At 48.6% G+C, this 56,277-nt stretch carries 44 protein-coding genes, 1 tRNA gene, 1 rRNA gene and 1 pseudogene; 42 read left to right on the top strand and 5 right to left on the bottom strand.

Translation table 11 applies throughout. From position 1 onward, the window contains the following. From LKD71_RS12430 to LKD71_RS12385, 10 genes and pseudogenes are all read left to right on the top strand, one after another. Window positions 1–77, top strand: a 23S ribosomal RNA gene (locus LKD71_RS12430); the annotation flags it as partial. A 219-nt stretch (window positions 78–296) separates the two neighbouring features. Beyond that, window positions 297–370 (top strand) — tRNA-Pro (locus tag LKD71_RS12425). Between the two features lie 153 nt (window positions 371–523). Then, window positions 524–1,369, top strand: a complete 846-nt coding sequence (locus tag LKD71_RS12420) for a response regulator transcription factor (RefSeq protein WP_227615660.1) — start codon at window positions 524–526, stop codon at window positions 1,367–1,369. Continuing rightward, window positions 1,366–3,045, top strand: coding sequence for a sensor histidine kinase (locus LKD71_RS12415; protein ID WP_227615659.1), 1,680 nt, complete (start codon window positions 1,366–1,368; stop codon window positions 3,043–3,045). The genes LKD71_RS12420 and LKD71_RS12415 overlap by 4 nt, the downstream gene beginning before the upstream one ends. 137 nt (window positions 3,046–3,182) lie before the next feature. Then, window positions 3,183–4,697 (top strand): ABC transporter substrate-binding protein, encoded by a 1,515-nt coding sequence (locus LKD71_RS12410; protein WP_227615658.1) that lies wholly within the window; start codon window positions 3,183–3,185, stop codon window positions 4,695–4,697. Between the two features lie 61 nt (window positions 4,698–4,758). Beyond that, the gene (locus tag LKD71_RS12405; protein WP_227615657.1) at window positions 4,759–5,652 is read left to right on the top strand and encodes an ABC transporter permease; all 894 of its coding nucleotides are present in this window, start codon (window positions 4,759–4,761) and stop codon (window positions 5,650–5,652) included. Between the two features lie 10 nt (window positions 5,653–5,662). Next, window positions 5,663–6,538: a carbohydrate ABC transporter permease gene (locus tag LKD71_RS12400; RefSeq protein ID WP_227615656.1), complete on the top strand. Its 876-nt coding sequence runs from the start codon at window positions 5,663–5,665 to the stop codon at window positions 6,536–6,538. A 21-nt stretch (window positions 6,539–6,559) separates the two neighbouring features. Beyond that, window positions 6,560–6,850: pseudogene (locus LKD71_RS18715) on the top strand (hypothetical protein); the annotation flags it as partial. 122 nt (window positions 6,851–6,972) lie between these two features. Next, a complete protein-coding gene (locus tag LKD71_RS12390; RefSeq protein WP_227615661.1) occupies window positions 6,973–7,254 on the top strand; it encodes a hypothetical protein in 282 nt (93 codons plus the stop codon). A 20-nt stretch (window positions 7,255–7,274) separates the two neighbouring features. Next, window positions 7,275–8,612, top strand: a complete 1,338-nt coding sequence (locus LKD71_RS12385; protein ID WP_227615655.1) for a glycoside hydrolase family 1 protein — start codon at window positions 7,275–7,277, stop codon at window positions 8,610–8,612. 68 nt (window positions 8,613–8,680) lie between these two features. Here LKD71_RS12385 and LKD71_RS12380 read toward each other — a convergent pair whose 3' ends face one another. The 3 genes from LKD71_RS12380 to LKD71_RS12370 form a co-directional block, all read right to left on the bottom strand. Beyond that, window positions 8,681–9,754, bottom strand: a complete 1,074-nt coding sequence (locus LKD71_RS12380) for an alpha-L-fucosidase (RefSeq protein ID WP_227615654.1) — start codon at window positions 9,752–9,754, stop codon at window positions 8,681–8,683. Window positions 9,755–9,823: 69 nt separating this feature from the next. Continuing rightward, complete coding sequence (locus LKD71_RS12375; protein ID WP_227615653.1) at window positions 9,824–11,779, bottom strand: protein kinase domain-containing protein; 1,956 nt, start codon at window positions 11,777–11,779, stop codon at window positions 9,824–9,826. Between the two features lie 17 nt (window positions 11,780–11,796). Next, window positions 11,797–12,255, bottom strand: coding sequence for a hypothetical protein (locus LKD71_RS12370; RefSeq protein ID WP_227615652.1), 459 nt, complete (start codon window positions 12,253–12,255; stop codon window positions 11,797–11,799). Between the two features lie 247 nt (window positions 12,256–12,502). On the opposite strand from LKD71_RS12370, the gene LKD71_RS12365 reads away from it, so the two are divergent. The 14 genes from LKD71_RS12365 (at window position 12,503) to LKD71_RS12300 (ending at window position 33,211) form a co-directional block, all read left to right on the top strand. Then, window positions 12,503–19,063 (top strand): Ig-like domain-containing protein, encoded by a 6,561-nt coding sequence (locus LKD71_RS12365; protein ID WP_227615651.1) that lies wholly within the window; start codon window positions 12,503–12,505, stop codon window positions 19,061–19,063. A 354-nt stretch (window positions 19,064–19,417) separates the two neighbouring features. Next, window positions 19,418–22,024 carry an alpha-L-rhamnosidase gene (locus LKD71_RS12360; protein WP_227615650.1) on the top strand — a complete coding sequence of 869 codons (2,607 nt, stop codon included), beginning with the start codon at window positions 19,418–19,420 and terminating at the stop codon, window positions 22,022–22,024. A gap of 253 nt (window positions 22,025–22,277) precedes the next feature. Continuing rightward, window positions 22,278–23,372, top strand: a complete 1,095-nt coding sequence (locus tag LKD71_RS12355; protein ID WP_227615649.1) for a lactonase family protein — start codon at window positions 22,278–22,280, stop codon at window positions 23,370–23,372. Next, complete coding sequence (locus LKD71_RS12350) at window positions 23,369–25,054, top strand: sensor histidine kinase (RefSeq protein ID WP_227615648.1); 1,686 nt, start codon at window positions 23,369–23,371, stop codon at window positions 25,052–25,054. The genes LKD71_RS12355 and LKD71_RS12350 overlap by 4 nt, the downstream gene beginning before the upstream one ends. Next, window positions 25,032–25,844 carry a response regulator transcription factor gene (locus tag LKD71_RS12345; protein ID WP_227615647.1) on the top strand — a complete coding sequence of 271 codons (813 nt, stop codon included), beginning with the start codon at window positions 25,032–25,034 and terminating at the stop codon, window positions 25,842–25,844. Before LKD71_RS12350 ends, LKD71_RS12345 begins: the two co-directional genes overlap by 23 nt. A 158-nt stretch (window positions 25,845–26,002) precedes the next feature. Then, window positions 26,003–27,520 (top strand): ABC transporter substrate-binding protein, encoded by a 1,518-nt coding sequence (locus LKD71_RS12340; protein WP_227615646.1) that lies wholly within the window; start codon window positions 26,003–26,005, stop codon window positions 27,518–27,520. A gap of 71 nt (window positions 27,521–27,591) precedes the next feature. Then, a complete protein-coding gene (locus LKD71_RS12335) occupies window positions 27,592–28,521 on the top strand; it encodes an ABC transporter permease (RefSeq protein WP_227615645.1) in 930 nt (309 codons plus the stop codon). A 12-nt stretch (window positions 28,522–28,533) separates the two neighbouring features. Beyond that, window positions 28,534–29,427 carry a carbohydrate ABC transporter permease gene (locus LKD71_RS12330; RefSeq protein WP_227615644.1) on the top strand — a complete coding sequence of 298 codons (894 nt, stop codon included), beginning with the start codon at window positions 28,534–28,536 and terminating at the stop codon, window positions 29,425–29,427. Between the two features lie 24 nt (window positions 29,428–29,451). Beyond that, the gene (locus LKD71_RS12325) at window positions 29,452–30,504 is read left to right on the top strand and encodes a family 43 glycosylhydrolase (RefSeq protein ID WP_227615643.1); all 1,053 of its coding nucleotides are present in this window, start codon (window positions 29,452–29,454) and stop codon (window positions 30,502–30,504) included. Between the two features lie 226 nt (window positions 30,505–30,730). Continuing rightward, entirely contained in the window at window positions 30,731–31,366 is a 636-nt protein-coding gene (locus LKD71_RS12320) for an endonuclease III domain-containing protein (RefSeq protein ID WP_227615642.1), read from the top strand. 13 nt (window positions 31,367–31,379) lie between these two features. Further along, the gene (locus LKD71_RS12315) at window positions 31,380–31,694 is read left to right on the top strand and encodes a putative signal transducing protein (protein ID WP_178046259.1); all 315 of its coding nucleotides are present in this window, start codon (window positions 31,380–31,382) and stop codon (window positions 31,692–31,694) included. Window positions 31,695–31,810: 116 nt separating this feature from the next. Continuing rightward, complete coding sequence (locus tag LKD71_RS12310; RefSeq protein ID WP_408611002.1) at window positions 31,811–32,251, top strand: COG2426 family protein; 441 nt, start codon at window positions 31,811–31,813, stop codon at window positions 32,249–32,251. Window positions 32,252–32,377: 126 nt separating this feature from the next. Beyond that, entirely contained in the window at window positions 32,378–32,812 is a 435-nt protein-coding gene (locus LKD71_RS12305) for a hypothetical protein (protein ID WP_227615640.1), read from the top strand. Between the two features lie 15 nt (window positions 32,813–32,827). Continuing rightward, window positions 32,828–33,211 carry a DUF3783 domain-containing protein gene (locus LKD71_RS12300; protein WP_227615639.1) on the top strand — a complete coding sequence of 128 codons (384 nt, stop codon included), beginning with the start codon at window positions 32,828–32,830 and terminating at the stop codon, window positions 33,209–33,211. 22 nt (window positions 33,212–33,233) lie between these two features. Here the strand turns inward: LKD71_RS12300 and LKD71_RS12295 are convergent, their stop codons facing one another. Then, entirely contained in the window at window positions 33,234–33,770 is a 537-nt protein-coding gene (locus LKD71_RS12295; protein ID WP_178046255.1) for a DUF2284 domain-containing protein, read from the bottom strand. Window positions 33,771–34,002: 232 nt separating this feature from the next. Here LKD71_RS12295 and LKD71_RS12290 point away from each other — a divergent pair, with 232 nt between their 5' ends. From LKD71_RS12290 to LKD71_RS12225, 14 genes are all read left to right on the top strand, one after another. Next, window positions 34,003–34,665, top strand: coding sequence for a YkgJ family cysteine cluster protein (locus tag LKD71_RS12290; protein WP_227615638.1), 663 nt, complete (start codon window positions 34,003–34,005; stop codon window positions 34,663–34,665). 157 nt (window positions 34,666–34,822) lie between these two features. After that, on the top strand, window positions 34,823–36,181 hold the full coding sequence (locus LKD71_RS12285) for an ATP-binding protein (protein ID WP_227615637.1): 1,359 nt from the start codon (window positions 34,823–34,825) through the stop codon (window positions 36,179–36,181). Beyond that, the gene (locus LKD71_RS12280; protein WP_227615636.1) at window positions 36,181–36,720 is read left to right on the top strand and encodes a hypothetical protein; all 540 of its coding nucleotides are present in this window, start codon (window positions 36,181–36,183) and stop codon (window positions 36,718–36,720) included. The genes LKD71_RS12285 and LKD71_RS12280 overlap by 1 nt, the downstream gene beginning before the upstream one ends. Before the next feature lie 22 nt (window positions 36,721–36,742). Next, entirely contained in the window at window positions 36,743–37,006 is a 264-nt protein-coding gene (locus LKD71_RS12275) for a protein kinase domain-containing protein (RefSeq protein WP_227615635.1), read from the top strand. Between the two features lie 102 nt (window positions 37,007–37,108). Then, window positions 37,109–37,987: an SEL1-like repeat protein gene (locus LKD71_RS12270; RefSeq protein WP_227615634.1), complete on the top strand. Its 879-nt coding sequence runs from the start codon at window positions 37,109–37,111 to the stop codon at window positions 37,985–37,987. Then, entirely contained in the window at window positions 37,885–38,142 is a 258-nt protein-coding gene (locus LKD71_RS18175; protein WP_408611001.1) for a tetratricopeptide repeat protein, read from the top strand. Before LKD71_RS12270 ends, LKD71_RS18175 begins: the two co-directional genes overlap by 103 nt. 100 nt (window positions 38,143–38,242) lie before the next feature. Beyond that, window positions 38,243–39,358 carry a DUF362 domain-containing protein gene (locus LKD71_RS12260; RefSeq protein WP_227615632.1) on the top strand — a complete coding sequence of 372 codons (1,116 nt, stop codon included), beginning with the start codon at window positions 38,243–38,245 and terminating at the stop codon, window positions 39,356–39,358. Window positions 39,359–39,483: 125 nt separating this feature from the next. Then, the gene (locus tag LKD71_RS12255; RefSeq protein ID WP_227615631.1) at window positions 39,484–40,599 is read left to right on the top strand and encodes a GntR family transcriptional regulator; all 1,116 of its coding nucleotides are present in this window, start codon (window positions 39,484–39,486) and stop codon (window positions 40,597–40,599) included. Between the two features lie 340 nt (window positions 40,600–40,939). Beyond that, window positions 40,940–41,836: a carbohydrate ABC transporter permease gene (locus LKD71_RS12250; RefSeq protein ID WP_227615630.1), complete on the top strand. Its 897-nt coding sequence runs from the start codon at window positions 40,940–40,942 to the stop codon at window positions 41,834–41,836. 16 nt (window positions 41,837–41,852) lie between these two features. Continuing rightward, window positions 41,853–42,728: a carbohydrate ABC transporter permease gene (locus LKD71_RS12245; RefSeq protein WP_227615629.1), complete on the top strand. Its 876-nt coding sequence runs from the start codon at window positions 41,853–41,855 to the stop codon at window positions 42,726–42,728. A 91-nt stretch (window positions 42,729–42,819) separates the two neighbouring features. Next, on the top strand, window positions 42,820–44,085 hold the full coding sequence (locus LKD71_RS12240) for an ABC transporter substrate-binding protein (protein ID WP_227615628.1): 1,266 nt from the start codon (window positions 42,820–42,822) through the stop codon (window positions 44,083–44,085). A gap of 73 nt (window positions 44,086–44,158) precedes the next feature. Further along, window positions 44,159–45,178, top strand: a complete 1,020-nt coding sequence (locus LKD71_RS12235) for a glycoside hydrolase family 76 protein (RefSeq protein WP_227615627.1) — start codon at window positions 44,159–44,161, stop codon at window positions 45,176–45,178. A gap of 16 nt (window positions 45,179–45,194) precedes the next feature. Then, window positions 45,195–47,663, top strand: coding sequence for a glycoside hydrolase family 38 N-terminal domain-containing protein (locus tag LKD71_RS12230; RefSeq protein WP_227615626.1), 2,469 nt, complete (start codon window positions 45,195–45,197; stop codon window positions 47,661–47,663). Next, a complete protein-coding gene (locus tag LKD71_RS12225) occupies window positions 47,644–48,756 on the top strand; it encodes a glycoside hydrolase family 76 protein (RefSeq protein ID WP_227615625.1) in 1,113 nt (370 codons plus the stop codon). The genes LKD71_RS12230 and LKD71_RS12225 overlap by 20 nt, the downstream gene beginning before the upstream one ends. A gap of 55 nt (window positions 48,757–48,811) precedes the next feature. Here the strand turns inward: LKD71_RS12225 and LKD71_RS12220 are convergent, their stop codons facing one another. Continuing rightward, the gene (locus tag LKD71_RS12220; protein WP_227615624.1) at window positions 48,812–49,921 is read right to left on the bottom strand and encodes a GntR family transcriptional regulator; all 1,110 of its coding nucleotides are present in this window, start codon (window positions 49,919–49,921) and stop codon (window positions 48,812–48,814) included. A gap of 257 nt (window positions 49,922–50,178) precedes the next feature. On the opposite strand from LKD71_RS12220, the gene LKD71_RS12215 reads away from it, so the two are divergent. The 4 genes from LKD71_RS12215 to LKD71_RS12200 all read left to right on the top strand — a co-directional run bounded on the left by LKD71_RS12215 (window position 50,179) and on the right by LKD71_RS12200 (window position 56,135). Further along, window positions 50,179–53,286, top strand: coding sequence for an alpha-mannosidase (locus tag LKD71_RS12215; RefSeq protein WP_227615623.1), 3,108 nt, complete (start codon window positions 50,179–50,181; stop codon window positions 53,284–53,286). A gap of 136 nt (window positions 53,287–53,422) precedes the next feature. Beyond that, window positions 53,423–54,139 (top strand): N-acetylmannosamine-6-phosphate 2-epimerase, encoded by a 717-nt coding sequence (locus tag LKD71_RS12210; RefSeq protein ID WP_227615622.1) that lies wholly within the window; start codon window positions 53,423–53,425, stop codon window positions 54,137–54,139. After that, window positions 54,136–55,056 carry a dihydrodipicolinate synthase family protein gene (locus LKD71_RS12205; RefSeq protein ID WP_227615621.1) on the top strand — a complete coding sequence of 307 codons (921 nt, stop codon included), beginning with the start codon at window positions 54,136–54,138 and terminating at the stop codon, window positions 55,054–55,056. Before LKD71_RS12210 ends, LKD71_RS12205 begins: the two co-directional genes overlap by 4 nt. After that, the gene (locus LKD71_RS12200) at window positions 55,053–56,135 is read left to right on the top strand and encodes an ROK family protein (protein ID WP_227615620.1); all 1,083 of its coding nucleotides are present in this window, start codon (window positions 55,053–55,055) and stop codon (window positions 56,133–56,135) included. The genes LKD71_RS12205 and LKD71_RS12200 overlap by 4 nt, the downstream gene beginning before the upstream one ends. The last annotated feature ends 142 nt before the right edge of the window (window positions 56,136–56,277 follow it).

Raw genomic sequence — 56,277 nt, 5'->3', positions numbered from 1 at the left:
CGAGGTAGATAGGTCAGAGGTGGAAGTGCAGTAATGCATGGAGCTGACTGATACTAATAGGTCGAAGGCTTAACCAAGCCAAAAGCACTTGACGATTGGCAAGTCGAAGACGAAGACAGAGTCTAGTGCGTTGGTTGTTCTGCGAGCGTAGCGAACAGAACTTCCAAAAAAGGCAGTCTGGGTAGAAGAAAATCGGATGGAAAGAAACAAAAACATTTCTGTGTGTGGTTTTGAAGGTACATAAAACCTTCACTGATCTGGAAAACGTGTTTTCCAGATTAAGTGCTATAAGGAATCGATGCGTGGCTCAGCTTGGTAGAGCGCTGCGTTCGGGACGCAGAGGTCGCAAGTTCAAATCTTGTCGCATCGACTAAAAATGGGATCGTTCTTATGAACGGTCCCATTTTTGTCGGTACGACAAGATTTGAACTTGCTGGGAACGAACGCCAGTATTTCTTTTCCTCAAACGATGTGCTAAAATACACCATTAGAAGGTGTTTTTTGTTTTGAGGAGGGAAGGGTTATGTACAGTCTTTTGGTAGTGGATGATGAGCAGTATGCAGTGGAGGGCGTGATGGAAGCCATCGACTGGAAGAGCATCGGAATCATGGCTGTTTATGGGGCGTACAGTTCGGAGGAAGCGAAGAACATCATACGGCAGCATGATATACAGGTAATAGTCTGTGATATTGAGATGGCGGAGGAGAGCGGACTCGATTTTCTGAAATGGATGCGGACGGAAGGGTATTTTGCAAAGCTGATTTTTCTGACTGCTCATGCCCGGTTTGATTATGCGAAGGAATCCATCACGCTGGGAGCTACGGAATATCTGATGAAGCCGGTGGATCACGATATTTTAAAGGATACTGTGGCAGCTGCGCTGAAAGCCTGGCAGGAGGACGAAAAGCGGGAGTCCCAAGTACAGGAATATGAAAAAATCTGCGCGAAGCTGTCCCAGGGCGAGTTAAAAAAGCTTCTGGATTCCTATCAGGATCAGCCGGAGCTGATACCAGAGCAGCTGCAGGACGGTCTGATTTACCGCGTCAAAGAGTATATCAGCCAGAACCTGGAAGGAGACTTAAACCGCGAGACGATTGCCGGCCAGGTGTTTTTGAATGCGGCTTATTTGTCCAGACTGTTCCATAAAGAGACGGGAGAAAAGCTTTCGGATTATATCCTTCGGCTGCGGATGGAACGGGCAAAAGATCTTCTGACTTCTACCAGTGAAAAAGTCACATCCATTGCACAGCGCTTGGGCTATAATAACGACTCTTATTTCATAAAGACCTTTCGGGGAATGGTGGGTGTTACGCCCTACGAATATCGAAAACAGACGCATAACTCCCGGAAAAAAGAGGTGACATTATGAAGCAGAGGATCAGAAATTTCTGCCGGACGATTCGCTTTAAAATGCTGATCATTCTCCTGGCCTTTTTGATGGTTTATGTGGTTACGGTCTCCTATTTTCTCTATGATACGCTCCAGTCTACCCAAAGCAAAATTTTAAGCCCTTATCAGGACATGCTGGATCTCTATGTGGAACAGCTGGAAACCTCGCTGGAGGATATCGACAGTTGGATGAGAAACTTTTCCGGTGATTTTGATGTGAATATGATGGCTATTCAGGATGAAAAGACAGATCGATATACCCTGACAAAATATCAGGTGCGCTATGATATTCATCGAAACCGTCCGGGTTACAGTACACTGGATGCTGTCTATGTTTATGATAAGCGAAATGAAAGTCTTATGATGATTCCGGACGACTGCGATCACTTTGAACCGCTGGTTTATGACTTTTGGAATGAGGGCGGCTGGGAGAGTGAAGGCTGGACTGTGATCGGGGAAGAAGGAAAGTATGCCCTGTTCCGACAGTATATTGTCAATAATTCCGTCTATATCATGGTCTTCGTTGATCTTAATAAAATTTCAGAAGAGATCAGGGAGATTGCCCTGGGAAATCATATGGACTGGAATATTTGCACCGGTGAAAAGGTTCTTTGCGGAACGGAACAGTTCTCAGCCTCAAAATTTATTTTTAGTCGGAGTCATACCCTGGAAAAATCTTTCCGAAACATTGATATGACCTTTCATTTTCTTGTAAATATCAGAGAACTTTGGAGAAAAAATATTTATTCGGTTCTGTTTCTGACCGTTTCTCTTCTGGTCTTATTTGTTGTCGGGTGGACCCTGGCATTTTATACGATTCGCCGGAGACTCTTGATGCCGCTGGATCTTTTGATTAAAGGCATGCAGAATTTTGACGGAGACGAGAAGCCGGAGAAATTGGTTCCCTCCGGGCGGATTGAGGGAGAAATGGCTTTTGCAATCGATACTTTTAACGATATGGTTTCTCAGATCTGGAATGACCGTATTCTGATTTATGAGGAAAAACTGGAAAATCAGAAGCTCGTGATCCAGAATCTGCATTCGCAGATTGATCCTCACTTTTTTTCTAACACCCTGAATCTGATTTATAACCTGATTGCGATCAACCGGAATGATGTGGCAAAAAAAGCTCTGATTCTGCTCTCATCCTATTATCGCTTTATGTGCAATCTGGACCGGAAACTGATTTCGCTGAAAAAAGAAATTGATTTTATCTGCAATTATCTGGAAATCATGAAGCTTCGCTTCCCGGAGAAACTGGATATTCAGCTTTCCTTCGATGAGACGCTGGGAAAACTTAAGATCCCTCCGATGCTGCTTCAGCCCCTGGTTGAGAACAGCATCAAGTACGGCTTTGTCAATCGAAGTCAGCTCTTTCATCTGACCTTGTCTGCCCGGACAGAGGACGGGGCGGCTGTGCTTTCTGTCGAGGATAGCGGCAAAGGTTTTCCAGAGGAGTTCCGCGGAACCTTTGATCAAAACCATACTTTTGAGGTGCCGGATAATCCGGAGAGTGATAATCATGTGGGACTCCGGAATATTTATCAGCGGCTTCTCATGTACTACGGAGAGGATGCCAGTCTAAAGATCGACTGGAATGGAGAGTGGTCCCGCGTAGAGATCAAAATTCGTGACTGGGAGAAGTATGCTTTGTGAAATAAAACAAGAAAATAGAAAAACCTTCCCATAGAAGTAACAAAAGTGCTGTTTTGTATCACAATTATTGCTATTTTGCTATGCATAATTACCATATAATAGAAGCACAAACAAATCAACACAAGGGAGGGTTTCATATGAAAAACAGAAAACGTTTCTTAAGTCTTGCTCTGATGAGCGCCGTGTTATCCACCAGCGTCCTGACTGGTTTTGCCTCCGATGGAGACTCCGGGGAAATTCCAACCCTGACCTGGTATCTTCCTGGTAATCCGACCAATATGACCAGTGATGGATATAATGCGGTGATGGAAGAGGTAAACAAATATCTGGAAGAAAAGATCGGCTGTCATCTGGATGTGAAATTGTTTGCATTTTCCGAATATGCACAGAAATGTTCCACAGTAATCAGTGCAGGCGAGCCTTACGATCTGATGTTTACCTGTGACTGGCTGAATAACTTTGCTACTAATGCAGGAAGTAATGCCTATCTTCCGTTAAATGATCTCCTGGAAGAAAACGCACCGGATGCTATGGCAGATATTCCTGAGTATATGTGGAAAGCGACCACGATAAACGGAAATATTTATGCAATGCCGGCTTTACAGACTTATGCGAAAAATGATGGTATTTTCCTGCGGGCGGATATCGCAGAAGAACTCGGCATTGAGGGAAGCTCCTATGAGAATGGAGTCAATACCTATACCCTGGATGATCTGGATAACATTTACAGCCAGATTGTTGAAAAGCATCCAGGCATAATTCCAGCAGATGGTACTGACATTTTCTGGACACATGTAGATGAAACATACGGATTTAATTTCCTTGGCGGTTTTGAGGTTCCTGGTGTCGTTCGTTTCTCTGATGAGAGTAAGGTTATCGATCAGTTCCAGTCAGATGAATTTATGGACTACTGTAAGAGAATGTATGAGTGGCAGCAGAAAGGATATGTACAGCCGGATTGGGCCAGCTATGTAACCATGACAGACCAGCATACGATTGATCGTAAATCACCGGATCATGTGACCTATCAGGCGGGATTTACAGCACCTAATGTAGCCAGTATGGCAGTTAGCGATTGTGGCTGGGAGGAGACACCGGTTCCCATCATCACAAGCAACAAGTATGCAGTTACCTCCGGTGTGACCCAGTCGCTTACCGCTGTAGGCGTAAATTCCAGATATCCGGAAAAAGCCGTTCAGCTTTACAATCTGGCTTACTCTGACCCCTGGTTTGTAAATACCCTTCTTTATGGACTGGAAGGCGTAAACTATAACAAGGTTTCCGATACGGAGATCGAGATCATCCGTGATTCCAACTATGCAGCTCCTCTTGCTTCCTTTACGATTGCCAACCAGTTCATCACCTGGGTGGAAGCTGGCGCTTATCCGGCAGATGTCTGGGAGCAGACGAAAGCTTTCTGTGAGGATGCAACTCCTTCCGAATTATTCGGATTTATCTTTGACTCCTCAAATGTAAAGAGTGAAGTGGCTAACTGCTCTGCCATTTATGAAGAGTACAAGTATCCGCTTCTCTGCGGTGCTGTGGATCCGGAAACCGTGATTCCCGATATGCTGAACCGTCTGGAGCAGGCGGGCTCTGCAAAGATTATTGAGGAAATGCAGCGGCAGGTTGATGCTTTCTTAGGTAAATAAAGACAATGACTCTGGAGTGTGCGTATGAGCGCACACTCCATTGTTATTAGGAGGGGTGTCCATGAAAAAACAAAAATTACCACTTCTGTTCCTGGCCCTGCCGGGAATCATTCTTATTTTTCTCTTTGGTTATCTGCCTTTGTTCGGTCTTGTCATTGCTTTTAAGAACGTCGATTACTCAAAAGGAATCTGGGCCAGCGACTGGGTAGGCTTAAAAAACTTTGAATTTTTCTTCAAATCCAATGATGCGCTTCGTGTGACGCGCAATACACTGGTCATGAATGCGCTTTTTATCGTATTTACTCTGATTGTTTCTGTGTCCGTTGCGATTATGCTGTACTATGTGGGCAGAAGAATGCTCCGGGTAACACAGACCGTTCTGTTTCTGCCCTATTTGATTTCCTGGGTTGTGGCCAGCTATGCGCTGGAAGCTTTTATCGATGCCAGGTACGGAGTCGTCAATCAGTTTCTCAATTTTCTGGGACTTAAAAATATCAATTTTTATTACCTGCCGAAATGGTGGTATCTGATTATTGTCATCTGCTATATCTGGAAATCCGCGGGCTATTATTCGATTCTCTATTACACAAGGCTTCTGAGTGTCGATCCTTCCCTGTATGAAGCGGCGGAGATCGATGGGGCGAGTACCTGGCAGAAGATCCGCTACATTACGCTCTATATGCTGCGGCCGCTGATTATTATGCTGTGTCTAATTCAGATCGGTAATATTTTCTATTCCGATTTCGGTATGTATTATTTCCTTACCAAAGACAATGGTATGCTCTATTCGGTTACGGATGTCATAGATACCTACATCTTCCGTGCCCTGAAAACCGTCAACGATCCCGGTATGGGAGCTGCCGTCGGCCTGTTCCAGTCTCTGATGGGCTTCATTCTGGTGCTGGCTTCCAATGCGGTAGCGAAAAAAATTGATGAAGAAGGCGCAATTTTCTAGGAGGAAGAATATGAAGAAAAGAATTAAAGTTTCTCAGGTGGCCCTCTACGGGATACTGACCCTGATTTCTGTCCTTTGGATCATTCCAGTACTCTTCATTTTTTCGCTCTCTGTCACACCGGAAACGAGCCTGAGCGAGGTAGGATATCGGCTGATCCCGAAGGAAATCACGTTTGATGCATATACATATATCATCAAAAATCCGGCGCAGATTTTGAACTCTTATAAAATATCGATCATCGTGACTGTGATTGGAACCGTGGCCGGTCTGATGTTTACCACAGGAATCGCCTATGCGATGTCACGAAAGGATTTCAAGCTTGGAAAGCACATTACTCGTTTTGTGATGTTCGCGATGCTGTTCCACGGAGGACTGATTCCGACATATATCGTTGTCACCCAGGTCCTTCATCTGGGAAATACCCTGTGGGTTCTGATTCTCACGATGCTGGTATCGCCCTGGAATATTTTCCTGATGAAAAGCTTTCTCTCCAGTATTCCGACGGAGCTTCTGGAGGCCAGCTTTATCGACGGAGCGACGGAGTATCAGACCTACTTTAAGGTAGTTCTTCCGCTGGCGAAGCCGGGCCTTGCGACTGTTGGTCTGCTGATCCTGTTCAGCTACTGGAATGACTGGTATCAGGCCATGCTTTACATCGATAACATGGATCTGGTTCCGCTGCAGCTTCTGCTGTACAAGATCATCTCAAATATTCAGTTTGTACTGCAAAATTCCTTTTACTTGGCCAGCGAGGGAGGAAGCTTCCCGACGATTGCAGCCCGAATGGCGACCTGCGTGATCGCGATCGCGCCGATGCTTCTTGCATTCCCGTTCTTCCAGAAATATCTGGCAAAAGGACTGACGCTGGGTTCTGTAAAGGGCTGATGCCAATAGGAAACTATTATTATGTATAGGAGGCGAAAAAAGATGAATCCAATTTTACCACTTGCGTATGCGACACCGGATGTGGAGGCTCATGTGTGGCCGCAGGATCCGAACAGGGTCTATTTATACTGTTCAAACGACCGGATTGACGGGGGTGGAATGTCGCCCTGTCAGCATTGCTTTTCTTCCGAGGATTTGGTACACTGGACTGATCATGGAGTTGCTTTTGATGCCAGTACGGCAATTCCATGGGTGTCTATGACTGACTTGCCGGCCATCGACGTGGCAGAAAAAAATGGCCGCTGGTACTATTATTTTACCGTTCACTCTCTTTTACGGGAAAGGAAGTTTCCTTTGTCTGCGAGGCGGCCAGCTTTGAATCCATTACGCAGCTTGAAATCCGTCTGGATGCCGTCGATGGTCCTTGCATCGGCGTGTGTGAAATCGACCATTCCGGAGGCTGGGCAGACTGGAAGGAATATCAGTGCGGAATTTCAACGGTTTCCCCCGTTTTTTCCTGGGAATGTGAGACGGAACGGCAGTTTACCGTTCAGATGTCGTCGAACCCGAAGTTTCAGAGTGCAGTGATGTATCTCGATACGAGAAACTGTTACTGCATCTATGACGGGGTTCCACTGCAGGCAGGAAAAACCTATTACTGGCGGGTACGAAGCAGGGTCGGTGAATGGACAGAAAGTCAGTTTACAACTATCTAATGTAGGAGGAATACCAAGCGATGAAATACGAATTTCCAAAAACATTTCTCTGGGGCGCAGCGACGGCGGCTGCACAGATTGAAGGTGGAGCCTATGAAGACGGCAGAGGCCCTTCGATCTGGGATGCATTTGCTCATCTTCCCGGCAGAATCAAGAACAATGATGTGCCGGATGTTTCCTGCAATTCTTATCATCTCTACGAGAAAGATATTGAGATGATGAAGAAAATAGGGCTTAAAACCTACCGTTTTTCTTTTTCCTGGTCCCGTATCATTCCGGATGGAACAGGAGAAGTCAATCCGGCAGGAATCGAGTATTATAAGAAGCTGATCGCTGCCTTGAAGGCAAACGGAATTGTGCCGAATGCGACGATGTACCACTGGGATCTTCCCTATGCTCTGCAGATTCAGGGCGGCTTTGGCAACCGTGAGTGCGTGAAGTGGTTTACAAATTATGCGAAGGTTCTGCTGGATAACTTCGGTGATGATGTGGATCTCTGGGCGACTTTCAACGAGCCGATTGCCGTTTATGTGGGAACTGCTTATGGCTTTTTTGCCCCGGGTCTGAAGAATGAAAAATATGCCCGCCAGTCTCTGCATAATCTCCTGCTCTGCCATGGAGAGGCGGTGAAACTTTTCCGTACCTATTCCTTTGCCCATGCGAAGATAGGTATTGTGGTGGATATCTGGAAACATTATCCGGCCCGCCCGGGAAACAAAGAGGACGAGGAGAGAGCCATTTTCAACAACGAGATCGCAGGCTACGGCATGTTCCTTCATCCCCTGTTTCTGGGAGGCTATTCTGATGAGCTGAATGCCTACCTTGAAAAAAATGATCTGGTTCCCAGGATGGAAGAGGGCGATTTTGATGTGATGCACCAGAAGCTGGATTTCTACGGACTAAATTTCTACAACGGACTCTATGACAATATGGAGGAGATCCGAAAGAGAGAGGAGATACTGAAGGCAGGTGGAAACTATCAGGATCGTCCGGAGCAGCATCCGGAAGCGCTCCGCGATGTGTTGCATATGGTGGTGGAAAAATATCATGTGGATATTCCGATTTACATCACAGAGAACGGTCTTCCCCAGGAGGACGGCCCGATGGAGGAGGTTCTCAACGATCAGGAAAGAATCGATTATGTAAGACAGGTTCTGATTGCGCTTTATGGCGCCCTGGAAGACGGCATTGATGTGAGAGGCTATTATATGTGGTCTCTTCTGGACAATTTTGAGTGGTCCGCCGGTTTCTCACCGCGCTATGGCCTTTGCTACACGAACTATGAGACGGGAGAGCGTATCCCGAAAAAGAGCGCCGGCTGGTACAGCGGCGTGATCAGCGAGAACGGTTTCGACTGATCTGAAAAAAGAAAAGCCTCCGCGGACATGCGTAAAAACATGTTTCCGCGGAGGCTTTTTTGCCGTTTTTACAGAGTTTTGGCAACCTCACGAAGGATCTTCTGGCTGGCCAGCGGGATGCGGCCCAGGCCGTCGGGACCTACGTTTAAGAGGTAGTTGATTCCCATGCTGTTCAGTTTCTTCTTGTTGGCAGCGATCACAGCGGCATCTTTCCAGTGCTGGTCGCGGGCACAGAAGCCCCAGGAATCGTTCATCGTAGCAGCGGTCTCGTAGAGGCCGTAGGGAGAGGGCTTGAAGCCGTCGATGCCGTTCATCAGGGACGGGTCAAACTCTACATTTTCCGGCATGGAATCCGGGATCTCATTGTCGCCCAGAGATACATAATCGTAAGCACCGTTGCCCAGACGGGAGTTGATGAGGCAGTCTGGCTGATATTTCTTGATGGCGTCGAAGAGCGCGCGGCTCTGATTCTCTTTCAGGGTCATGGGCATATCGAACCAGATCAGGCAGAGATCGCCGTAGTTGCGGAGAAGTTCCTCCACCTGCGGGTAAATCTTGTTCTCAAAGCAGAGATCGAAGTTCTTGTGTGCGGTGTCCGGGAAATCCCAGCTGTTCTCCCAGGTCACGCCCTGGCTCGGGATATGGTTGGACAGGTAGCCGCCGCCGTTGGGCTCATGCCAGTCCAGATCCTGAGAGTAGTAAAGACCCATTTTCAGGCCGTGTTTGTAGCAGGCCTCGCCGATCTCGGCAACGACGTCGCGGCCGAAGGGAGTGGCGTCCACCACATTGTATTTGTCTACTTTGGAATGGAACATAGCGAAACCGTCGTGATGCTTGCTGGTCACAACGAAATATTTCATTCCGCAGTCTTTTGCCAGTTTTACCCATTCTTCTGCGTTGAAGAATACCGGGTTAAATGCTTTGGTCAGTTTTCCGTACTCGGCGTTGGGGATAGCTAGATGAGCCTGAATCCATTCTGCGTAAACACCGCTGTAACGGTCCTTGTACTCGCCGGCCAGCAGGGAATAGAGTCCCCAGTGTACCATCATTCCGTACTGTGCTTCTTTGAACCATTTTCTCATGTCCATATCGTGTAACTCCTCCTTAGATAGTCTTTGTACTTCCAGTATAGGTGAAATCACCGATTTTTCAAGAGACAAAATCCGCACGGAAGCAGGCTATTTTTTGTCCCGCCATACAGATTTTCCAGGTTACACAAGAAAGATAAAATCGTTGTCCGGATAGGCCTCCATGATGGCGTTTTTCTGCTCTTCCGTGCAGTTGATGCTCTTAAGGGAAGGAAGCCTGTCGAGCCCCTCATAGGAGAGACAGTCTGCCCCGTAGATATGAAGGGTCTTAAGACCGGAAAGGCGCTCAAGCCCCGAGAAGTCCTCAATCTGCCAGCTGATGAGGGTAAGATCCGTAAGGGCAGGAAGATCCACGGAGCCGATCACGAGGCTGGAGGTATTGTCTCCCCGGAAAAAGAGAGTCGTAAGTTTGGAAAAGCCATTGAGGGAGGAGAGGGGAAAATCATGGGAATAATGAAATTCCAGCTCGGTAAGGTTCATTCCGCTTAAGGCCTCGGCCGTGGACTGGGTCATGGAATCCAGGGTCAGGGAAGTCAGATTCTTAAGGAAGCGAAGCTCGGTGTAATCGTTAAGCTTCGTGCCGAAAAGATTCAGCTTTTCCAGCGAATCCGAAAGGAGGGGCTTGATGGTGGAAACCTTCGTCTCGCCAAGGTCCAGATTCTTAAGGGCCGGAAGGGGAGCGAGAGAGGAAAGGTCCTCGATTTCCAGCGTGGAAAGGTTCAGGCTCTCAATATGAGAATTTCCACTTAAGGGGGTAAGATCCGTCAGCGGATTGTAGCCCAGGCCCAGTTCTTTTATCGTTGTGTCCTTCAGGGGAGAAATATCAGAGATCTGCTGGTTGTAGAGGCTTAAGACGGTGAGGTTTGGCATATGGGTGATATCTTCCAGAGAAGAGATGGTTCCGCACTGTTTGTAGAGTTCTGCGTTCCGCGTGGCTTCATCGTAAAACCAGATGGAATTTCCGAGGGACTGAAATTCGCTGTCAGAGGAAAAAATCTGAAGGCCGAAAATGTGAAGCTCCGTCACTTTTTCGAGATCGGAAAGCGTGAGAAGCCCTTCCGGTTTGTTGAGCATGGAGCGTACGGACTCTTCGATGAGAGGTTCCGTGAAGGTATAGCTGTCTTCCTTCTGGAAAATCGTCTCCGGAAGGGAAATTTTCCCGGAGAGTCTCCAGCCGGCCGCCAGTCCGGCGCCTGCCGTGAAAAGAAAGAGAAGGAAATAGGGCAGGCGGGAACGGCTGTGTTTTCGAAAAGGGGGAACTGCAATTGGAATAGGTTGGGAAGAAAAGACAGAAGGGTACCGGGCTTTCAGAAGGTCCGGAAGCAGTTCCTCCGTGGTCTGATATCGTTTGTCGGGGTCGAACATCGTGGCTTTGGTGACGATCTGGCGGACCGGCTCGCTGAGCTCCATAAGAACCGCATTTTCCGGTTTGTACTCTCCGGTGATGCAGTAGAGAAGCAGGATTCCCAGGGAATAAATGTCGCTTCGAAGGTCCGTCTGCTGGTAGCCGAACTGCTCCGGCGGAGCGGTAAGCCGGGTTCCCATGACCAGCGTATCGCTTGTCTTTGAGGAATTGAGGAAGCGGGAGATGCCAAGGTCGATGAAATGGCATTTTCCAAAGCTGTCCACGATGACGTTCTGGGGTTTGATGTCCCGATGAAGCAGGGACGGGGTCAGAGTATGCATAAAATGAAGAATCTCTGTCAGTTCGATCAAATACTCCAGGGCCGTCGGTTCGGCGAAGCCCGGGCGTTCATAGTTCGACTCACAGAGTTCCTCCAGACTTTTTCCTTCTATATAAGAACGGATATAAAAACAGGTTTCCCCATACCACTCCAGGAGAATGGGCCGGGGAAAAGAGGCTGCAAAGGGCGAATCGGTCTGATGAATCATCTCCAGGACCATTTTTTCCTGGAGAAGGGATTTGGACAGAAGAGGATCGCTGGCAGTCTTGAGGAGGACGGTCTTTCCGCTGCTTCTGACAGCGATGAGACAGGTAGAAGCCTGCTCCGAATATTTCAGACAGGAAACGAGCTCGTAATGTTCTGCGAGAGGGTCAGGCAGGATGAGATCTTTCATAGGCAGTTCCTCCGGATTCAGTCGTTGGATTCCCGGTAGAGCGGCGTTTCCTGAAGACTGAGCAGCAGTTCGTTAGCCTGCTGCATGGTGTATTTTTTCTCGATGGCAAAGATGATCGCTGCATCACGGCGTACTTTTGGGTAAAGACTGCCGTGGCCGGCAAGTCTTAAAAGCTGGCTGGTCTCCGTGAGGGTCGCTTCCATGCAGAGGCAGATCCGAAGGACGATATTTCTCCCCGGGGTTTTGAACCCGCTGAGAAGATGATAAAAATAGGATCGTTCGATGCCGCTGCGCTGGATGATGTCCTTGGCAGTCAGTTTGTGTTTTTCCATAGTCTCGTACAGATAATGGCAGAAGACGGGTGTCTCCATTTCGTCCTGCCAGATATTTGTCACCTCAGAGAACTGCCCGGATTTCTTGATGATGGACAGGAGCTGGGAGGTGGTCAGCTTTTTTTCAGTATCCGTGTGTTTCACAGAGCTTCCTCCGGTTGTAATTTTCACCAACAATGATTTGCGAAATTTGTTTAAAAATAACTGTTGTTATACATTGAAAATTCATAGATTTTCAAGGGACAATAACATTATTACTAAGTATAGCACAGGCCGGAAAAAATGGACAGTGTCCGGCTGGAAATGCCCGGAAAAGTCTTCTGTCAGGACACCAAATAGCGAAAACGGGATGCTATACTCAAGTCAAAAGAGAACGGAAAGGAGACGTTTTATGAAAAGAAGAAAAGTTGCAATGCTGATGGCTGTGCTGATGACCGCTTCTTCTTTGTCGGGAAGCTATGTTTCAGCGGCATCCATAGAAGATATGGAAGTAACGGCGGAAGAGATCGCGGTTCAGAGCCAGGAGACCGAAAGCGAAGTGGTGCAGATGGCAACAGAAGGAACAGAGCTTCCGACCGAAGAGGCTTTGGTTCTGGAGAAAACCGAGACTATTCAGGCAGAAATGAAAACAGAGAGCGCCTCACCGGAAGTTGCTGAGAGCGAGATATCTGTACCGAAAAGCGAAAACTCTGAGACCGAGAGCGCCGCACCGGAAAGTGAAACTTCTGAGACAGAGACTCCGGCATCGGAAACAGAATCCGAGACGGAGGCACTGACAGAAACAGAGACGGAAACACCTCCGCCAGAAGAGGCTGCCGAAGTACTTGGGAGCGGGATCGCGGACACGGAGCCGGGGATCGCGGTATTTTCCGGGGAAACAGTAGAGTATTCCATTATATCTGCCGGCGGTTCTGACAAGCTGCTGAACGACGAGGGTTACGAGATCAATCCATTCCTGGGTGCTCTGGTGAATTTTTCAAGTCAGGGTGGAATCTTCCTGCTGAGGAGAACCAGCTACGCAGATGGCAGGAGCGTTGAAGAGGAGGTGGAGGATCTCTATGCAGAGGGAATCCGCTGGCGCGCCGAGTATGATGAAAATGAATGGGAGCGGGTCGATGAGTCGGAAGATGGCACAGGTCTCCCGGAGCTGCAACGAAAATCTGATGGAAAGATCAGTGTGACGATTCTTGCAGAGAGATATGTAGAAGAAAGTGACGACTGGGAAATAGTTGCTGAAAAAGAATTTACTTTTGACCCGGTGGAGTATTCCGTAGACTTTGAATACAGTTATGGCGGAGAAGATGCACACTTCCTGTTTTATGGAGACAGAAGTGAAGAACTTACACTGACACTCAATACGGAAGGGCTGACTGGTCTTAAAGGTTACAAAATCGAGTGGGCGGTGATACAGGACAAAGATGAGACCAAGGAACCCACCTGCGTTGATGTTTCCGTTTCCGAAGACGAAGATTCCATAACGCTTACACCGATGGAAGATTTTAATGAAGAAGGTCACGAACTGGATGTTGAGGCGAAGGTTTTAAAAGACGGGAAGGAGATCACAGCTACGGGAACGCATCTCGATGTGATTCCCACGAAACTGGATGCATCGAGACTTCAGCTTGAAAATGAGGTGCTTCTGCCAGGCGAAAGCTTTGAACTCAGCAAAGATTTTGAGTTTGAGGTCTGGGTACGCGATCCGAAGCATTTGTGGGAAGAGAGCGTGAACGTACAGCTTACCGGCGTAAGAATCAATGATCCGGACGAGATCTTCAGCTATAATGGAAATGAAAATGGAGTTGTTCAGCCGGATGAAGATGGTCAGTATTGTATTATGGCAAAAAGCGAAGAGGAATCAAAAACCGGAAGCGCAGATGTTTTTCTTTCCTTTGCAGGGGTTACTGATGAGTATCAGGATATTAATGGAGAATGGCAGTTCTCACTCACTGTGAATACGGAAAAATACTGTGTAGACTCTGCCTACAGCACACAAAAGGGCCAGATGATATGCGGCAGTGGACAGGATATCTTTACTTCTGTATATCGTGAGTGGTATGGGTCGGATGGAGACACCGAGAGGGAAGAGATCACGGATTATACGGTAGAAGTGGGAACGGATTATGATCAGGAACTGGTAACGGCTACCGTATCCGAAGATCAAAAGACTATTCATGTGGAAGCGTACGAAAATGAAGGCGGAACAGATATTCCCGTTTATTATAAAGTAGGCGATCAGAAAATCGGAAAGGCAGCCATTTATGTAAATGTGTCTAAAGATGTCTATCAGCTGGAACCTGAGTTTCTGGCAGATGAAAACGGAAAAGCAGTAAATCCGCTGAAAGGAGAGATTTTAGACCTTCCCGCGTTTGCAGAAGAGTTTAAAGTGTACCATTTGCACTACAATAAAGAGACCAGAGACGTGGAGAAAACAGCGGAGCCGGAAGAAAACATCCGCTATCTGGTAGGATATAACGGAGATGTGTGGAGCCGCGAGGATGATTTTGCCGAGGACTCTGCCGAGGATTATAGTCTGCCTGTTTTGAGAAGGCTGGAAGACTGTGAAACCAGTATCTGGATTACGGCAGAAATCAATCTGGCAGAGCCGGATTCTGAAAAACCAAGTTGGAGCTATGCTGCTGATCGGAGTTATACATTTGATTCCGTACATTGTGAGGTGGATCTTGAGTACAGCTATGGCGAAAGAGACAATTGCACCCTGTTTTACGGCGAAAGAGGCGAAGCGCTGACCCTGACTCTGAATAAGGATGGCTTAAATGGTCTTACGAAATATGATACACAGTGGATTGTGACCCAGTACTGTGACGGTGAAGAAAGAGACGTTACCGCCGTTAACTATGATGATCAGGACAACGATCAGATTACACTGGTTCCTACGGCTGATTTCCCGGAGGATGGCAGCTGGATTCATGTAGAAGCGAAGATTATGGTACAGGAAAATGAGATCGCTTCCACAGAGACAGATATTGGTCTGGCGGCGACAGAATGCAATCTTCAGGATTCCCTTCCTGGTGACCGCGTACTCCTGCCGGACTGGAGCTATGACATTGACAGAGAATGCTGGGTTTATGTACGGGATATCAGACATCCCGAAGGAGTAAGTGTACCAGTTCAGATCACCGGTGTTTCCGTGAACGATCCCGATGGCGTGCTTCGCTGTGACGTGGATGAAAGCGGAGTTCTCATACCGGATGAGGAAGGAAATTATCACGTTTATGCGGTAAATGAGGAGGGAAGTGTCAAGTCCGGAACTGCGGAACTGACGCTCTCTTATAACTACACAGAAGACGAGAACTATAAGATTAGCGGCGAATGGAAGGCTGCTGTCATGGTAGAAGGGGAAAACTACGACATAGATTTCTACTATGGCACAACCTGGCATATGCAGCCGGGGGACGAGCAGGATATTACGACTTCCGTTCATCACAACTGGTACGATCTGGACGAGGGCAGACACAAGAATGAAGATGTAAAAGATTATACCGTTGAGGTGGCTCTCGATGCGGAATGGGCAGATTTTGACGAGGAGCTTCTGGATGTGAGCGTGGCGGATGACGGTCAGACGATCCATGTGAAGGCAAAGAAAAAAATGGGTGGAACGAACATTCCTGTCCGTTATCTTGTCGGAGATCAGGAGATTGGTCAGGCAAACATCTGGGTGGATGTTTCCGAGGAATATTATGTGATCGAGCCGCAGGAACTGAAATCCAATCCGCTGATCGGTGAGACCCTGGATCTTTCTCAGGTGGAGTTTAAGGTTTATCAGATAATTTATAATCCGGATAAGGGAGAAAAGACCACATTTGAAGTACCGGCAGAAGAGATCCGCTTCTGGGCAAAATACGATGATAATGCCTGGATTCGCACAGATGAAGGCGATGAATACACCCTTCCGGTTCTGAAAAGAAAAGGAACCTGGGGAACCAGCATAAATGTCATTGCGGAGATGAATTTTGCGGGTGAGGATTCCAAAGAAGATGACTGGCAGCAGATCGGCGACTCTCAGAATTACTGGTTTGACGGATTTGAGTATCAGCTGGACCTTGCTTACAGCTACGGCGGACCGGAAAATTTCAGAGTCTATGTCGGTGCACCGTTGACCCTGACAGCTAAGATTGATCCGGTCATCGAATGGAATGAGGATATTTCCATTGAATGGAAGGTCTTTGTTTATGATGAAAACGGCGAGCGCAAGGATCTCGATCCGGAATCTATAAGCTGTACAAAGGATAGTCCGTCTCTTACCATAACGGCTAAAGATGGTTCTCAGGGAAACTGGTTCCAGGCAGAAGCTGTTGTAATGGCTTATGGCCAGGAGATCGCCCGCTGTGAGTACAGCATCGAAGTGCGCGGTGAGAGCTACTATTTTACCGGCATGGAGAATATGAGCGTATGCCTGTTCATCGGCCAGAAAAACGGTCCCTTCTTTACAAGAGATACCAATGGCAAGATCTGGATGGAAACTTATCAGGAAAGTGGAGAGTATCCGGAGGGAAAACGTACAAAAGTAGAGGTAACAGGAATCGAGGAAGACTGCGAGGAGGGAAATGAACTTCTTCAGATCACGGACAATGAAGAAGGGATCCATATCCTGCCTCTGGGAAAAACAGGTCAGACCTCCATGCGCTTCCTGCTTGTGGATGAAGAAGGAAACGAAGTTCCGTCGATCAGCTGCGAGGCTTATGTGCAGGAGGATTATATCAACATCATCGACATTGAAGTGAAGCGGGAATCCGGCGAAGGCACCTGTCTTCTTCCGGGAGAAACGCTGAAACTTCAGCCGGTGCTTGCACGGCTGTTCACAGATGAAAACGGAGAGATTCAGCAGGAGCCTCTGGAAGTATCCGATTATCATATCGTTTATACTGATTATGATGAAAATATCATTCGGGTAGATGAGGATGGAACGGTTCACACGGTTGGCCGTGGAGACAGCTGGGTTACCGTACAGGTTCTGGATGCAGAAGAACAGGAGATTACCTCCAATGGCCTGAATATCACAGTTAAAGGAAAGTATTATCAGCTGAAGACCGAAAAAGAGAACTTGCAGGTGCTGGCGCCCGGAGAGAGCCTGAAGGAGCAGTTCACTCCTTATGTATACAGTATCAGCAGGCCGGAAGGAAAAGAAACTGAAGACGGAACCTTTGTGATCCGGGAGATTTTAAACAATACAGAGGGCATTCATACTTCCATAAGTGAGACAGGTCTTCTGAGCGTGAGCCTGGATAAGAATACCACTCTGAGAAAAGGCAGCATTCAGTCTATGGAGATCATAGTGGAATATCGGGATGTGGACGGAAATTATCTGGCAGATAAGAACTATGTACTTATTCTCTGCAATCACGACGAAAAAGTTATAGATCATAAGGATGCGACCTGTACGGAAGATGGCTATACAACCTATGGGTGCAATGTGTGCGGCTCCACCTGGAAAGATACCCTGCCTGCAGCGGGTCACACCGAAGTAGCAGACGCAGCCGTAGAAGCAACCTGCGAGACCGCCGGAAAGACGGAAGGAAGCCACTGCACGACCTGCGGAAAAGTGCTGAAAGCGCAGGAAACGATCCCTGCAAAAGACCATACCGCAGTCACTGACGCCGGAGTAGACGCAACCTGTGAAGCGACCGGAAAGACAGAGGGAAGCCACTGCGCGACCTGTGGAAAAGTGCTGAAAGCGCAGGAAACGATCCCTGCAAAAGACCATACCGCAGTCACTGACGCCGGAGTAGGCGCAACCTGTGAAGCGACCGGAAAGACGGAAGGAAGCCACTGCATGACTTGCGGAAAAGTGCTGAAAGCCCAGGAAACGATCCCTGCAAAAGGCCACACCGCAGTTACCGACGCCGGAGTGAAAGCTACCTGTGAGACAGCAGGAAAAACCGAAGGAAGCCACTGCGCGACCTGTGGAAAAGTGCTGAAAGCCCAGACGATAATCCAGGCGACCGGTCATACGTCTGTGAGCGATGCAGGAGTGAAAGCGACCTGCGAGATGGTTGGAAAGACGGAGGGAAGCCACTGCTCCACCTGCGGAAAAGTGCTGAAAGCCCAGACCACAATTGCTGCAACAGGCCACACCTGGAGTAAATGGACTACAACTTCTGAGGCTACGGTATTTGCACCAGCAGAGCAGCAGAGAACCTGCAGTGTCTGCAAAAAGACCGAAGAACGGACTACAGGAAAAGCCCTCACTAAGGTCCTGAAACTGAATGCTTCCTCCATTTCTCTGCGGACCAGGCAGAAGACAACAAAAGTAAAAGTAGCTGCCATGGCTAAGGGAGATTCCGTGAAATCCTGGAAATCCAGTAATACAAAGATCGTAAGCGTAAAAGGAAAGAAAAACGGAACCTGTACCATCACTGCAGGGACAAAAACAGGAACTGCCAGGATCACGGTAAAACTGGCCAGTGGAAAGACCGGAAAGATCACAGTCAAGGTACAGAAGACGATCGTAAAAACCACAGGTATTACTTCTTCTGTAAAGAAATGTTCACTGGTTACCGGTGAAACGAAAAAGCTTGATCTGACGGTAAAACCGATCACATCGGAGGAAAAGCTTGCCTTTACTTCTTCAAATCTGCAGGTGGCAGCAGTTACTAGGGATGGAATGATTGTGGCGAAAACACCCGGAACAGCCAGAATAACGGCAAAATCCGGTAAAAAATCAGTGACCATAACAGTTACAGTAAAGAAAGCAGTACCGACCGCAATAACCGGAATCCCTGCGGCAAAAACTTTGAAAAAAGGAAAGAGCTTTACGCTGAAGCCGGTTCTTGCGCCAGCAGGAGTTACTGCAAAACTGACATATACCACATCAAACCGGAAAGTGGCCGTTGTGACCTCCAAAGGGAAAGTGACTGCCAAAGGAAAGGGAAGCGCAGTGATCACCGTGAAAACCGGAAAACTTATAAAGAAATGCCGTGTAACAGTAAAATAGAATAAAGTAAGTTTTTGAACGCAGATAAGCATTCCCCCGCTTCAAGTGCGCGGAGCAGTAAGCGGCTAAGCGGCGGGTGATGGGGGATGCTTATGTCAGTGGGAGTTGAAAGCTCCCACTGACAGATTGCGAAGCGACTGCGTTCATGAGCAAGTAGCGAAGCGGATTGCGAATGTCCGCTTTACAACCGCCAGGCAGCTGTATTGTATGATACAGGCCTGGCGGTTTTTCAGGTTTGGAATCGTGATATATTTGTTGGGTTTTGTAATAGAAAGAATTTCTCGAAGGTAGTAAGATAAACTTACCAAACTATATGCTGATGAAGAAGAAGCAGAAATAAAAGGAGGACATGAGATGAAACTGACAGACCTCAGAGTGAATCATGTGGAGGAACCGCTGGGCTTTCAGCTGAAGCCCGTGAGTTTTTCCTGGATGGTAACAGAGCCGGGGACAGCAAAAAAACAGAAAGCGGTAAGAATCCGTGTTTTTGAAAATAAAGAGATAATTTTTGACAGCGGGTATGATGAGAAGGCGGACAACCGGGATTATCCGGCAGAGCTTTCCTTAAAGCCGAAAACCCGCTACACCTGGAGCGTGGAGGTGATGGCAGACAATGGCGAGACCGCCGAGGCAGAAAGCTGGTTTGAGACCGGAAAAATGGAAGAACCATGGACCGGAAAATGGATCACACCGGAGCTTGATCCGGCGATTCAGCCGATCCTTCGGAAAAAATTTACCGTGGACGGAGCGTCGGAGGCTTCCAGACTTTATATCTGTGGTCTGGGTGTCTATGAGGCTTATCTCAACGGGGAGAAAATCGGAAGCGAATATCTGGCGCCAGGCTATCACTCCTACGATTTCCATTTACAGGTCCAGACCTACGATGTGACCGGTCTTCTGAAAGAGGGCGAAAACACCCTGGAAGTCTGGCTCGGCGACGGCTGGTTTCGCGGAAGATTCGGTTTCGGAGAAGGCTTCCGGAATATTTACGGTGACAAAATTTATCTGATTGCCGAATTGTATCATGGAAAAGAACTGGCAGCAGCGACGGATTCCACCTGGGAAAGCCATCCCTCACCCATCGTAAAAAGCAGTATTTACGATGGTGAGACCTACGATGCCCGGCTGGAGGCAGAGCTGGAAACCGGTTGGAAGGGCGTACGGGAAGAAATTCCGAAGGACTGTGGTTCCCTGGCGGTGAAAGACCTTCCGAAGGAGCAGCAGATTGCGGAGGAGCAGCCGCTTCTCAACGACCGCTACAGTCTATCGGTAGTGAAAAAAGAGAGCTTTTGTCCCATTGAAGTGATCCGAACACCGAAAAACGAGACGATTCTGGACTTTGGCCAGAACCTCACCGGCTGGGTAGAGTTTGATTCCGCTCTGGCTGAGGGAGAGGAGATTATCTTAAGTGCGGCCGAGATCCTGCAGGATGGCTGCTTTTACCGGGAAAACTACCGGTCAGCCGTGGCGGAATACCATTTCATTTCCGATGGGAAGAAGCGCCATGTGAGACCTCATTTTACCTTCTATGGTTTCCGCTATATGAAGGTGGAATATGTGGATAAGAGTGGAAAACCTACCGAGAAACCCGAGGGCAGTGTGGATAACTTTACAGCCCATCATCTGCGGAGCGATTTTGACCAGACCGGATACATTGAAACCGGTGTGAAAAAGGTCAACCAGCTGTTTCAGAATGCCCTCTGGGGTCAGAAGGACAATTTCCTGGATGTTCCCACGGACTGCCCCCAGAGAGACGAGCGCCTTGGCTGGACCGGAGATGCCCAGATTTTCTCGGAGACAGCCTGCTACAATATGTATGTGCCGGCCTTTTACCGCAAATACCTTTGGGATATGCGGGCGGAGCAGAGCATCATCGGCGGTTCCGTGCCTCATGTAGTGCCGAGACTGAAACGGGAACTTATCGAAGGCCATGGCTCCTGTGCCTGGGCGGATGTGGCCGTGGTGCTTCCCTGGAATGTCTACGTTCACTATGGTGACAAAACGCTCCTGGAGGAGTGCTATCCCGGCATGAAGGCCTGGGTGAACTGCATGCGGGAAAAAGAAGAGGCCTTAGGCGGAGCACATCTCATTAAGGACGGTTTCCACTTCGCGGACTGGCTGGCTCTTGACAATCCCAAGCCCGGTCCCTTCGGTGCGACGGACAATCTTTACATCGCCAGCGCCTACTATTACTGGTGTGCGAAGCATGTTTCTCTGGCAGCAGGCGTCCTTGGAAAGACAGCGGAAGAGACCGAGTATGCGAAGCTGGCTGAAGCGGTTCTTCAGGCAGTCCGTGAAAAATATTTTGATGAAAATGGTCTTTGCAACTGCGGTACCCAGACGGGTTCAGCCCTGGCGATTATGTTTGGCCTGAATCCTTCTACGGAAACCCGGCAGGCAGAGGGCGACCTTCTGGCAAAACGGATCGCGGAGAACAACGGCCATCTTAGCACCGGCTTTGTGGGAACACCCATGCTCTGCCCGGCCCTTACCGAGACCGGACATGACAAGATCGCCATGGATCTTCTGCTGAATGAGGAGTACCCGGGCTGGCTCTACTGCGTCAATATGGGAGCGACTACTGTCTGGGAGCGCTGGAATTCCGTGAAACCGGACGGTCACATGAATCCGGAGGGCATGAACAGCCTGAACCATTACAGCTACGGAAGCATTGAGGCCTGGATGTACAAGAAGGTCTGCGGCCTGACAGCGACAGAACCCGGCTTTAAGAAGGTAGTGATCGAGCCCCATACGGATCCGAGACTTGGAAGTGTTTCCTGCGAGGTGGAGACAGCCGCAGGCGTCTATAAGACCGGATGGAAATATGAAGAAAACGGCAAAGTGAGCTTCTGCGCAGAGATTCCCTTTGATGCGGAGGCTGAGATCCGCCTTCCGGGCCAGGAGCCGAAAATTGTTGGGGCAGGAAGCTACAATATGGAATTTACTCCGGAAAGAAGATGATACTGTATGTAAAAGATTATTTTCGCACTTGCATCATCACAAAAGTTGATATATGATTTTGAAAAGTAAAAAAAGCATCAACCTGACGTATGGCAAAGGTTTCTGATAGGGCAGTTCTGGTATATCAGATTGAACGCAGATCGCGAAGCGACTGCGTTCATGAGCAAGTAGCGAAGCGGATTGCGAATGTCCGCTTTACTGAGGTACTTTACAGGATGATAGCAAGCACTGACAGATATAAGGAGCGTAGAAAATGAACCAGATCGCAAGATTTTATGTGGGAACATACAGCCGTCCATTGATTTTTGGAACAGGTGAAGTATTCGAAGGGAAAGGCAAAGGCATCCATACATACCTTTTTGATATGGAAAAAGGAACTCTGATGGAGGAGGGAGCCCCGACAGAAACTGCCAATCCTTCTTTTGTCAGCCTTTCCGCAGATAAAGAGCTTCTCTATGCCGTCAACGAGCTGACGACGTTTAAAGGAAAAAAGGGCGGTGCGCTCAATATCTATCGCCGGGAGAAAAATGGAGAACTGACATTACTTTCTCAGAAAGCCACCGGTGGCGAGGATCCCTGCCATGTGGTGACAGACCGGGAGAGAAAAATGGTACTGGTATCCAACTATTCCGGTGGAAGTTTGGCAGTCTGGCCCCTGGACAAAGACGGAGCGCCGGTGGGAGAAGCTCAGGTGATTCAGCATACGGGAAAAGGCAGAAATCCTGCTCGCCAGGAAGGCCCTCATGTTCATTCGATCACCCTCACGCGGGATGAAAAATTTGCAGTGACGGCGGATCTTGGCCTGGATGAGCTCGTGCTCTATCCTGTGGACAAGAAGCAGGGCCGCTTGAAAGAAGCAGAAAAAATCATCTTCCCTACGGGAGAGGAGACGGGGCCGAGGCTTATCCTTTTTAATCGGAAGGGAGACCGCTGCTATGTAGCCTGCGAGCTCAGCTGCGAGGTGCTGGTCTTATCTTATGAAAATGGAAACTTTACGCTTCTTCAGACTCTCTCCACACTGAAAAATGGCTGGTCTCCGGAGAATACCGCCGCGGATATCCACCTTTCCAAGGATGAAAAATTCCTCTATGTCTCCAGCCGGGGCGAGGATACAATCGCCGTTTATCAGGTACAGGAGGACGGCCTGCTCTCCCTGGTGGAGATTGTCCCTGCCGGGGTGAAGACTCCGCGGAACTTTGCCATTGACCCCAGCGGCAAATGGCTGCTGGCCGGAGGGCAGAACAGTGACACGGTGGCCGTCCATGCCGTCGATCCGGAGACCGGAAAACTGACTCTGACCGGGACTTTTGAGGTGCCGACACCGGTGTGTCTCTGCTTTGAGCCATGACGGAGGAGAAGAAAGCCCCGGAAATCTGGGCAAAGGTGAAAGGCTTCTGTTCTCATTTCATCCAGTCCATCTCCACGAAGGTCCTTCTTCTGATGCTGCTACTCATTCTGCCCTTTAATTTTCTGGCAATCTGGCTCAGCGAGCGGACGATGAGCACTCTGATTGAACAGGCGCGGGTGTCTGTGCAGAACTCGATGAATACCTATCTCACTAACCTGGATTATAAGATGGAAACAACGGTAAAACTTCTCTACAATCTTCGCTATAATGATATTTATGGATTAACGGTAATCAAGCAGGCCGGAGATGAGAAATATGCAGGGGAAAAGGTAAAATTTTATTATTCTCAGAAGAATTATTATGATACCACCAATGTGACAGATGCCTGGTTTATTTATCTGAAGAAACTGGACGATGTCATTACCTGGGACGGTGCCTTTCACTCTAGGAAAGACGATGAGGTTTACATCCGGGAACAGGAAGAGGGGGAGGTCGCTGGCGGCTGGACTTTAGCCACGATCAAAGACCGGGAGGCTGCAAGGCTTTTTATCGATTCCGGAACGGTCACTTACGGCGGCTGGATCTACCTGGATACGCTGCTGGATGATCTGAAGAAAGACCTGGATTACGAATCCATCGAGCTGAGTTTTTCGGATGCGGAGAAAAAAGAGGCGGCAAAGGATGAGCTGGTGGTCTCTTCCTATTGTAAGAGAGGCCGCTTTTTCCTCAATGCCGTTCTTTCCCAGAATGAGGTAACTGGAAAAATTGAGGCAGTCTACGGAATCATGCATGCCTTCAGTATTGTGGCCTTTCTCCTGATTCCGATTCTCTATGCGCTGATCCAGCGTCTGCTTCTCCATCCCTTACGGGTCCTGAATCAGGCCCAGAAACGCCTCAGAAACGGCGATCTGGATTGCCGTATCACAGAGAAGGCCAACTCGATCGAGTATGAACATTCCTTCCAGTCCTTCAATAAGATGGCAGATCGAATACAGGATCTGAAGATTGAAGTCTACGAGAAGGAGCTGGACCGGAAACAGATGGAGCTTTCCAATCTCCAGCTGCAGATCCGCCCCCATTTTCTCCTGAACACCTTCAACCTGATCTATACGCTGGCTCAGAGGGGACAGGAAAAAGATGTGCAGCAGGTGATCCTTTACCTTTCCGACTATTTCCGCTATCTCTTCCGGAGCGGCCGGAATCTGGAAATTTTCGAGAAGGAACAGCATCTGATCGAGGCTTATATCGGAACGGCAAAGGTTCGTTATCCCGGAGCTATTGAGGCCGATTATGAATATGATCCGGAAATCGCTTTTGTCCGGGTGCCGCCGCTGCTCCTCCACAATTTCGTGGAAAATATTGTAAAATATGCCATAAGTCCGGGCAAAGTGACCCACATCTCGATTGTGGGCCAGTACGAGGGCGGAATGGTCAGTTTTATGATTATGGATGACGGAGGTGGAATGACGGAAGAACAGGTGGAGGAACTGGATCGGTCCATGCGGGAGCCGAGGAAAGACGGGCTCCATATCGGTTACGCCAATTCCCTGAAACGCCTGAGGTATTCCTATGGAGAGAAAGCAGATATTGAGATCAGCTCAGAACCGGGAGAGGGGGTCTGCGTGACCGTCACCTTCCCCTATGATCTGGAGGAAGAAAATGAACCTTTTGATAGTGAATGATGAACAGCTGACAGCGGAGACCATGAAAAAAGATATGGACTGGGCCTCCTACGGCATCAGCGAAGTCTATACCGCCTACGATACGGAGGCAGCCAGAGCATGTATTGCGGAGCATCCGGTGGATATCCTTCTCTGCGATATCGAGATGCCGGGAGAAAACGGCCTGGGGCTTCTCCGCTGGGTGCGGGAGCAGGAAAAAGAGATCGAGTGCATTTTTCTCACCTGCCATGCGAAGTTTGCCTATGCTCAGGAGGCGATCATCCTGGGCTGTCAGGATTATATTCTGATCCCGGCGCGGTACGAGGATATCGGAGAAAAGATCCGCAAAGTCGTGGATCGAATCCGGGGAAAAAGAGATACTGCCCGGTATGAGGAATACGGAAGGCAGCTTTTTCAGGAAAAAATTCATGAAGGGGAAGCTTCAGAGAGCCCTCAGAGAAGGGTTCAGCCCGAGGAAACCGCCGAGGAGGTTTGCCGATATATTTTAAAGGAGCTGAAAAACAGCGAGCTCAATGTGGAGCGCATCGCGGAAGAGTTCCATTTTCACCCGGCCTACTTAAACCGCCTCTTTAAAAAGGAAAAAGGCGTGTCGGTGGGACAGTTTCTCATCAATGAGCGGATGAAGCTGGCGGGAGCCATTCTGGAGACCGGCCAGTACAACGCCAACGAGACGGCGGAAAAGGTGGGATACTCCCATTACACGAATTTTTACAACATGTTCAAAAAATACTATGAGATGTCCCCTGCGAAATATCAGGAAGATTTCCTGAAAACAAAGAAGCAAAGTTGAAAAATGAGGTCCCGGAGCAGAAAGGTTCCGGGATTTTTTATGGAAATGTTCGGAATCGTAAAGTTCAGGTTATGTTTCGTGATGGAAAAATAACAGAAAAGCAGATAAAATAAAAACATCCAAAAAACGTGTACCAAACAAAACAGGAGGTAACAGTAATGAAAAAGAAATACGCAGCAATTCTTTTGAGCGCAGTAACAGCAGTTTCAGGTATGGGCGGCGTTCTTCCGGTAAGCGCAGCAGAAGACGGCGAGATCACTGAGATCGTATGGCAGTGGCCCTCTCTTGGAAGTACCGGTTCTGGTTTTCAGGCAGTTGAAGATGCTCTGAATGCTATGACCGAGCCGGATATCGGCGTACATATCACTCTGGAACCGGTAACTTTCTCCGAATTGGCAAATGAGACGGTTCTGACCGTATCCAGCGGAGAGCAGCTCGACCTTTGCCTCTCTGTAGGAACCGGTGTCGGTAATCTGGTGAGTAGCGGCCTGATTGAGCCTCTGGATGACTATATTGATAACGAAGGAAAAGATATTAAAGAGAAATGTGGTTCTGCATTAAGTGGCGGCTATTACGGAGGAACACTTTACGGACTGCCCAATGCTTACGTTCAGGGTGAATCTTATGGCTATCTTGCAAGAACGGATCTTCTGGAGAAATATGGAATTACGATCGATGAGAACAAACTCTATACCATGGATGAATTTACAGAAATTTTCCAGAAGGTAAAAGATGGAGAAGGAGAAAACTTTTTCTGCCTGATTCCTGAGGCTACCAGTGAAGAACCCTTAAGTCGAAATGCTTTTGAGTATGATAAGCTGGGATCCACCACCGCTTCCGGTGTTCTGATGTTGGATCAGGATTTCACAAACATGACCATTTCCAATATGTATGAGACAGATGAGTATGCCAATTTCGCACAGCTGATGTATGACTGGGCTCAGGCCGGCTTCATCTCCAAGGACGCAGCTACCAGCACAGAGGACAGAAACACGCTTCTGCAGGGAGGCAATTATCTGGGATACTTCGGTTGGAGCACTCCAGGAGGTGAAGAGGCTACCGAGGCCGCAGTAGGTATGGATCTGACCGTCATTCCTGTTCTTGAAGGTTATACCGCAGGCGACCGTTTCCAGAACATCCTCTGGAGCGTGCCCATCACCTCTGCAAACCCGGCAAAAGCTGTGGAAGCTCTGAACTATATCTACGCTCATGACGAGGCTGCATGGCTCCTTCAGTATGGTATTGAGGGTCAGGACTACGAAGTAATCGAGAAAACAGATGCAGGAACCAAGATCAAATATCTGTCTGACAACCCCCAGACGCTTCCGTATTACCAGCTCTTCGGCGTATACGGTGACAGACTGGCATGGCCGGTAATGGACCCGACCCCGATTGATATGAACCAGACCATCAGAGAGTTCAGTGACAGCATTCCGGATTCCAGAAAATCCCCGGCACTGGGCTACTGCTTCATCAACGACAACGTATCTGCTGAGTATTCCGCAGTATCCGCAGTCATCCAGCAGTACATCCCGAGCGTGAACTGCGGTACCGTTGATCCGGCTACCAACCTGGCAGACTTCCAGAGCGCTCTGAAAGCAGCAGGTATCGATACCGTCATCGAAGAAAACCAGAAACAGCTGGATGACTGGGCAGCAAGTCAGGCAGCTGAGTAAAGCAGGAAAAGACAGAAACTTTCGGAGCCGGAGATTTTTTCTCCGGCTCTATCAGAGACAGGAGGAACACAATGAGTAAGAAACGGGCAAAAAAGAAAATTTCCTGGAAACGGATCTGGCCTTTTTATCTGATGGCACTACCGGGATTTCTGTATATGCTGATCAACAACTACATTCCTATGTTCGGAATTTCCATCGCTTTCAAAAAGCTGAATTTCCGCGAGGGAATCTGGGGAAGTCCCTGGGTAGGCTTTAAAAACTTCAAATTCCTTTTTGCATCCGCGGATGCCTGGATCATCACCCGGAACACGATTCTTTACAATGTGGCCTTTTTCATTGTGGGAAATGCCCTTGCTATTACCATTGCCATCCTGATCAATGAGATTCAGAGCCGTGTGGCAAAGAAGGCTTACCAGAGCCTGATCCTGCTTCCCTATCTGATGAGCTGGGTTATCGTAAGCTATCTTGCTTATACCTTTCTCTCAGCAGAGACAGGTATGTTCAACAAGAGCATTCTGGAACCGCTGGGACTTGAGGCGGTCAACTGGTATCAGGAGAAAAAATACTGGCCTTTTATTCTGATTTTCGTCTCTGTCTGGAAGAGCGTGGGTTACAGCATGATCATCTACCTTTCCAGCGTTGTCGGCATCAGCATGGATTACTTTGAGGCGGCGAAGATCGACGGAGCCAGCAAGTGGCAGCAGATCAAATACATCACCCTGCCCCTTTTGAAACCGACCCTCATCACGCTGTTTATCCTGAGTGTGGGCCAGATCTTCCGTTCCGACTTCGGTCTGTTCTATCAGATGCCGAGAAACAGCGGAGCCCTTTACTCCGTGACGAGAACCCTGGATGTCTATGTATATCAGGCTCTGATGAAAAACAACGATTACAGCATGTCCAGTGCGGCCAGCGTCTTCCAGTCTGTGGTTGGCTTTATACTGATCATTGCAGCAAACAAACTGGTGAAGCGCTATGAGTCAAACAGCGCACTGTTCTAGGAGGTGGGGAAAATGAAATCAAAAGAATATCGAAATACCCAGATCCTGGCAAACCTTGTCTGCGGGATTCTGGCTCTTCTGGCCCTGCTTCCTTTCATCCTGCTGATCGTAGCCTCTCTTACGGATAACACCTGGGCCACAGCCAACGGCTTCAGCTTTTTCCCGGGCTCCTGGAGTCTGGATGCTTACCGCTACATTGCGGTTCAGTGGGCGACCATCGGTCGGGCTTACCTTATGACGATTGTCGTGACAATTTTCGGTACGGCAGCCAGCATCATGGTAACGACTCTTTTCGCCTATGCCATCTGCCAGCAGGAAGTGCCGGGCATGAAGCTTTTGAGCTTTATGATGGTTTTTACCATGCTTTTTAACGGCGGCCTGGTAGCCACCTACTACAGCTATGTGAACTATTTCCACGTCCGCAACACGATCTGGGCGCTGATCGTTCCGAACCTTCTGATGAACGCCTTCAACGTCATTCTGGTCCGCAACTATTTCACCAACAGCATTCCGGCGAGCCTCATCGAGGCGGCAAGACTGGACGGAGCTAGTGAGTTCGGCATTTTCTTCCGGATTGTGATGCCCTTAAGCCTGCCCATCATCGCCACTATCGGCCTGATGACAGCTCTGAGCTACTGGAACGACTGGCAGAACGGTATGTACTATCTGACAGAGCGCGGCGGCGGCCAGTATTATACGATTCAGATCGTTCTGAACAACATCAACGAAAACATCAACGCCCTGCGGCAGAGTGCTTCCGCAACCGGAAACATGAACATTCAGATGCCCAGCACCACTGTCCGTATGGCGATCGCAACCGTAGGCATCCTGCCCATTCTTCTGATTTATCCGTTTTTCCAGAAATACTTTGTCAAAGGTATTACGCTGGGCGGCGTAAAAGAGTGATTTATATAAGGAGGAAAATAACTTATGAAATATAATAGTATCCGTCCGGGCCAGGTCTGGCTGGACACAAACGGCAACCGAATCCAGGCCCACGGCGGCTCCATCATCTATGTAGACGGCGTTTACTACTGGTATGGAGAGAATAAAGAGAAAACCACCGGCGAAAACAAGATCTGGCACTGGGGCGTCCGTTGCTATGCATCCACGGACCTCTATAACTGGGAGGACAAAGGTCTCATCATCCCGCCGGAACCTGACGATCCCGATTCTTCCCTGAATCCGGAAGCCTGCATGGACCGTCCCCACATCATCTACAATGCTTCGACGAAGAAATATGTGGCCTGGCTGAAGATCATGAATAAGGACAATACCCAGACCGAGACGGTTCTCACCGCAGACAACATCCTTGGCCCCTACACGAAAGTGAGGGAAGGCTTAAAGCCTCTGAATATGAGCGCCGGCGATTTTGACCTGGCAGTAGCCGAGGACGGAAAGGCCTACTATTACTTCGAGCGGGTTCACAGTGAGACGATCTGCGCGGATCTGACACCGGATTACACCGATGTGACGGGCTATTACAGCACGCATTTCCCCCATACCCAGCCGCCCTTCGTACGGGAAGCTACCGCTCATTTTAAGAGAAAAGGCAAACATTACCTCCTGACCTCCGGAACCACCGGCTATCTTCCGAACCCCTCTGAGGCAGCCATCGCAGATACCTGGCATGGCCCTTACACGGTTCAGGGCGATCCCCATGTGGACGATCCGAGCCATACTTCCTTCCATTCTCAGATCTCTTCCGTATTTAAGGTGCCTGGTAAAAAGGATCTCTACATTGCCTGTGCCGACCGCTGGCTCCCGAAGCTCATGGACCTGAAATACGAAGAGTACGCGAAAACCTTTGAGCGCATTTTCAGCGGTGACTGGAGAGAAGAAGAGCAGACCGACGACCGCCTGAATATGCCTGACATGCACAATACCTCCATTGCCGACTATGTATGGCTGCCCCTCCGCTTCGACGGCGACAAAGTCTACATCGACTGGCTGGACGAGTGGCGCATCGAAGATTACGAATAAGAAAATGTGAGAAAATATCCTGGTAAGCATGCCTTGCCGGGGTATTTTTTATATAACGGGAAATTACAATGGAGCTGCCTGTTATACAAAAAACTTTCAGGCAGGATTCTTTTTACACAAATGAAAAAGGAAGGTTGAGAGAAGAGGCAGGGTGTGATAGAATCAGAAAAGAACAATTCTGGAAGCAGACGGTGTTCTGGCTTCAGAGAAAAATAGGAGAATATCAATGACAAAGGAAGAGCTGGCGCTGGAGATTATCCGGCGCTTGAAAAAGGAGTATCCGGATGCAGGCTGCACCCTGGATTATAATGAAGCCTGGAAGCTTCTGGTAAGTGTACGGCTGGCAGCCCAGTGCACCGATGCCAGAGTCAATGTGGTCGTGCAGGATCTCTATGCGAAATACCCGACGGTCGATGCCCTGGCAGAGGCCGGGCCCGAGGAGATCGAAGCCATCGTAAGACCCTGCGGTCTGGGAAAAAGCAAAGCCCGGGACATCAGCGCCTGTATGCGTATGCTGCGGGATGAGTACGGCGGAAAAGTACCCGATGATTTTAATGCCCTCTTAAAATTGCCGGGTGTGGGAAGAAAAAGTGCCAACCTTATCATGGGTGACGTTTTCGGCAAGCCTGCCATTGTTACAGACACCCACTGCATCCGCCTGACCAACCGCATGGGCCTTGTGGACGGCATCAAAGAGCCGAAAAAAGTCGAGATGGCCCTTTGGAGAATCATTCCTCCGGAGGAAGGCAGCGATTTCTGCCACCGCCTGGTCATGCACGGCCGCGAAGTCTGTACCGCCCGTACCAAACCCTACTGCGACCGCTGCTGCCTGAAAGACATCTGCCCGAAGATTGGGGTGTAGATCGGAGGAACCAATGAATAAAAAAATAACCGTTTATTACGCCAAAGACGCCGACGAGGCTGCCCGCATTCAGGCGGTGCTTCAGGCCAACGGGATCGAGGCGGAGGAGAAAAGCCTGGGAGAGCATGTTTATCATGATATTTACGGTGGAAACGGCGCTTACGGAAGAGAGATCCAGGTGGAGGAAGAGAAGGAAGCACAGGCCAGGGCCGCCATCAATGCCTGGTGCTCTGGAAAAGAAACTACGGAAAAATCCAGAAATCTTTCCGGAAAAATCCTCATTGCCGTTGCCGTCCTTCTTGTTATCATCCTTCTGTTTCTGAGATAAATCAGACGATAGAAAATGGTTGTACAAGAATCACATTTCGTATACAATAGTAACAGCATAGAAAACAAGGAGGAAACATTTTGATTGGAAAATATTTATGGGTATTTCTGATTTCCATGGTGCCCATCATTGAACTGAGAGGAGCCATTCCCGTGGCTGTGGGAATGGGACTGCCTCTGATCCCGTCCTACATCATCTGCATTATCGGAAATATGCTTCCGGTGCCCTTCATCTATTTTTTCGCACGGAAAGTGCTGATATGGGGCTCCGATAAACCCGTCATCGGAAAATTTTTCACCTTCTGCCTGGAAAAAGGCGAAAAAGGTGGCAAAAAACTCCAGGCAAAAGCGGGCAGAGGCCTCTTCGTTGCCCTGCTCCTTTTCGTGGGAATCCCCCTTCCCGGAACCGGAGCTTGGACAGGTACCCTGGCAGCCAGCCTTCTGGATATGGATTTCAAGTCCAGCGTCGTGGCTGTTATGTGCGGCGTTCTCCTGGCAGGCGTGATCATGGCGCTGATCAGTAACGGCGTTCTGGGAGCTTTAAGTTTTATGCTGTAAAATCAAACCGCTATCCTGGAAAAATCCGGGAGAAGCGGTTTTTTTGGTTGACAGTAAGGGGGCAACGTGGGAAAATTAAAGTAAAGTGTGAGGGAAAAATGACAGAAAAGGCAGAGGAGACGATCCATGAAAAAGCAGCAAAAGAAAAAGCAGACAGCAGGAATCCGAAAAATTTTAAAGCTGAAACCCACCTGTTTCAGCGCGATGGCTCTTCTGATCCTTCTGGTGCTGGCCTTTCAAGTGTGGCACAGGGACGAGAATCCCCTTCTGAAAAAGAACAACTCCATCACTCTGTACCGGGAGGTATACGAGGGGCAGATGCCGGAGTTCCGGACAGAGGTTTTCTTCCTAAACAATCATTTTGACTACGAAAAAGTGACCTACGATACCTCGGCGCTGGACGTCAACACGCCGGGCGTCTATACGGTTCCGGTGCTGTACGACGGCGAAGCCACCAACTGCGTGGTGGAGGTGACGGTGAAAGCCTCAGAAACGGATGAAACCCAGGAGACAGCTCCTGCCGGTTCCGGAGAGGCCTGGGAAGAGGCAGAGACAGAATAGGAAGGCGGGAGTGCAATGGGAATGTTACTGGCATATGAACTGGAAAAAGGAACGGAACGGGAGTTGAAAAGCCTGGCGGCGGCCCTGGGCCATCAGGTGAAAATGGTGAGCAGCTCCAATTATGGCGAACCTCTTGGCTATGTGGCCGGGATCACAGGCTTTAAAAAGACCAACGCCAAAGACACAGGAGAAAAAATAGGCAGCGAAATGCTGATTTTCTGCGGATTGGACAGTGAGGCCATGGATGCACTTCTGGCAGCCCTAAAGGAGCGAAAGCTTCGGATTCCCTTAAAAGCGGTGGTGACTCCCTACAACATCCAGTGGTCCTCCAGAATGCTTTACGAAGAACTGAAAAAAGAACATGAGAGTATGACAGCAATGAAAAACAGCCCCCGATAATGCGGAAGGGCTGTTTGCTTTGTCAGGCGTTAAAGAGCAGCAGAGTGAAATAAGTGACCGTGTCATTTCCATAATTGAAGCAGATGTTCATGGCTTCTACGGTCTGCATAAGCAGGATTCCGTGGCTTTCCACGGTGGCCACCCGCTTGTCCGGATGACGGCAGGGAGCGTTCGGATAGGCACAGGTTTCACACTGCATGCAGCCGGTAGAGAGAGCCAGAACTTCGCCGAATTCCTGGCGGAAACGGTCGCGAAGCTCCAGAGTCAGGTCCTCATGCTCCTTCCGGGCCTTGAGACAGGCCTCAAAATTCAGGCTGTCCTCCACCTGGGCAATGGTGGCAAAAAGAAAAGCCCTGGAAAATTTTTCGCATTTTTTGATACAGCTTTCAATGGAACCAATGGCTGGCGGACAGGCCCAGGAATGGCCGTAATGCTCACATTCGTGTTCACACAGAAAGCGGACCTTTTCCGAAAAAATCAGGTCCTTCCGGTCCAGATAATGAAACTCCAGGATCGGATAATCATAGATAAAAGATTCAATGGTTTCTTTATATGACATAAAATAACTCCTTCATAGGTAAGTGTTGGGAGCAGCAGCTTTTACTGGACAACTTCTGCCCGGAGGCCTCAAAGGAGGCATGAGCCTTGTGGATCCGCTCTGTTTCAAGTATAAGCGCAGACAGTCGGGAATGTCAACAGAAGCAGAAAAAGCGGAGGGCAAATATTTCTCTTCTTGTAACGGTTTGCTGCCGTTTAGTTACCTCTGATTTAAAGAAAGGAAAAAATATATTATGAAACGACAGGTAAGTATTGAAGAAATCTGGGATGGCCGCTTTTACGGCCCCGGAGATATGGTAAAAATTGGCTGCGGCGAGTGCAGCGGCTGCTCCGACTGCTGCAGGGGCATGGGAAAAACGATCATTCTGGACCCGCTGGACATATACCGGTTGACAGAAGGCCTCCATATGGATTTCCAGCAGCTCATCGGCAGCCATCTGGAGCTCAACGTGGTGGATGGCGTGATTCTCCCCAACCTTCTGGAGGCAGGCGCCGAAGAAGTCTGCACCTTTTTAAATAAGGAAGGCCGCTGCAGCATTCACAGCATCCGTCCCGGCGTCTGTCGCCTCTTCCCCATGGGACGCTACTACGAAGGTGGCAGCTTCCGGTATTTTCTCCAGGTCGGCGAGTGCCAGAAAGAGCCAAAAACCAAAGTGAAACTGAAAAAATGGCTCGACACCCCGGAACTTTCTCGTTACGAGAAATTTGTCAACGACTGGCACTACTTCCTGGAGGCCGTGGAACACATCCTCGGCGATCTCTCCAACGAAGCCACCGCCAAAAAGATCAACCTCTACATCCTCCAGAACTTCTTCCTCCAGCCCTGGAGCGGCGATTTCTACGAAGAATTTGACCGCCGCCTGACCGAGGCCAGAAGGATGATTGGGGTGGCGTAAATAAATAATAAGAGCAAAAAGCAGGAATCTTAAAAAAGAGGTTTCTGTTTTTTTATGGGAATAAAAACAGTAAATATAGATATAATAAAAAATACATTTTGTATTTATTTTGCTGAAACTATATGATATAGTGGAACTAAGAATGGGGGAAAACATCATGAATGATATTTATTTACTTAATTATTCGGTCAGAGGAATAAAGACCTTAGATCAATTGGTTTCGCTATCATTTTATAAAAAGACGATTTCCAGAGATATGGATACGCAGGAATATAACATCAAAGGAATTTATGGTATGAATGGTTCCGGTAAGTCAGGAATTATTACCTCCGTTGCGATTCTCAAAAATCTTTTGATTGATCCGGATTATTTAAATAATCCGATCACGCAGAAAAATCTGGATGGGATTATAAATAAGAAAACAAAAGAACTGTTTATGGAAGCTGATTATCTGGTTGACTTGAAAAAAGATTTGTTTTGTTTTCGATATTGTGTGACTTTAGCAAAGGATGTATCTGGAAAATATGTAATTTCACAGGAATCGTTGGCTGTTCGGAAAGCCACATCGAAAAGTGATGAGCTGGGAATGATTTTTAAGGTAATTGCCGGTAAAGTGGACTTTCTTTATGGAGAGAAAAAAGAGGATTCCTTTTCTACTGCTGTCATAAATAGAACGATGAATTTATTGTCGACGACTTCCATGTGTGCGTTACTTTGTGGAAAGTTTTTATATGAAAACAGGAAGAAAATTCAGGAAAACCAGATTGTTTTTGTTAATACCATCAGTAACCTTTATATTTTGGGACACAAGTTGCATATTTATCTGGATCAGTCTGATGATCACAGAGAATTTGCAGCGATAAATTCAATGGAAAGTTATGAAAACAAATATGTTTCCGTACTTAAAAGTTATTTGAGAATGGATAACGATATCCTTAGTGTAATATCCGTTACGAGGAACCTTGTTTTAAAAGAAAAATACGCGCAATTTGAAAAAACGATCCATCGCTTATATGAGTTTCTCCATATTTTCAAATCGGATTTACAGGCTATAGAAATCGACAGAAAAGAAAATCAGGACTTTTTTGTCTGTGATCTGGTTATGGTCTATGATTCTTATAAGATTCATGCAGAATATGAAAGTACAGGTATTAAGAAATTAGTCCGCCTGTTTGCCTATTTAAACGAAATGGTTCGCGGTGGGATCGTGTTTATTGATGAGTTCGACTCGAACCTTCATGACGTTTATCTCTGTGCCTTACTGGAATATCTGATGGAATATGGAAAAGGACAGCTGTGTTTTACGACTCACAATGTAGGCCCCATGGATGTCTTAAAACAGCGAAAGAAATCCATCGATTTTTTGTCGGAGGATCATAAAATTTATCCGTGGACAAAGAGCGGTAATTATTCACCTTCGAGACTCTACCGAAATGGCATGATTGAAGGTTCGCCGTTTAACGTGGATTCTATTGACTTTATCAGCGTATTTGGTTCAGGTGAGGAGGATGAATAATGGGAGTTCAGCTGATCTTTACCGTCGAAACCAATAAAAAATGTAATTCTGACTGGATCTACATTAAAGATACGGTGGAACATTTTTATGCATATGAGCGTACACAGCTTAAACTCAGCGTAGTATATCTGGACGGAAAAGGAAACTACAGCAGTAAAAAGAAGCAAAAAGAGATAGATTCTTTGATTTCTCAGTATCGGGCCACATCAAAAGCAAATCAGTCAAAAGTAATCTGCTGCTTTGACTGCGATGACTATGACAGCAAACAGGAAGATCGGAAATTTCTTGAAGATGCTGAAAAATTCTGTAAGGATAAAGGCTATGAATTTGTCTGGTTCTGTAAGGATGTAGAGCAGGTATACATAGGAAAAAGAGTAGCCGCTATGCAGAAGAGAAAAGAGGCGGCAAAATTTGCAGAGAAAAAGCAGATTAATACGGTTGCTCCTGAGAATCTTACAGCAGTAAAATATCGGGTGAATAGAAGCAATATTATGAAGGTTCTGGATAGTTGTCCGGAGTTGATTCGGAAAAACTCGTAAATTGTGAGAGGGAGGAGAAAAAATGGGAAACGAAACTGTATATCGGGTTATGAATCATGTCGATGGCATGACATTAAAGGAAATGGTTATGAAGAGCGGAAAGCTGACCTATGAGAAGCTCTGCAGGTATTTATGCCCTGTGATGAAAGATTTGTCGAAGATTCATGAAAAAGGAATCATTCATGGGGCTATCTGCCCGGATAACATCATGGTTAATGCGGATGGAGAAGTGCATCTGCTGGATCTTGGCGTGGCAAAAGACCTGTATGAGACGAAAGAAACTTAAAAAGAAGACAGCGGAAAAATCCGTCGTTACCTTTCTCCTTTGAAGGAAACGCAGAAAGAGGACCTCGGAAAAGCACAGGCAAAAAATGCGCCGCAATCTACAATGGTATTAAGGAACGGCTTCCGGGCGCTGGAGCAGTATCAAACGAATGGCGAAATCGGCCCATGGACCGATGTGTATGCGATGACAGCGACGATGTACTACCTACTGTCAGGAAAAGACCTGCCGACACCGATGGATCGTCTGGATTCTGAAAAAGAAAAAACGGTTCAAAATGTAATAAATGGCCTGGAGATTCCGGAAAAAACGAAGGAAGGCATGAGAAAAGGGCTTGCCATTTTGAAAAAAGACAGAATTGGAACGATGAGAGAGCTTCTGGAATACTGTTCGGAAGAACCGGTTCCAACCGCTGCGTCTCCATCGAAACGGAGACGAAAATGGCCCATTTTTTTATTGGGAGCTGTGGTAATCGCAGGAGGAGCCTACGCGGCAAAGGTCGGTTTCCATTCGACGAAAAGCGCGGAGCAGTATTACGAAGAAGGAAATTACGAGGAGGCGCTGGCAGCGTATCGGGAGGCCGGAGACACGGAAAATGTGGAACGTGTGCTTCGGGCGGCATATGATCGGGCAGAAGATTATAGTCAGGGAAATAATGGATATGAGAAAAATGAGGAAGAAGCCATTCGATATTATAAGCTGGTAGCCGAAAGTGACGGCGATATCAATGAGACTTTTGTGAATGTCTCCTCTTATAATCTGGGACGGATTATGGCTTATAATGAAACAAAAGAAGACGATACCGAGGCAGCATCCTGGCTTGAAAAAGCTGCTTCGAAAAGCGATATAGTCGCAATTATGCAGCTGTTCTTTTGGGAGATATGTATGCAAATGGGCAGCTGGGGGAGCCGGACTATAGTAAGGCAATCGAGCTTTATAAACAAGCTGCGAACAATGAATATGGGCTTGCAATGCTACGTTTAGGCAGGACCTATGAAAATGGCTGGTATGATACAGAAATCAATCTGGAAGAAGCACTGAAGTGGTATCAACTGGCTGCAGACCAAGATTATGACTGGGCACAGGAATGTGTGGACCGTGTTGAATCGGCTCTTCAGAATGCTGCTGAAGACAGCTGACAGAAAAACTCCACCGATTTACTCCCTGTACGCCAGCCCCTGATCGTGTTAAAATAAGGACAAACGCCTGTTTAAAAGGCACGACAGGAGACGCTATTTTATGATTCAGACACTGAAAACCGTAAAAGAATACAAAGAATCCCTCATCGCCCCGGCGATCCGGGAAATGCTGGATGCACTGGATATTACCAGAGATCTGAAGCCCGGCATGAAAGTGGTCATCAAACCCAACCTCGTTATGGCGAAGAAGCCGGAGGCGCCGGTAACCACCCATCCGCTGGTGGTAAAAGCTGTGGCGGAATGGCTCCGGGAGCAGGGGATCGAGGATATCACGCTGGCGGAGAGCTCCGGTGGCCCCTATACGCCGGAGCATATGAAGCGGATCTATCACGTCTGTGGTATGGATACCATTGGTGACAGCATTCACCTGAATGAGGATTGCTCCGCAGAAACGGTGAATACCAGGGAAGGCTTTGCCAATCACAGCTTTCACCTCATCACGCCGATCGTGAAGGCAGACTATATCATCAATATTTGCAAGCTCAAGACCCATGCTATGACCGGCTATTCCGGCGGCATCAAGAACCTTTTCGGAACGATTCCGGGCCTTGAGAAACCGCAGATGCACTACCGCTGGCCTGAGATCGAGGATTTCTCCCGGATGCTGGTGGAGCTTGCTGAGACCGTAAATCCGAATCTTACGATCATTGACGCCATCGACGCCATGGAAGGAAACGGCCCCACCGGCGGCACCTCCCATCCGCTGAACCTTCTTCTGGCTTCCAGGGATATCTGGACCCAGGACTATTTTGCAGCAGGCCTCATGGGCCTTGATCCGATGGAGATTGTCATGATTCGTCAGGCCGTGGAAAAAGGCCTCGCGAAACCGGATGAACTTAAGATTGTGGGCGACCCGGTCCCGGAAGGTCTCACATCCTTTAAAAAGCCGGATTCCATCAGCCTGGATTTCACGGGAAACGTGCCGGGCTTTTTGCGGAAACCCTTCGTCTTCGTGGCCTCCCGCCTCCTCAAATCCTACCCCCAGGTGAATCCCAAACTCTGTGTGGGCTGCGGAAAATGCGCCGAGAGCTGCCCCGCAGGCATCATCCGCATCGAAAACAAAAAAGCGAAATTCCGGAAAAAAGGCTGCATCTCCTGCTTCTGTTGCCAGGAAATGTGCCCGAAAAAGGCGATTTATGTGCGAAAAGCGCTGTAAAAAGGGAAAAATGTCTAGTTTCACCTGATAAATGTTATATTGACATGTCATTCAATAATACATATAATACATTTAAAAAGAATGGAAAGCGTTCCTTTGTGAATGCTTGTGACAGAGGTGAAAAGGTGAAAAGAGACCCGTTATATCTGAAAATTTATAATGATCTGCTGGCCGGAATCAAAAACGGTACTTATGCTTCGGGAAGCAGGCTCCCATCGGAGAAGGAACTGTCCAGTAACTATGATGTGAGTCGTATCACGAGCAAGAAAGCGCTGGAGATGCTGGCAGAGCAGAATATGATAACGAGAATGCCGGGAAAAGGTTCTTATGTGTCTTATTCCGGTGAAAGAGTAGATGAAATTGTGGATGGAATCCTGATCGAACGGCAGCCAGAAGGAAAAAAAGTAATCGGAGTGATCGTCGATTCCTTTGGCGTTGCCTTTGGAAGCCAGCTGGTTTGCGGTATCGAGTGGGAATGCCGGGAGCAGGGCTACTATATGATGCTGCGGTGTACCTACGGAAGCGTGGAGGAGGAGGCGAAAGCCATCGAGGATCTCAGGGGCTTTGGGGTCTGCGGCATCATTCTGATGTGCGTGCAGGGTGAAACCTATAATGCGGCAGTGCTCAAGCTTTCTGTGGAAAAATATCCGGTTGTCCTGGTGGACCGGGAAATGAAGGGAGTACCCATTCCCTGCGTGGGAACGGATAACTACAATGCGGTGAAGGAACTGATGGACATTCTGTTTGAGGATGGTCATAAAAATATCTGTTTTCTATCACATCCCTTCCTTCGGACTTCTACGGTGGAGGCCCGGTTTGAGGGCTATAAGGACAGCTATCTGGAACATAACCTTGTGACGAACGAAGGTCTCTGGATCACGGATATCGGTTCCATGGTTCCGCAGCATGACAGGAAACAGGAACAGGAAGAGGCGGATCAGCACAGAATCGAGAACTATATTCTGGAGAATCCCCAGGTGACTGCATTCCTGGCAGTGGATCATACGACCGCTGTTATGACTTATAAGATATTGAAAAAGCTAAATTTAGATCAGGAAAAAGAACTGATATTTTTTGACGGCGTTGATGAAAAAAATGACGCCAGCCCGATTTTTACCCATGTTATGCAGGGAGAAGGAGAGATTGGGAGAACGGCTGTCAGATATCTGATCGATCGGATAAGAGGAAGAGAAGTACCGGAGAGAACCTACATCCCATACGATATTGTCAGGGGAAAATAGAAAAAAACAAGACAGAAGACTGGAATCCTACAGACAGGATTTCCGGTCTTCTTTTTTATACAAGGAAATAATCTGCCTGAACAATAAATGGTATATGACAGCTTCTGATTCTCAGAGATGACGAAACAGTGATAAACGGAATGATATAACTGATATAATACATATGTTTATGTAAAAAATGCTTGACATACTACAAAAAGATTGATAATATATGGGCATATTAACAAGATAATGTGGAGAAAACGAGAGGAAGAACCTGAAAACTTCAAAAAATCAAGATCATAAAATAAATGATATAAATAATATATACAACATAAACAAACCGGAAAGGGGAAGAAGAATGAGAAAGGGAAAAAAGAGAAAAGAAGCGGAACAGGTAATTGGCAAGCAGGATCGGATGGGACGGCTGTTTGTGGCACCGCCGGTAATTTTGTTTTTGATGTTTACGTTGATCCCGATGATCATGGCCATCGGAATGAGCTTCACAAAGTACGATGTCATCAATCCTCCTTCCTTCGTGGGACTGGCGAACTTCAAGAAGCTGATCCATGATGAATTTTTCTGGATTGCACTGAAAAACACCTGTGTTTATACCATCTTATATGTACCGCTGGGACTTCTGATTTCCCTGGGAGCAGCCCTGTTCCTGAATGCGGATCAGAAATTTGTCGGATTATTCCGGACCTTGTTTTATCTGCCGGTGCTTTCTTCCACGGTTGCGACGGCAACCCTGTGGTTCTGGATTCTGAATCCGCAGCTTGGTCTTCTGAATGGCATCTTAAGAATCTTCGGCATTCCGAATCAGGCATGGCTTTACAATTCCAGACTGGCGATGATCTCCATTGTTATGATGAGCCTCTGGGCCGGCTTTGGCGGAAACATGATGATCTTCCTCGCAGGACTCAAGGGAATTTCCCCGGTCTATTATGAGGCGGCGAAGATCGAGGGTGCGAACCGCTGGCAGATGTTCACCCGGATCACGATGCCTTCCATCACCAAAACAACTTTTCTGGTATCTACGATGCTTATTATCGGTACCTTCCAGGTATTCGACCAGGCCTTTGTTCTTACGAAGGGCGGCCCTGGAAATGCGACGATCACATTGGTTTACTACATTTACAACAACGGCTTCAAAAATCTGAATATGGGATATGCGTCCAGTATTTCACTGGTTCTGTTTGCGATTATTTTACTGATGACAGTCATAAATACCAAGATCAACAAAGCGGATATCTGACAGGAGGCAGAGCATTATGGGAATGAAAAAAGCAAAAAAAGTAAGAAGCGTATTCTGGTACATAGGAGCGATCTTCATTTCTCTGATCACGGTCTATCCGTTCTTGTGGATGATCGCAACCTCGTTTAAACCGGAGATGGAAATTTACTCCAAATCCCTGGCTTTGTTCTCGGAGAATTTTTCTCTGCAGAACTATAAGAAAGCCTTTGACGTAATTCCTTTTGGAAGATATTTCCTGAACTCCTTTTATCTGGCAGGAATGGGAGTGCTGACCAATGTATTTCTGGGAGCGCTGGCTGGTTATTCCTTCGCAAAATTAAAATTCAGAGGCAGAAAAGTCACCTTCAGCCTGCTTCTGTCCTCCATGATGATTCCCGGAGTGATCACGATGATTCCGCAGTTCCTGGTTCTGAAAAACTTCCCGCTGGTAGGCGGAAACAATATCTTCGGACAGGGCGGTCAAGGACTGATCAACCACTATGCGGCTATTATTCTGCCGGGTGCAGTAGGAGCCTATGCAGTCTTCTTTATGAAACAGTTTTTTGAAACGCTTCCGGATGAACTGGCGGAGGCGGCCAGAGTGGATGGATGCAGCGAGTTTAGGATCTTCTGGAACATTTACCTGCCGCTGATTCTTCCCGCAGCAGTCACCCTTGGAATCATGACCTTCCAGAGCGGATGGAACAGCTTTATGTGGCCGATGATCGTTCTGAACTCAAGGGATATGATGACGATTCAGGTGGGACTTTCTACCTTCCAGTATCAGTACAACACACAGTACGGCCCGCTGATGGCCGGCACCGTGATTTCCGTTTTACCGACCTTATTACTTTTCCTGTTTGCACAGAAATATTACATTCAGGGTATTGCTTTCTCAGGAAGCAAGGATTGACAGCCTTTCGGGCAGGATTTTTTATCAAAGATCGTTCGGCGAAAGCCTGATGATAAGTACAGAAGTTTTTAAAAAAAGGAGGAAACAGATTATGAGAAGAAAGAGCGTAGCATTGGTTATGGCAGCCGCAACGGTACTGAGCCTGATGGCAGGCAGCGGCGTAACTGCGCTGGCAGATGAGGAAACTGTAGAACTGACCATGTGGGGAGGCTGGGCAGGAGACCAGATCGGACAGCTGGAGAAACAGCTGGAAGGCTTTAACAATTCCCAGGATAAGATTCACGTTACTTACATGGCACAGGATTCCATGGAGCAGAAGCTCCTGACCGCCATCGCTTCCGATGAGGTACCGGATATCGTGCTTTGGGACCGTTTTAATACAAGCGTATATGCCCCCAAGGGAGCACTGATGGCACTCGATGATTATGTGGAGAAAGACAGCATCGACCTGGATCAGTTTTATGAGCCGGCAGTAGACGAGCTCAGGTCCGGCGATAACTTATATGGTATTCCGCTGACAGTTGATACCCGAATCATTTTCTACAACAAGGATCTCCTGGAAGAGGCAGGCGTAGATCCGGTTTCCATCACCGACTGGAACAGCCTGGAAGAGGCAGCTGTGAAGCTGACAAAATGGGATGGCAATGTTCTGGAGCAGTCCGGTTTCTCCATGAAAGACGTAGGCTTGTTCAATAACTGGATCGCACAGGCAGGCGGCCAGATGATCGACGATACCACAAACCCGCCGACAACCGCCTTCAATTCTGAGGCAGGTCTTACCGTATTAGAGTACTGGAACAAACTGCTCAATGAAGATAAAGTATACCAGCTCGGTTTCGAGGATGGCCTGGGCGGAGATGGCTTCAAAGCAGGTAAAGTGGCAATGACCTTCAATGGTCCCTGGGTTCTGGAACAGTACAAAGAAGCTGGCCTGAACTTTGGTGTAATCGGACAGCCGAAAGGCCCCTCTGGCGATATGCACGCAATGATGGGTGGTTTTGGTCTGGCAATCCCGAACAAAGCAAAACATGCAGACGAAGCCTGGGAGTTCATCAAATGGTGGACCACACAGCCGGAGAACGGTGTAGAGTTCTGCAAGATCAGCGGAAATATGCCGGCAAACAAGGCTGCAGCAGAAGATCCTTACTTCGCAGACGATGACGTTTTTGAAGTATTTACAGAGGCTTATACCTATGCCGGAATCCGTTCCAAAGTACTGGGCTATTCTGACGTAGAAGGTCTGGCACTGATTCCTCAGCTGCAGAAATATGTAGCAGGCGAGATCAGCGCAGAAGAAGCTTTGGCAAACGCACAGTCACAGGGCGACAGCATTTTAGCAGAGGCTGCACAGCAGTAAACATGCAATGGTGGAAAAAGTCTGCTGACAGAAGTCAGCAGGCTTTTTTTAAAACCAGGAAAGGACAGAAAACATGAATATCTATGAATCAGCCTGCGAGAAAGCACAGGAAGGCTTATGGAATTGTTTTTTTGACGAAAAAACGGGAGTAATGGTAAATCACATGCCCGTCCGGGAAGAGGAAAACTGGATTTACTGGTGGCATGCCCATGCACTGGATGCGCTGCTGGACGGATACCTGAGAAAACCGGAAGGGGAATATCTGGAGCGCTTTCGCAAAGAATATGCAGGTACTTATCGGGAAAATGGCAATACGCTTCTGCATAACTGGTACGATGACATGGAGTGGATGACACTGGCGCTTCTTCGGGCCTGGGATGCGACAAAGGACGAAGAATACAAGAAACAGGCGCTTTTTGTCTGGGAGGACATCAAGACTGCATGGAATGATGCCTGCGGCGGTGGAATGGCCTGGAAAAAAGATCAGCTCGATTACAAAAATACACCGGCCAATGCTCCGGCAGCGATCATTGCCTTCCGGCTCTATCAGCGTTTTGGAAAGAAAGAAGATCTGGAATGGGGAGAGAAAATCTTCACCTGGAACAGAGACCAGCTGATGGATCCTGAGACTTGTTTTGTCTGGGACGGCATGAACCGGGAAGGCGACGGAAAGATCGATAAGGAATGGAAATTTACCTATTGTCAGGGTGTGATGCTCGGTGCTGCTCTGGAGTATTACCGGATTACCGGGGAGAAGGAACAGCTGGAACTGGCTGAAAAGATCGCACGCAGGGCGGTAGTGGAACTTGCCGGTGAGGACGGAATTTTCAATTATGAAGGCAAGGATGACTGCGGTCTTTTCCGGGGAATCTATTTCCGCTATTTATACGAGCTGGTTACAGCAGCTGATGACTGTGACGATCTGAAAAAGATCATCCTTAAGAATGCGGATGCGGTTTCCAAAGCCATGCGCGAGGATGGATTGGTCGGCGGAGACTGGAGAAGTGTCTCTGCGGGAGAAATTGATCTGGCACAGCATTTGAGCGGTGTGATGGTACTGGAAATGGCAGCAAAATTAGTGAAAGAGGACTGAAAGGAACGGAGCAAAAATGAGAAAAATTCACTTGATCTGCAATGCCCATCTGGACCCGGTATGGCTTTGGAGATGGCAGGAGGGCTGTACGGAGGCACTGTCTACTTTCCGGGTGGCGGAAGGTTTTACCGATGAGTTTCCGGGCTTTGCTTTTAATCATAATGAAGCGATTCTGTATCAGTGGGTAAAAGAAAATGAACCGGATCTGTTTGAACGGATTCAGCAGAAGGTAAAGGAAGGAAAATGGTATATCATGGGAGGCTGGTACCTTCAGCCCGACTGTAATATGCCCTCCGGCGAATCGATGATCCGCAATATGGCAGAGGGAAGAAAGTTCTTTCTGAAAGAATTTGGCGTGCAGCCACATACGGCCATTAATTTTGATTCCTTCGGCCATTCCCGCGGTCTGGTGCAGATTTTAAATCAGGCAGGCTATGATTCCTATGTGGTATGCAGACCGGCAAAGGACAACTTTGATTTCCCAGAACAGAACTATTTATGGAAAGGCTTTAACGGATCGGAGGTCATCGTTCACCGCTCGGATGAAAACTACAATTCCGTTTACGGTCATGCGGCGGAGGAACTGAATAAATTCCTGGAAGAGACGAAAGAAGAGCCGGTTTCTCTTTTCCTCTGGGGTGTGGGCGATCACGGAGGCGGCCCGTCCAGGGATGATCTGAAGGATCTGACAGCGCTGATTGAGGAAAAGAAAGAAGACTATGTGATTCTGCATTCCAATACGGAAACCTTTTTTAAGGAGTTAAAGGAAGCCGCACCAAAACTTCCGGTTGTGGAGCGGAGCCTCAATCCGGTGGCGGAGGGCTGCTATACCTCTCAGATTCGGGTAAAACAGAAGCACAGACTTCTGGAAAACGAGCTCTATTCCGCAGAGAAAATGGCAAGTGCAGCCTCTCTTTTACAGGGAAAGAATTATCCGAAACAGGCATTTGAGGAAGCAGAAAAAGCATTGCTCTTTGCAGAGTTTCATGATGCCCTTCCGGGCTCAGGCACCCAGCTGGTAGAGGAAGATACCTTGCGCCTGCTGGATTATGGGCTGGAAATCCTTTCAAGGGAAAAACTGAAGGCGGCAATTGCTCTGACAGCCGGAGAGGAAAAAATCCTCGATGGAAGCTCCTGTGCGTTTATCTATAATCCGCATCCTTATCCGATTAAAGGACAGTTTACCTTTGAGGTTGGTCTGCCGAAGCAGAACTGGGAAAATGTATTTTATTATCCGAAGGCCTACTGCAATGGGAAAGAAGTACCGACCCAGAGCGAAATGGAATCCAGCCATTTCTGCATCGACTGGCGAAAGAAAGTTGTGATCGAGGCGGAACTTCAGCCTTCCTGTATCAATCGCGTGGATGTGTTCTTTGAAACCATTGCGAAAAGACCTGTTTTTGAACCGATCATAGCGAAGGATGCCTTTGTGTTTGAAAATGAGAGAATGCGTGTAGTGATCAATACATCCACAGGATTGATGGATTCTTACCAGGTAGATGGAAAAGAATACTTAAAGCCGGGAAGCTTTCAGCTGACAGCTATGGACGGAACCTATAATTCCTGGGGACTCTGGACCGATGAAACTCATTGCAGAAGAGAATTTACTCTGCTGACCCCACATGAGGGAAGTGAATTTTCTGGTCTGATGGATCAGGTGGTTCCTTCCGTGAGGGTGATTGAAGACGGAGCGGTTCGTACAGTGGTGGAAGCTTTGTTCGGCTGGCATAACAGCAAAGCTTATCAGCGCTATGTGCTGCCGAAAGAGGGAACCTCCTTTGATGTAGAAGTTGGTGTATACTGGAATGAAAATGATACCGTTCTGAAAATGGAGATTCCGACGCTGCTGGAAAAAGGCCAGTATCAGGGCCAGGTGATGTTCGGTCATGACACCCTCCGGCAGAATGGAGCGGAAGTGGTTGCACAGAAATGGAATGCATTGACAGAGGACGGCCGGATGTTCAGCGTGCTGAACAAAGGCAGCCATGGAAGCAGTGAAAAGGATGGCACCATTGGCCTGACACTTTTACATTCTGCCGGTTATTCCGCAGCAGATGGTGATTTTGAACGGACTCTGAGGGAGAAACGCCATACGGTGCGGATGGAACAGGGAGAGCGCCTTTTCTCATTCAAAGTGGAAGCCGGAAAGACGGAAGAACTGGAAGCAGTTCTGGATCAGAAGGCACAGGTCTATAACGAAGAACCCTATGCGTTTGCCTTCAGCGCGTCGGGAACCGGCAAAAAAGCAGGTTCGTTTATGACCATCGATAATCCGGCGATTCTCGTTTCTGCCTGCAAGAGGGCGGAAAGCGGCGAGGGCTACACGATTCGTGTGTTTGAAACGGCGAATAAAGAAAGCGAAGGAATACTTTCCATTCCTGCGCTTGGGATAACGAAAAAGATTTCTCTGAAGCCTTTTGAACTGAAAACCTTACACCTGGATGAAACGGCAGGGGTGATCGCGGATGCGGATATTTTCGACTAAAATAAGAAAACGAATCCTGTGTGCGGCAGCGGCGGCAGTGATCGCGGTGAGCGGCACAGGAATGACAGCAATGCCAGTATTTGGAAAAGAAACGGAAGGAGGTCAGGAAACAGACATGCGTGTAGAAGAGGCAGAAAAAGCAATGCAGAGTTTTCTGGATCGATTTTATGTAGTCGATGAGGATAACGACAGAGGTGAGATTGTCGGTGAATTTTTCTGGACAAGGGCAGAAATGTTTGAGATTGCAGTGGATGCCTACGAGAAAACTGGGGAAGAAAAATACAAGGATCTGATGGCGCAGATGTACCGCGGCTTTGTAAAAAGCTACGGAGAAGACTGGTCGGATAATGATTTCAATGATGACATTATGTGGATGACGATCGGCTGTGCCCGGGCTTATGAGCTGACCGGCGAAACTTTTTATAAAGAACAGGCAGAACATCATTTTAAGCTGGTGTTTGACCGAGCCTGGAATGATGATCTGGGAGGCGGCCTTTTGTGGAAAACGGACCAGACCTGCAAAAACGCCTGCATCAACGGTCCGGCAGCGATCGCCGGCTGCCTTCTGTATCGGATAACGAAGGAAGAGAATTATCTGGAGAAGGCGAAGCAGATTTATCAGTGGCAGTTAGATACGCTCTGCCAAGGGAACGGAGCAGTTTCTGATAACATCGAGAGCGATGGAAAGATCAATACCTGGTGCTCTACCTATAATCAGGGAACCTTTATCGGAGCGTCGCAGTTTTTGTGGGAGTTGACCGGAGAACAGAAGTATCTGGATGAGGCGATTCTTGCAGCTGATTATACGATGCATGAAATGTTTCACGATGGAGTGATAAACACAGAAGCAGATGGGAATGATCTGCCGGGCTTCAAAGGCATTCTGGCAAGATGGCTTGGAAAGCTGGTAAACGAAGGCGGCCAGGAACAATACCGGGAATGGATGGAGCTGAATGCGGAAAACGCCTGGAAGAATCAGAATGCAAAAGGTCTGATGTGGACTCTTTGGGGTGAAAAGACGCAGGATACCTTCTATATGCCCTGGGGTTGTTCCGCGGCGATTGCCCAGTTGTTTGCAGTAATCCGTAAATAGAAAGAGAAGTGGCTGGCACAGCTTATCGAAAGCGCCAGCCACTTTTAAAACTAAATTATAAGGTGAAAAACGACTCGCCTTCCACCAGCTTTGCCGGAATTTTGACATTCTGGGGCGCCTGGACGGGATGAGAGATCAGCTCCAGAAGAAGCTCCACAGCCTTCTCACCGATCGCAGCCTCATCCTGGTGAAGATGGGTAAACTGCGGTCTGCCAAAAAGAGGCAGAGGAGAGTCAAAGCAGAGGATGGAGAGATCCTTTCCTGTGGTGCGGCCGATCCGCCGGGCTGCCTGATCCGCTGCCACAGCCAGAGGGTACTGAAAGGCGAACAGAGCGGTGATCTCCGGGTGCTCCGTGAGGTGAAGGGCGATCCGGTCGATGCTTTCCTCGGAGACGATCTCTGAAGAATGGCCCAGATCTTTCAGCCAGAGCTCCTGCTTTAACGGGAAGCCGGTGATGGCGCTGTACTGGAAAACGGCATCGCACCGCTCCTGGAGCACACTGTTATCGATGGTCGGAAGAAGGATTCCCACATTTTTGTGCCCCTGGGAACTGATATAGGAAAGTCCCTGGGAGACAGCCAGCGCGTTGTCTGTGCCAACGGAGGTCTGCTGGATGATCTGGATGTTCTGGTCGATGAGGACCAGCGGATATTTGTCGATGACCATCTGGAGCAGCCGGGGATTCAGAAACTGGGAGGTTCCGGGAAAAACAATGAGGCCGTCCACAGGAGCGGAGCTCATGCTGAGAATTGCCTCCTCCTCCCGTTTTTGATCGTCATGAGACAGAGCGAAGAAAAGATGAGCTTTTCCGTGGCAGGCATCGGCGATGGCGGTGACGGTCTCAAGACCGAAATGTCCGTTCATTTCCGGATAGATCAGTCCGATCCGGGGAAGAAAATCACCGGAAAAAGAAGAAGCTTTGGCGAAATTACTGACTGCCGGAGTGGAAGTCTTGTGACTTACAAAGGTTCCGCGGCCCTTCTGCCGGGATAGAAGCCCTTCCTCGGCCAGCATGTTCAGCGCCCGCTTGCTCGTGATCTTACTCACATGAAAAAGGTCCGCCAGTCCGCCCTCCGTCGGCACCTGATCGCCGGGCTTATAGACGCCGTTCTCGATATCCTGCTTGAGAGACTGATATATTTTCAGATATAAAGGTTCATCCATAAATACTATCCTCCGTAAAAAAACACTGACTCCTGGTAAAGCAAATAATTTTTATGAAAAAAGTATACTATATATATCAACACAATGCAAGTGGAAAAACACACGATTGCAATAAATGATATTGTTTTTAGAAAAATTATATACTATATTCCTCGAAAAACATATATTGACATGTTAAATACCGCATTTTATAATGAAACCAAGAAAAACCAGTTTTACAATAAGCCGTCAGATCGGCAGAAAAGGAGGATACATGCATGTTTTTTACACTGGAAAAACTGGAAAGAAGCACGAAGAAGCTGAAAGATCTCCGCTACAGAGAGCGGATTGAGATTCCGGCATTTGACGCAAGTACACCGGAGGAGGAGCCGGTGGGAAAACGTCCGGAGAGCGTCGTTTACACCGGAACTCTGAAAAAAGGTGATTTCTGGACTGGAAGAGGCACCTATATGTGGATTCGTCAGATCGTAGAAATCCCGGCAGAATGGGCAGGAAAGAAGATTGCCGGCCTTTTTAATATGGGAAAAACCGGCGACGGATTGAACTCCGGCTTTGAAGGCCTGATCTATGTCAACGGCTCCCCCTACTGCGAGACCGGTTCCTATCATGAGGAAGTGATCTTCCCGACTGAGCTTGCCGGAACCAAAGTGGAGCTTGCCATTCGTCTCTGGGCAGGTCTGGAGGGCGGCGGCGTGCCCACACCGCAGACGCACCAGTTCAAACAGGCAGAGATCGCGATTCTGGACGAGACTGCAGATGATTTTTACTACAGCAGCCGGGCGGCCGTTGAGACTGTGCGGGTTCTGGATGAAAATGATTCCGTGAGAAGAGAGCTTCTGACCGCCATCGACCGGGCGCATCTCGCCATCGACTGGAGAAAGCCGGGTTCCGAGGCTTTTTATGAATCCCTGAAAAAAGCTCTGGCTGTCTGGAACGAGGAGGTTTCCAAAATTTCCTACACCAGCCCTGTGACCGTTCATACTGTGGGCCATTCCCATATCGACGTGGCCTGGCTCTGGCAGCTGAAGCACACCAGAGAAAAGGCTGCCCGCACCTTCTCTACGATGTGTACCCTGATGGAGCAGTACCCGGAATTTACTTTTATCCAGTCCCAGCCCCAGCTTTACGATTACATCAAGACCGACTATCCGGACATCTACGAGCGGATTCAGAAGACTGTGAAATCCGGCAACTGGGAGCCCAACGGCGCCATGTGGGTTGAGGCCGACTGTAACATTTCTTCCGGTGAGGCTTTGGTGCGTCAGATCCTGAACGGCCAGCGTTTCTTCAAGGAAGAATTCGGCGCGACCTCCAACGTGCTCTGGCTTCCGGATGTGTTCGGCTACAGCTGGGCCCTGCCCCAGATCCTGAAGCGTTCCGGCATCGACAATTTCATGACGATCAAGATCAGCTGGAACCAGTACAACCATATGCCTCACGATACCTTCCGCTGGATCGGCGTGGACGGCTCCGAGGTGCTGACTCATTTCATGAGCACACCTGCCATTTCCGACAACGGCGGCTACACCTATAACGGCGTCATCGATCCCGTATCGGTCAAGGGCGAGTGGGATCTCTACCATGACAAAGAGATCAACCAGGATCTGCTTCTGGCTTACGGAAACGGAGACGGAGGTGGCGGAGTCAACCGTGACATGCTGGAGATGGGCCGTCATCTGAAAGCAATGCCGGGTCTTCCACGCGTAACCCCGGGAACCGCTTACGATTACTTTGAGAATCTCCAGAAGACCGTTGCAGCAACCGACCGCCATGTGCCCACCTGGGACGGCGAACTTTATCTGGAGTACCACAGAGGCACCTACACCTCCCAGGCCCGCAATAAGAAAAATAACCGGAAAACCGAGCTGAAGCTGCGGGAGGCTGAGTGGCTGGCCAGCGAGGCTGCTGTAAAGACCGGCGATTTCTCTTCCTATCCGGTAAAAGACTTCCACGAGGCCTGGAAAATCGCCCTCAGAAACCAGTTCCACGACATCATCCCCGGTTCCTCCATCCATGAAGTATACGAGGATTCCACCGAGGAGTACCGGAAAGCCAACGAGATTCTGGACGCCATCGAGAAAAATGCCCTGAAGGTTCTGACCAGAGACGCAGCTTCTACCGTGACCGTTGTGAACAACAGCAGCTTTGCAGGTGAAGGCATCGTGACGGTAAAAGGCTTCGAGGACAAAGAGGGAAGCTGGCTCTCCGCTGACGGCAAAGAGCTCCCCGCGGTCCGGACGGAAAACGGCTGGCTTGTGAAGGTTTCCGGCGTGGAGCCCACTGGCTTTACGACTCTGACTTTCAAAGAGGGAACCGGCGCTGAGAGCTTTTCTAAAGCGGACTGGATCGGAGAGATCGACACACCGTTCTATCACATCACCTGGGATGAGAGCGGCCGCATGACCTCTATTTTTGACAAGGAAAACGACCGTGAGATCTTAAAGGCAGGCGAGACCGGAAACCGTCTCGTGGTTTACGAAGACCGCCCGATGAACTTCGATGCCTGGGATATTGATATTTATTATCAGGAAAAAGGCTACGAGGTGGAGGATCTCAAGGAAGTTTCCGTGGAAAAATCTTCCCTGATGACAACGGTGAAAATGACCTGGAATTACGAGGATTCCGTGATTTCTCAGGAGATCCGCCTCTACAATGACGATCGCCGGATCGATTTTGTGACCCATGCGGACTGGCATGAGCATCAGCAGCTCTTACGGGTGCTCTTCCCGCTTGATATCCGCACCAGCGAGGCCACTTTTGATATTCAGTACGGAAATGTGAAACGGCCGACCTACGAGAACACCAGCTGGGATATGGCAAAATTTGAGACCGTTGCCCATCAGTGGGCCGATTATTCCGAGACCGGCTATGGCGTCAGCCTGATGAACGACTGCAAATACGGCTACAGCGCCAGAGGTCACATCCTTGGCATGTCACTGATTAAATGCGGAATCTATCCGGATTACGCGGCAGATCAGGGAAGCCATGACTTTACCTATGCCCTTTACCCCCACAGCGGCAGCTGGCAGGAGTCCGGCGTACAAAAAAGTGCATGGGGCCTTAACAATCCGCTCTGGGCCGTGGCAGGAACCCTTGATGTCGAGAGCGCATTTTGCAAGGCCGACACCGATCATGTGGCCATCGACTGTGTGAAGAAGGCGGAGGATTCCGATGATCTCATCGTCCGCTTCCACGAGTATGAGGGCATGCGCGGACCGGTAACGCTGAAATTTGGCTTCCCGGTGGCATCCTGGCAGGAGACTAATCTGTGTGAAAATCCGGAGGGTGAAGAGCAGACCGGAGAGCTCAAAGTGACCGTGCGTCCTTACGAGATCCGTACCTTCCGTGTAACACCGAAAAAATAAACAGCTATCTTTACGCCGGTTTATCTTCGGATGGCCGGCGTTTTTTCATGTATAAAAAGTCGGGCCGATCGTGCAAAGAGAAACCGGTCAGCTGTTGTATAATGAAGACAACAAATATTGAATAAAGGAGGAGCACATGAGAACAGAAGACAGAATTAAGGCGCTGAAAGGCCAGCTCATCGTTTCCTGTCAGGCGCTGCCGCAGGAGCCTCTTCATTCATCCTTTATCATGGGGAGAATGGCGAGAGCGGCAAAAGAGGGCGGAGCCGCTGGAATCCGGGCCAACACGAAAGAGGACATCAAAGAAATTCAGGAAGTGACCGGCCTTCCGATCATCGGCATCGTGAAACGCGACTATCCGGACAGCGCGGTTTACATCACGCCGACGATGAAGGAGATCGAGGAGCTGATGGAGGTGAAGCCGGAGATCGTTGCCATCGATGCCACCGGAGCCCTGCGCCCTGGAAATGTGACGCTGGCGGACTTTTTCCATCAGATTAAGGAAAAATATCCGGAGCAGAAGCTGATGGCGGACTGCTCGACCATCGAGGAAGCACTTTTTGCCGACGAGCTGGGCTTTGATTTCATTGGAACGACGATGGTGGGCTATACTCCCCAGAGCAAAGGCCTTAAGATCGAAGAAAATGATTTCGAGATTTTACGGACGATCCTGAAAAAAGTGAAACATCCGGTGATCGCAGAAGGAAATGTGAACTCCCCGGAAAAAGCAAAACGAGTCATCGAACTTGGTTCTTATGCAGTTGTGGTGGGAAGCAGCATTACCCGCCCGCAGCTGATTACAAAAGGCTATGCAGAGGCCGTAAATTCTGTGGAAAAGGAGACGACAGTATGAGAGATCTGGAGAAATACAGAGGTGTAATTCCGGCATTTTATGCCTGCTATGACGAGGACGGAGAGATCAGCGCAGAGAGAACGGAAGCTCTGGCGCTTCATTTTCTGAAAAAAGGGGTAAAAGGCCTCTATGTCAACGGTTCTTCCGGCGAGTGCATCTACCAGAGCGTGGAGGACCGGAAAAAAGTTCTGGAGCATGTGATGAAGGCTGTCGGCGGCAAGCTGACCATCATTGCCCATGTGGCCTGCAACAACACGAAGGACAGCGTGGAGCTGGCAGCCCATGCAGAAAAACTGGGCGTGGATGCTATTGCAGCCATTCCGCCGATCTATTTCCATCTGCCGGATCATGCGATTGCCGATTACTGGAATGACATCAGTGCGGCAGCTCCCCATACGGATTTCGTGATTTACAACATTCCGCAGCTGGCCGGTGTGGCTTTAAGTCCCTCCCTTTTCAAAAAAATGCGGGAAAATCCAAATGTCATCGGTGTGAAAAATTCCTCCATGCCGGTGCAGGATATCCAGATTTTCAAGGCTCTTGGCGGCGAGGACAGCATTGTCTTTAACGGACCGGATGAGCAGTTTGTGGGTGGACGGCTTATGGGAGCCGACGGCGGTATCGGCGGAACCTACGGCGTAATGTCGGAGCTTTTCCTGAAAATGGACGAGTACATCCGCGCCGGTGAAGCTGAGAAAGCCACCCCGATCCAGTATGCGGTGGATGAGATCATTTCTGCTCTCTGTGCCGGTTACGGAAGCATGTATGCGATCATCAAAGAGGTTCTGAAAAAACGTGAGGGCATCGATATCGGCGGCGTACGGAAACCCCAGGCAGGCGTGATTCCGGAGGATCAGGCGGTCATCGACCATGCAGCAGAGCTCATCGACAAGGCCATGGAAAACTTTATCCGATGAGCAGCGCGAAAACATACATCTGCCTGGATATTGGCGGAACCTATATCAAACACGGCCTTCTCACAGAAACCGGCGAGATCCTGATTAAAGGGAAAATTCCCACCCGGGCAAAAGAAGGCGGGCAGGCGGTTTTTGAGCAGGCAGTGGAGTTGGTGGAAGGGTATCTGGAGAAAAAGAAGACTTCTGCTATAAGCGAAAAGGAAACAGACTTTTTGAGAGTAGACAGAGAAGAACCCTTTCCTGTCAGCCTTGACGAAAGACCAGACACTGAAAAACACTCGGAATCAGATTTTATTCGGCAGACACAGGTGGAAACGGACCTTTCAGAAGCGGATGAGATAGCAGTTGAGATGCAGGATCATACAGGCAAAATTTCAGGTATTGCCATCTCTACAGCAGGCATGGTGGACCCGGCGACCGGGACGATTCTGCACGCCTCCGACGCAATTCCCGGCTATGCGGGCATCAGCTACAAGGTTTATATGGAAGAGCACTTTCACCTTCCCTGCGCCGTGGAAAATGACGTAAACTGTGCCGGTCTGGCGGAAAGCATCTCCGGCGCAGGAAAAGGAAGTAGGATCAACCTATGTCTCACCGTGGGAACCGGCATCGGCGGCTGCCTCGTGGTGGATGGAAAGGTCTTCCACGGGGCGTCAAACAGCGCCTGCGAGGTGGGCTATATGCATCTGGCGACTGGAGCTTTCCAGGACGAAGCGGCTACAAGTGTATTGGTTCGCCGCGTGACTGAGCGGAAAAAGGCAGAGGTGTGGGATGGTTTCCGCATCTTTGAGGCGGCGAAGGCCGGCGATCCCATCTGCCAGGAGGAATTGGACCGACTGGCAGACCTTCTCGGCATGGGAATTGCCAACATCTGTTTTGTGATCAACCCGGAGCGAATCATCCTCGGCGGCGGAATCATGGAGCAGGAAGCTTACATGAAGCCCCGGATCGAGGCTGCCCTGGAAAAATATCTGGTTCCCCAGATCTGGAAACACACCACCGTCTGCATGGCCGCCTACCAGAATAACGCAGGTATGCTGGGAGCGCTGTATCATCTGCAGGCAGAGCTATCCCGGTAAGTTTTATAAATTTATGATGCCAGGGTCAAAAGGTCAAAAAGCCGTTCATGCTTGCATGATAAGGTTTTTGAACTTGGGACCCGCCAAACATGAGAAAGCAGCGATTTACGCAGTAAATCAGCGGATTTCGAATGTTTATAGA

The sequence above is a fragment of the Fusicatenibacter faecihominis genome (genome assembly GCF_020686945.1).
GTDB classification, from domain to species: domain Bacteria; phylum Bacillota; class Clostridia; order Lachnospirales; family Lachnospiraceae; genus Limivivens; species Limivivens faecihominis.
The sequence above is the reverse complement of the archived record's forward strand: the minus strand, read 5'-3'. Positions and strand labels throughout refer to the sequence as shown.

Bases quoted from the DNA above. Each gene is read 5' to 3' on its own strand.
- LKD71_RS12275 (WP_227615635.1), top strand. From the start codon at position 36,743: ATGGGAAACGAAACTGTATATCGGGTTATGAATCATGTCGATGGCATG.
- LKD71_RS12360 (WP_227615650.1), top strand. From the start codon at position 19,418: ATGAAACTGACAGACCTCAGAGTGAATCATGTGGAGGAACCGCTGGGC.
- LKD71_RS12200 (WP_227615620.1), top strand. From the start codon at position 55,053: ATGAGCAGCGCGAAAACATACATCTGCCTGGATATTGGCGGAACCTAT.
- LKD71_RS12215 (WP_227615623.1), top strand. From the start codon at position 50,179: ATGTTTTTTACACTGGAAAAACTGGAAAGAAGCACGAAGAAGCTGAAA.
- LKD71_RS12400 (WP_227615656.1), top strand. From the start codon at position 5,663: ATGAAGAAAAGAATTAAAGTTTCTCAGGTGGCCCTCTACGGGATACTG.
- LKD71_RS12250 (WP_227615630.1), top strand. From the start codon at position 40,940: ATGAGAAAGGGAAAAAAGAGAAAAGAAGCGGAACAGGTAATTGGCAAG.
- LKD71_RS12220 (WP_227615624.1), bottom strand. From the start codon at position 49,921: ATGGATGAACCTTTATATCTGAAAATATATCAGTCTCTCAAGCAGGAT.
- LKD71_RS12280 (WP_227615636.1), top strand. From the start codon at position 36,181: ATGGGAGTTCAGCTGATCTTTACCGTCGAAACCAATAAAAAATGTAAT.
- LKD71_RS12310 (WP_408611002.1), top strand. From the start codon at position 31,811: ATGGTGCCCATCATTGAACTGAGAGGAGCCATTCCCGTGGCTGTGGGA.
- LKD71_RS12335 (WP_227615645.1), top strand. From the start codon at position 27,592: ATGAGTAAGAAACGGGCAAAAAAGAAAATTTCCTGGAAACGGATCTGG.
- LKD71_RS12320 (WP_227615642.1), top strand. From the start codon at position 30,731: ATGACAAAGGAAGAGCTGGCGCTGGAGATTATCCGGCGCTTGAAAAAG.
- LKD71_RS12285 (WP_227615637.1), top strand. From the start codon at position 34,823: ATGAATGATATTTATTTACTTAATTATTCGGTCAGAGGAATAAAGACC.
- LKD71_RS12270 (WP_227615634.1), top strand. From the start codon at position 37,109: ATGGTATTAAGGAACGGCTTCCGGGCGCTGGAGCAGTATCAAACGAAT.
- LKD71_RS12415 (WP_227615659.1), top strand. From the start codon at position 1,366: ATGAAGCAGAGGATCAGAAATTTCTGCCGGACGATTCGCTTTAAAATG.
- LKD71_RS12350 (WP_227615648.1), top strand. From the start codon at position 23,369: ATGACGGAGGAGAAGAAAGCCCCGGAAATCTGGGCAAAGGTGAAAGGC.
- LKD71_RS12330 (WP_227615644.1), top strand. From the start codon at position 28,534: ATGAAATCAAAAGAATATCGAAATACCCAGATCCTGGCAAACCTTGTC.
- LKD71_RS12345 (WP_227615647.1), top strand. From the start codon at position 25,032: ATGAACCTTTTGATAGTGAATGATGAACAGCTGACAGCGGAGACCATG.
- LKD71_RS12245 (WP_227615629.1), top strand. From the start codon at position 41,853: ATGGGAATGAAAAAAGCAAAAAAAGTAAGAAGCGTATTCTGGTACATA.
- LKD71_RS12295 (WP_178046255.1), bottom strand. From the start codon at position 33,770: ATGTCATATAAAGAAACCATTGAATCTTTTATCTATGATTATCCGATC.
- LKD71_RS12210 (WP_227615622.1), top strand. From the start codon at position 53,423: ATGAGAACAGAAGACAGAATTAAGGCGCTGAAAGGCCAGCTCATCGTT.
- LKD71_RS12355 (WP_227615649.1), top strand. From the start codon at position 22,278: ATGAACCAGATCGCAAGATTTTATGTGGGAACATACAGCCGTCCATTG.
- LKD71_RS12225 (WP_227615625.1), top strand. From the start codon at position 47,644: ATGCGGATATTTTCGACTAAAATAAGAAAACGAATCCTGTGTGCGGCA.
- LKD71_RS12290 (WP_227615638.1), top strand. From the start codon at position 34,003: ATGAAACGACAGGTAAGTATTGAAGAAATCTGGGATGGCCGCTTTTAC.
- LKD71_RS12205 (WP_227615621.1), top strand. From the start codon at position 54,136: ATGAGAGATCTGGAGAAATACAGAGGTGTAATTCCGGCATTTTATGCC.
- LKD71_RS12420 (WP_227615660.1), top strand. From the start codon at position 524: ATGTACAGTCTTTTGGTAGTGGATGATGAGCAGTATGCAGTGGAGGGC.
- LKD71_RS18175 (WP_408611001.1), top strand. From the start codon at position 37,885: ATGTATGCAAATGGGCAGCTGGGGGAGCCGGACTATAGTAAGGCAATC.
- LKD71_RS12385 (WP_227615655.1), top strand. From the start codon at position 7,275: ATGAAATACGAATTTCCAAAAACATTTCTCTGGGGCGCAGCGACGGCG.
- LKD71_RS12375 (WP_227615653.1), bottom strand. From the start codon at position 11,779: ATGAAAGATCTCATCCTGCCTGACCCTCTCGCAGAACATTACGAGCTC.
- LKD71_RS12260 (WP_227615632.1), top strand. From the start codon at position 38,243: ATGATTCAGACACTGAAAACCGTAAAAGAATACAAAGAATCCCTCATC.
- LKD71_RS12315 (WP_178046259.1), top strand. From the start codon at position 31,380: ATGAATAAAAAAATAACCGTTTATTACGCCAAAGACGCCGACGAGGCT.
- LKD71_RS12325 (WP_227615643.1), top strand. From the start codon at position 29,452: ATGAAATATAATAGTATCCGTCCGGGCCAGGTCTGGCTGGACACAAAC.
- LKD71_RS12300 (WP_227615639.1), top strand. From the start codon at position 32,828: ATGGGAATGTTACTGGCATATGAACTGGAAAAAGGAACGGAACGGGAG.
- LKD71_RS12340 (WP_227615646.1), top strand. From the start codon at position 26,003: ATGAAAAAGAAATACGCAGCAATTCTTTTGAGCGCAGTAACAGCAGTT.
- LKD71_RS12230 (WP_227615626.1), top strand. From the start codon at position 45,195: ATGAGAAAAATTCACTTGATCTGCAATGCCCATCTGGACCCGGTATGG.
- LKD71_RS12405 (WP_227615657.1), top strand. From the start codon at position 4,759: ATGAAAAAACAAAAATTACCACTTCTGTTCCTGGCCCTGCCGGGAATC.
- LKD71_RS12410 (WP_227615658.1), top strand. From the start codon at position 3,183: ATGAAAAACAGAAAACGTTTCTTAAGTCTTGCTCTGATGAGCGCCGTG.
- LKD71_RS12365 (WP_227615651.1), top strand. From the start codon at position 12,503: ATGAAAAGAAGAAAAGTTGCAATGCTGATGGCTGTGCTGATGACCGCT.
- LKD71_RS12235 (WP_227615627.1), top strand. From the start codon at position 44,159: ATGAATATCTATGAATCAGCCTGCGAGAAAGCACAGGAAGGCTTATGG.
- LKD71_RS12305 (WP_227615640.1), top strand. From the start codon at position 32,378: ATGAAAAAGCAGCAAAAGAAAAAGCAGACAGCAGGAATCCGAAAAATT.
- LKD71_RS12240 (WP_227615628.1), top strand. From the start codon at position 42,820: ATGAGAAGAAAGAGCGTAGCATTGGTTATGGCAGCCGCAACGGTACTG.